58 protein-coding genes, 1 tRNA gene, 1 pseudogene and 1 other annotated feature (1 of these 61 only partly in view) are annotated in these 57,260 nt (G+C 51.7%); of the genes and pseudogenes, 27 read left to right on the top strand and 33 right to left on the bottom strand.

The annotated features are described in order from the left end of the window. Positions 1-520 carry the end of an NADP-dependent isocitrate dehydrogenase gene (gene icd / locus EHW58_RS07510; RefSeq protein WP_077638817.1) on the top strand. Its footprint begins 731 nt before the window's first position, so 520 of the gene's 1,251 nt are visible here — the last part of the coding sequence; its start codon lies beyond the left edge, outside the window; it ends in the stop codon at positions 518-520. Positions 521-586: 66 nt separating this feature from the next. Here the strand turns inward: icd and pseI are convergent, their stop codons facing one another. The 21 genes from pseI to EHW58_RS07615 form a co-directional block, all read right to left on the bottom strand. Further along, positions 587-1,639 (bottom strand): pseudaminic acid synthase, encoded by a 1,053-nt coding sequence (gene pseI, locus EHW58_RS07515; RefSeq protein ID WP_152795718.1) that lies wholly within the window; start codon positions 1,637-1,639, stop codon positions 587-589. Then, complete coding sequence (gene pseH / locus EHW58_RS07520) at positions 1,623-2,201, bottom strand: UDP-4-amino-4,6-dideoxy-N-acetyl-beta-L-altrosamine N-acetyltransferase (RefSeq protein ID WP_152795720.1); 579 nt, start codon at positions 2,199-2,201, stop codon at positions 1,623-1,625. Before pseH ends, pseI begins: the two co-directional genes overlap by 17 nt. Continuing rightward, a complete protein-coding gene (gene pseG / locus EHW58_RS07525) occupies positions 2,192-3,268 on the bottom strand; it encodes a UDP-2,4-diacetamido-2,4,6-trideoxy-beta-L-altropyranose hydrolase (protein WP_152795722.1) in 1,077 nt (358 codons plus the stop codon). The genes pseH and pseG overlap by 10 nt, the downstream gene beginning before the upstream one ends. After that, the gene (gene pseF / locus EHW58_RS07530; RefSeq protein WP_152795724.1) at positions 3,265-3,969 is read right to left on the bottom strand and encodes a pseudaminic acid cytidylyltransferase; all 705 of its coding nucleotides are present in this window, start codon (positions 3,967-3,969) and stop codon (positions 3,265-3,267) included. The genes pseG and pseF overlap by 4 nt, the downstream gene beginning before the upstream one ends. 3 nt (positions 3,970-3,972) lie before the next feature. Then, positions 3,973-5,118, bottom strand: a complete 1,146-nt coding sequence (pseC, locus tag EHW58_RS07535; protein WP_152795821.1) for a UDP-4-amino-4,6-dideoxy-N-acetyl-beta-L-altrosamine transaminase — start codon at positions 5,116-5,118, stop codon at positions 3,973-3,975. A gap of 12 nt (positions 5,119-5,130) precedes the next feature. Next, positions 5,131-6,126: a UDP-N-acetylglucosamine 4,6-dehydratase (inverting) gene (pseB, locus tag EHW58_RS07540; RefSeq protein ID WP_152795726.1), complete on the bottom strand. Its 996-nt coding sequence runs from the start codon at positions 6,124-6,126 to the stop codon at positions 5,131-5,133. An 88-nt stretch (positions 6,127-6,214) separates the two neighbouring features. Continuing rightward, positions 6,215-6,529 carry a HigA family addiction module antitoxin gene (locus EHW58_RS07545; RefSeq protein ID WP_046075332.1) on the bottom strand — a complete coding sequence of 105 codons (315 nt, stop codon included), beginning with the start codon at positions 6,527-6,529 and terminating at the stop codon, positions 6,215-6,217. 13 nt (positions 6,530-6,542) lie between these two features. Then, positions 6,543-6,824, bottom strand: a complete 282-nt coding sequence (locus EHW58_RS16025; protein WP_046075333.1) for a type II toxin-antitoxin system RelE/ParE family toxin — start codon at positions 6,822-6,824, stop codon at positions 6,543-6,545. Positions 6,825-6,971: 147 nt separating this feature from the next. Further along, complete coding sequence (gene hisIE, locus EHW58_RS07555; protein ID WP_046075334.1) at positions 6,972-7,595, bottom strand: bifunctional phosphoribosyl-AMP cyclohydrolase/phosphoribosyl-ATP diphosphatase HisIE; 624 nt, start codon at positions 7,593-7,595, stop codon at positions 6,972-6,974. Then, complete coding sequence (hisF, locus tag EHW58_RS07560) at positions 7,592-8,365, bottom strand: imidazole glycerol phosphate synthase subunit HisF (protein ID WP_152795728.1); 774 nt, start codon at positions 8,363-8,365, stop codon at positions 7,592-7,594. Before hisF ends, hisIE begins: the two co-directional genes overlap by 4 nt. After that, positions 8,347-9,084 carry a 1-(5-phosphoribosyl)-5-[(5-phosphoribosylamino)methylideneamino]imidazole-4-carboxamide isomerase gene (hisA, locus tag EHW58_RS07565; RefSeq protein WP_077667747.1) on the bottom strand — a complete coding sequence of 246 codons (738 nt, stop codon included), beginning with the start codon at positions 9,082-9,084 and terminating at the stop codon, positions 8,347-8,349. Before hisA ends, hisF begins: the two co-directional genes overlap by 19 nt. Positions 9,085-9,090: 6 nt before the next feature. After that, positions 9,091-9,690 carry an imidazole glycerol phosphate synthase subunit HisH gene (hisH, locus tag EHW58_RS07570; protein ID WP_152795730.1) on the bottom strand — a complete coding sequence of 200 codons (600 nt, stop codon included), beginning with the start codon at positions 9,688-9,690 and terminating at the stop codon, positions 9,091-9,093. Further along, on the bottom strand, positions 9,690-10,757 hold the full coding sequence (gene hisB, locus EHW58_RS07575) for a bifunctional histidinol-phosphatase/imidazoleglycerol-phosphate dehydratase HisB (protein ID WP_077662197.1): 1,068 nt from the start codon (positions 10,755-10,757) through the stop codon (positions 9,690-9,692). The genes hisH and hisB overlap by 1 nt, the downstream gene beginning before the upstream one ends. An 11-nt stretch (positions 10,758-10,768) precedes the next feature. Continuing rightward, entirely contained in the window at positions 10,769-11,821 is a 1,053-nt protein-coding gene (gene hisC / locus EHW58_RS07580; RefSeq protein WP_172970024.1) for a histidinol-phosphate transaminase, read from the bottom strand. Positions 11,822-11,823: 2 nt separating this feature from the next. Next, entirely contained in the window at positions 11,824-13,140 is a 1,317-nt protein-coding gene (gene hisD / locus EHW58_RS07585; protein WP_077578094.1) for a histidinol dehydrogenase, read from the bottom strand. Positions 13,141-13,146: 6 nt separating this feature from the next. Then, complete coding sequence (gene hisG / locus EHW58_RS07590) at positions 13,147-14,043, bottom strand: ATP phosphoribosyltransferase (RefSeq protein WP_077606935.1); 897 nt, start codon at positions 14,041-14,043, stop codon at positions 13,147-13,149. Between the two features lie 34 nt (positions 14,044-14,077). Next, positions 14,078-14,216, bottom strand: a sequence feature (His leader region). 143 nt (positions 14,217-14,359) lie between these two features. Beyond that, on the bottom strand, positions 14,360-14,566 hold the full coding sequence (locus EHW58_RS07595; RefSeq protein ID WP_046075342.1) for a hypothetical protein: 207 nt from the start codon (positions 14,564-14,566) through the stop codon (positions 14,360-14,362). A 94-nt stretch (positions 14,567-14,660) separates the two neighbouring features. Then, positions 14,661-15,137, bottom strand: coding sequence for a YchJ family protein (locus tag EHW58_RS07600; protein ID WP_152795734.1), 477 nt, complete (start codon positions 15,135-15,137; stop codon positions 14,661-14,663). A gap of 29 nt (positions 15,138-15,166) precedes the next feature. Next, positions 15,167-15,901: a UDP-2,3-diacylglucosamine diphosphatase gene (gene lpxH / locus EHW58_RS07605; RefSeq protein ID WP_152795737.1), complete on the bottom strand. Its 735-nt coding sequence runs from the start codon at positions 15,899-15,901 to the stop codon at positions 15,167-15,169. Positions 15,902-15,984: 83 nt separating this feature from the next. Beyond that, a complete protein-coding gene (locus EHW58_RS07610) occupies positions 15,985-16,482 on the bottom strand; it encodes a peptidylprolyl isomerase (RefSeq protein WP_077578097.1) in 498 nt (165 codons plus the stop codon). A gap of 143 nt (positions 16,483-16,625) precedes the next feature. Continuing rightward, on the bottom strand, positions 16,626-17,150 hold the full coding sequence (locus EHW58_RS07615) for a MarR family winged helix-turn-helix transcriptional regulator (RefSeq protein ID WP_077578098.1): 525 nt from the start codon (positions 17,148-17,150) through the stop codon (positions 16,626-16,628). A gap of 286 nt (positions 17,151-17,436) precedes the next feature. Between EHW58_RS07615 and cysS the strand changes: the two genes are divergently transcribed. Further along, positions 17,437-18,837 (top strand): cysteine--tRNA ligase, encoded by a 1,401-nt coding sequence (gene cysS, locus EHW58_RS07620; RefSeq protein ID WP_152795739.1) that lies wholly within the window; start codon positions 17,437-17,439, stop codon positions 18,835-18,837. Between the two features lie 118 nt (positions 18,838-18,955). Here the strand turns inward: cysS and EHW58_RS07625 are convergent, their stop codons facing one another. Both EHW58_RS07625 and EHW58_RS07630 read right to left on the bottom strand, forming a co-directional pair. Beyond that, positions 18,956-19,804 carry an ion transporter gene (locus tag EHW58_RS07625; protein ID WP_046075348.1) on the bottom strand — a complete coding sequence of 283 codons (849 nt, stop codon included), beginning with the start codon at positions 19,802-19,804 and terminating at the stop codon, positions 18,956-18,958. A gap of 109 nt (positions 19,805-19,913) precedes the next feature. Further along, the gene (locus EHW58_RS07630) at positions 19,914-20,552 is read right to left on the bottom strand and encodes a YchE family NAAT transporter (RefSeq protein ID WP_046075349.1); all 639 of its coding nucleotides are present in this window, start codon (positions 20,550-20,552) and stop codon (positions 19,914-19,916) included. Positions 20,553-21,114: 562 nt separating this feature from the next. On the opposite strand from EHW58_RS07630, the gene adhE reads away from it, so the two are divergent. The 3 genes from adhE to EHW58_RS07645 all read left to right on the top strand — a co-directional run bounded on the left by adhE (position 21,115) and on the right by EHW58_RS07645 (position 24,482). After that, complete coding sequence (gene adhE, locus EHW58_RS07635; protein WP_255424393.1) at positions 21,115-23,844, top strand: bifunctional acetaldehyde-CoA/alcohol dehydrogenase; 2,730 nt, start codon at positions 21,115-21,117, stop codon at positions 23,842-23,844. 112 nt (positions 23,845-23,956) lie between these two features. After that, entirely contained in the window at positions 23,957-24,199 is a 243-nt protein-coding gene (locus EHW58_RS07640) for a type II toxin-antitoxin system ParD family antitoxin (RefSeq protein ID WP_152795743.1), read from the top strand. Next, entirely contained in the window at positions 24,192-24,482 is a 291-nt protein-coding gene (locus EHW58_RS07645; RefSeq protein WP_152795745.1) for a type II toxin-antitoxin system RelE/ParE family toxin, read from the top strand. The genes EHW58_RS07640 and EHW58_RS07645 overlap by 8 nt, the downstream gene beginning before the upstream one ends. Before the next feature lie 139 nt (positions 24,483-24,621). Here EHW58_RS07645 and EHW58_RS07650 read toward each other — a convergent pair whose 3' ends face one another. The 9 genes and pseudogenes from EHW58_RS07650 to EHW58_RS07690 all read right to left on the bottom strand — a co-directional run bounded on the left by EHW58_RS07650 (position 24,622) and on the right by EHW58_RS07690 (position 33,101). Further along, a complete protein-coding gene (locus EHW58_RS07650; RefSeq protein ID WP_152795747.1) occupies positions 24,622-24,876 on the bottom strand; it encodes a hypothetical protein in 255 nt (84 codons plus the stop codon). Positions 24,877-25,070: 194 nt separating this feature from the next. Further along, complete coding sequence (locus tag EHW58_RS07655; protein WP_152795749.1) at positions 25,071-25,718, bottom strand: SDR family NAD(P)-dependent oxidoreductase; 648 nt, start codon at positions 25,716-25,718, stop codon at positions 25,071-25,073. Between the two features lie 258 nt (positions 25,719-25,976). Further along, entirely contained in the window at positions 25,977-26,489 is a 513-nt protein-coding gene (locus EHW58_RS07660) for a VC2046/SO_2500 family protein (protein WP_172970018.1), read from the bottom strand. A gap of 150 nt (positions 26,490-26,639) precedes the next feature. Further along, positions 26,640-27,647, bottom strand: coding sequence for an alpha-L-glutamate ligase-like protein (locus EHW58_RS07665; protein WP_152795825.1), 1,008 nt, complete (start codon positions 27,645-27,647; stop codon positions 26,640-26,642). Between the two features lie 46 nt (positions 27,648-27,693). After that, positions 27,694-29,196: pseudogene (locus tag EHW58_RS07670) on the bottom strand (inactive transglutaminase family protein); the annotation flags it as partial. A gap of 9 nt (positions 29,197-29,205) precedes the next feature. Then, positions 29,206-29,994 carry an ATP-dependent zinc protease gene (locus EHW58_RS07675; protein WP_152795753.1) on the bottom strand — a complete coding sequence of 263 codons (789 nt, stop codon included), beginning with the start codon at positions 29,992-29,994 and terminating at the stop codon, positions 29,206-29,208. Between the two features lie 367 nt (positions 29,995-30,361). Further along, positions 30,362-31,333 carry a tRNA 5-methoxyuridine(34)/uridine 5-oxyacetic acid(34) synthase CmoB gene (cmoB, locus tag EHW58_RS07680; RefSeq protein WP_077605452.1) on the bottom strand — a complete coding sequence of 324 codons (972 nt, stop codon included), beginning with the start codon at positions 31,331-31,333 and terminating at the stop codon, positions 30,362-30,364. A 27-nt stretch (positions 31,334-31,360) separates the two neighbouring features. Continuing rightward, positions 31,361-32,089, bottom strand: coding sequence for a carboxy-S-adenosyl-L-methionine synthase CmoA (gene cmoA, locus EHW58_RS07685; RefSeq protein ID WP_077578106.1), 729 nt, complete (start codon positions 32,087-32,089; stop codon positions 31,361-31,363). 133 nt (positions 32,090-32,222) lie between these two features. Continuing rightward, a complete protein-coding gene (locus EHW58_RS07690) occupies positions 32,223-33,101 on the bottom strand; it encodes a DUF72 domain-containing protein (RefSeq protein ID WP_152795755.1) in 879 nt (292 codons plus the stop codon). Positions 33,102-33,357: 256 nt separating this feature from the next. Between EHW58_RS07690 and aspS the strand changes: the two genes are divergently transcribed. The 17 genes from aspS to nadA all read left to right on the top strand — a co-directional run bounded on the left by aspS (position 33,358) and on the right by nadA (position 49,337). Then, positions 33,358-35,142, top strand: a complete 1,785-nt coding sequence (gene aspS / locus EHW58_RS07695; protein WP_152795757.1) for an aspartate--tRNA ligase — start codon at positions 33,358-33,360, stop codon at positions 35,140-35,142. A 184-nt stretch (positions 35,143-35,326) separates the two neighbouring features. After that, a complete protein-coding gene (locus tag EHW58_RS07700; protein ID WP_152795759.1) occupies positions 35,327-36,073 on the top strand; it encodes a YebC/PmpR family DNA-binding transcriptional regulator in 747 nt (248 codons plus the stop codon). Continuing rightward, positions 36,074-36,595: a crossover junction endodeoxyribonuclease RuvC gene (gene ruvC, locus EHW58_RS07705; RefSeq protein WP_046075360.1), complete on the top strand. Its 522-nt coding sequence runs from the start codon at positions 36,074-36,076 to the stop codon at positions 36,593-36,595. A 433-nt stretch (positions 36,596-37,028) separates the two neighbouring features. Then, positions 37,029-37,658 (top strand): Holliday junction branch migration protein RuvA, encoded by a 630-nt coding sequence (gene ruvA / locus EHW58_RS07710; RefSeq protein WP_046075361.1) that lies wholly within the window; start codon positions 37,029-37,031, stop codon positions 37,656-37,658. A gap of 3 nt (positions 37,659-37,661) precedes the next feature. After that, a complete protein-coding gene (ruvB, locus tag EHW58_RS07715; RefSeq protein ID WP_046075362.1) occupies positions 37,662-38,675 on the top strand; it encodes a Holliday junction branch migration DNA helicase RuvB in 1,014 nt (337 codons plus the stop codon). Between the two features lie 526 nt (positions 38,676-39,201). After that, positions 39,202-40,785, top strand: coding sequence for a cytochrome ubiquinol oxidase subunit I (gene cydA / locus EHW58_RS07720; RefSeq protein ID WP_172970023.1), 1,584 nt, complete (start codon positions 39,202-39,204; stop codon positions 40,783-40,785). Between the two features lie 11 nt (positions 40,786-40,796). Next, positions 40,797-41,933 carry a cytochrome d ubiquinol oxidase subunit II gene (gene cydB, locus EHW58_RS07725; protein WP_152795763.1) on the top strand — a complete coding sequence of 379 codons (1,137 nt, stop codon included), beginning with the start codon at positions 40,797-40,799 and terminating at the stop codon, positions 41,931-41,933. Positions 41,934-41,948: 15 nt separating this feature from the next. Further along, a complete protein-coding gene (gene cydX, locus EHW58_RS07730; protein WP_021024361.1) occupies positions 41,949-42,056 on the top strand; it encodes a cytochrome bd-I oxidase subunit CydX in 108 nt (35 codons plus the stop codon). Beyond that, a complete protein-coding gene (locus EHW58_RS07735; RefSeq protein ID WP_158010012.1) occupies positions 42,049-42,345 on the top strand; it encodes a cyd operon YbgE family protein in 297 nt (98 codons plus the stop codon). Before cydX ends, EHW58_RS07735 begins: the two co-directional genes overlap by 8 nt. Positions 42,346-42,575: 230 nt before the next feature. After that, positions 42,576-42,983, top strand: coding sequence for a tol-pal system-associated acyl-CoA thioesterase (gene ybgC / locus EHW58_RS07740; RefSeq protein ID WP_046075472.1), 408 nt, complete (start codon positions 42,576-42,578; stop codon positions 42,981-42,983). Then, complete coding sequence (gene tolQ / locus EHW58_RS07745) at positions 42,980-43,666, top strand: protein TolQ (RefSeq protein ID WP_077606951.1); 687 nt, start codon at positions 42,980-42,982, stop codon at positions 43,664-43,666. The genes ybgC and tolQ overlap by 4 nt, the downstream gene beginning before the upstream one ends. A 3-nt stretch (positions 43,667-43,669) precedes the next feature. Continuing rightward, on the top strand, positions 43,670-44,116 hold the full coding sequence (gene tolR, locus EHW58_RS07750) for a protein TolR (protein WP_046075367.1): 447 nt from the start codon (positions 43,670-43,672) through the stop codon (positions 44,114-44,116). Between the two features lie 9 nt (positions 44,117-44,125). After that, positions 44,126-45,181 (top strand): cell envelope integrity protein TolA, encoded by a 1,056-nt coding sequence (gene tolA / locus EHW58_RS07755; RefSeq protein WP_370517146.1) that lies wholly within the window; start codon positions 44,126-44,128, stop codon positions 45,179-45,181. A 107-nt stretch (positions 45,182-45,288) separates the two neighbouring features. Beyond that, on the top strand, positions 45,289-46,620 hold the full coding sequence (gene tolB, locus EHW58_RS07760; protein WP_077578154.1) for a Tol-Pal system beta propeller repeat protein TolB: 1,332 nt from the start codon (positions 45,289-45,291) through the stop codon (positions 46,618-46,620). A 50-nt stretch (positions 46,621-46,670) separates the two neighbouring features. Beyond that, complete coding sequence (pal, locus tag EHW58_RS07765) at positions 46,671-47,189, top strand: peptidoglycan-associated lipoprotein Pal (protein ID WP_069361240.1); 519 nt, start codon at positions 46,671-46,673, stop codon at positions 47,187-47,189. A gap of 34 nt (positions 47,190-47,223) precedes the next feature. After that, positions 47,224-47,955, top strand: coding sequence for a tol-pal system protein YbgF (gene ybgF / locus EHW58_RS07770; protein ID WP_077578113.1), 732 nt, complete (start codon positions 47,224-47,226; stop codon positions 47,953-47,955). A gap of 338 nt (positions 47,956-48,293) precedes the next feature. After that, on the top strand, positions 48,294-49,337 hold the full coding sequence (gene nadA / locus EHW58_RS07775) for a quinolinate synthase NadA (RefSeq protein ID WP_152795832.1): 1,044 nt from the start codon (positions 48,294-48,296) through the stop codon (positions 49,335-49,337). A 132-nt stretch (positions 49,338-49,469) separates the two neighbouring features. On the opposite strand, the gene EHW58_RS07780 is transcribed toward nadA, so the two are convergent. Next, positions 49,470-50,048 (bottom strand): UPF0149 family protein, encoded by a 579-nt coding sequence (locus tag EHW58_RS07780; protein ID WP_152795765.1) that lies wholly within the window; start codon positions 50,046-50,048, stop codon positions 49,470-49,472. 287 nt (positions 50,049-50,335) lie between these two features. Here EHW58_RS07780 and EHW58_RS07785 point away from each other — a divergent pair. The 5 genes from EHW58_RS07785 (at position 50,336) to EHW58_RS07805 (ending at position 56,709) form a co-directional block, all read left to right on the top strand. Next, positions 50,336-50,423: transfer RNA gene (locus tag EHW58_RS07785), tRNA-Ser, on the top strand. Positions 50,424-50,667: 244 nt separating this feature from the next. Next, a complete protein-coding gene (locus EHW58_RS07790) occupies positions 50,668-52,191 on the top strand; it encodes a hypothetical protein (protein ID WP_152795767.1) in 1,524 nt (507 codons plus the stop codon). A gap of 412 nt (positions 52,192-52,603) precedes the next feature. After that, the gene (locus EHW58_RS07795) at positions 52,604-53,770 is read left to right on the top strand and encodes a nucleotide sugar dehydrogenase (RefSeq protein WP_152795769.1); all 1,167 of its coding nucleotides are present in this window, start codon (positions 52,604-52,606) and stop codon (positions 53,768-53,770) included. Positions 53,771-54,129: 359 nt separating this feature from the next. Further along, entirely contained in the window at positions 54,130-55,062 is a 933-nt protein-coding gene (locus EHW58_RS07800) for an alpha/beta hydrolase (RefSeq protein WP_152795771.1), read from the top strand. Between the two features lie 279 nt (positions 55,063-55,341). Next, a complete protein-coding gene (locus EHW58_RS07805; RefSeq protein ID WP_152795773.1) occupies positions 55,342-56,709 on the top strand; it encodes an MBL fold metallo-hydrolase RNA specificity domain-containing protein in 1,368 nt (455 codons plus the stop codon). The last annotated feature ends 551 nt before the right edge of the window (positions 56,710-57,260 follow it).

Below are 57,260 nucleotides of genomic sequence, written 5' to 3' on the forward strand. Positions count from 1 at the left end.
GGCCTATGAAGTGGCCAAAGAAGAATTTGGCGCCGAGTTGCTGGACGGCGGTCCGTGGATGACGATGAAAAATCCAAAGACTGGCAAACAAATCACCATCAAAGACTCCATCGCGGATGCCTTCTTGCAGCAAATTCTGCTGCGTCCCGCGGAATATGATGTGATTGCCACCATGAACTTGAACGGTGACTACGTATCTGATGCGCTTGCCGCGCAGGTTGGCGGTATTGGTATTGCCCCGGGTGCCAACATTGGTGACGGTGTGGCGCTGTTTGAAGCGACCCACGGCACGGCGCCGAAATACGCTGGTCAAGATAAGGTGAACCCAGGCTCACTCATTCTGTCTGCAGAAATGATGCTACGTCATATGGGCTGGTTTGAAGCGGCTGACTTGGTGATCAAGTCAATGGAAAAAACCATCGCCAATAAGACAGTGACCTATGACTTTGAACGTTTGATGGAAGGCGCGAGCCTGCGTAAATGTTCTGAGTTTGCTGACGAGATGGTCAAGCAGATGTAATCACTGATTCTCAGTGAGAAACGAAACCCGGCTCAGTTGCCGGGTTTTTTTATGAATATGCTCCAGCTAGTCTTCGATATCTTCCCACGACAATGCGGTGCCTTTGGTTAACGCGCGTGTTGCGCGCTTTCCGAGCACGGCATCATAGTGTTTCGGTGCCAACCCAAAGCCAGGGCGAATACTGCGCACATTAGCGGGCGTCAGTGGCTCACCGGGCGCGATATCCTCACAGACGTACAGAGAGCGCCTAAATTGCCGGTTGCTAGACTCGGCCTCTCGTGTGGTTAGAGCGCTTTGTCCTAACGCTCGCCACGCCGCGTGGGTTTGCTCACAAAGCGCACTGAGTGCCGGTGGCGTAAGCGAGAAAGCAGCATCCGGACCTCCCGAATCTTCAGAGAGCATCACATGTTTTTCAATCACGCACGCGCCGAGTGCGACGGCTGCGATCGCGGCGGTGTTGGTCAGCGAATGATCGGATAAGCCCGCCAAGGTTTGATAGCGGGTGGCTAAGGTTGGAATGGTTCGCAGATGGCTCTGTTCAATCGGCGCAGGGTAGGCGCTGATACAATGAAGCAACACCAGCTCACGACAGCCGTTATCACGGGCGGTCGCCACCGCCTCGGCGATCTCTGTCTCGTCAGCCATGCCGGTTGAGATGATCATCGGTTTACCGGTTTGCGCGGCATACCGAATCAAGGGCAAATCAATCGCCTCGAACGAGGCAATTTTATAGGCGGGTGCGTTAAGATCCTCGAGCAAGTCAATCGCTGAGCAATCAAAGGGAGAAGAGAATAGAGTAATGTCCTCTTTTCTCGCGTGATCAAATAACGGCTTGTGCCACTCAAACGGGGTTTGTGCCCAGCGATATAGCTGGTGGAGATTATAACCATCCCACAGTCCGCCTTTGATCTGAAACTCATCGTGGTCGCAATCAAGGGTAATGGTATCGGCGGTATAGCTTTGCATTTTGACCGCATCGGCACCGCAGGCTTTGGCCATGGAAATGGTTTGTTTGGCAAGCTCAAGGCTACCATTATGGTTCGCCGACATTTCGGCAATGATATAGGGAGGATGCTGGGGGCCGATCAAACGGCCTGCAATCTTAATGTCTTTGTTCATAAACCGCGTCGATATTCAGTTTGGTTTGAAGGGCGCTGGCGCCTTGCTGCCACTCATCAGCGGACAAAGACAGGCACACAATCTCGACTGTTTTTCCCTCAGGTAGGGAAAAGGTGCGTTGCCGACTTTGCGGCGTCTCACGAAAGCCAAAGCGTTGATGCAGCCGAACCACTCCCTGATTATGACTGAGCACTTCACAGTTCAATTGGGTCACGCCCAAGGTTTCAAATGCTAAGCTTAATGCGCCAAACTCCATGAGCGCACCGCTGCCACGTGGTGCATCGGGGGCGGCGTAAAAAGCCCAGGTCGCACTTGTCCTATTCCCGCTATCGAGGTCAAGGTTGACCACGCCAAGTGGCTTCTCCGATTGGTCGTCTACGCGTTTGTAGACGATATAGAAATAACGGTGTGTGTTGGCGAGCATATGGCTGAACCATGCTTGGTGCTCATCATGGCTAATTTCATGTTGGGTGTACATAAACTGGCGGACAGCGGGACGATTGCGCCAATGCCATAAAGTGTCACTGTCCGCGTGAGTCACCGCGCTAAAAATCAGTTGCATAAGTCATGCTCCAAGGCTGCGACGACACGCTCTGCGCCTTTTCCATCAGTGATCGCTGGCAAGATAGGAAGCTGATGCCAGTTTGCCGCAAGATGCTGCAGTGCAGACGCGTAATCTTGCCAGCGGGTGTGCTCACCGCGTCCTAAGTATTGATAGCCCGGCTGTCCGGCGAGATACTCGGCCATGGCGTGTTGGTTTTCCGCCACACACACCAAGGTACTAGGCACTCCCAAGCAGCTGCGCTCAATGGCAGTAACGCCGGCGGCTCCAAATGCGTAGCGTGCCCGTGCCATGTGGGCATCAAAGTCCGACAGTGCTTCCACCACACGAACTCCATCGGAGACAGACGCTTTACACAATGCGTCGCGGTCTGGGTTACGCCGTCCGGTGACAATTAATAGCGAAAAAGGCAGCCTCTCGAGCTTCTGCTCTTGTTCTAGGTGTTTCACCGCGTCCACGAGCTTGACGCTTTCACCGGTCGGATCCGTGCCGGAGAAAAAGGCGATCACCTTGTTTTCTCGCGGCGGCGGAGACTGATGTAAGGCGGCAAATGCTGGACGCAATAGTGCATAGTCAGGCCCCAACAAGCATCGGGTCTGTGGATTTAAAAGCTGTGACGCGTAGCGCGTAGTCAGGTCAGGCCAAGGGTTTTGATCGAGCAAAAACGCGCAATCGTGGGGCCTATTGGCTAAATCATCAACCACCATCACCGGACAGCCCAATTGGGTGTGAATCGATTGTTCCCAGTGGGCATCGAGGGCGTAATGGTCCACTACCATCAAATCCACCGGCTGGTTAGCCACGTATGCGGTTGTCTCTTCGGCATCTTGCTGCTGGCTCACACCAAGCCAATCGGTGTTGCTGAGCGAGTTTTTTGGGGCAGGCAACACCGCCACCGTTAAGCCTTGTTCATGGCTGACCGCTATCAAATTGCCGGGCAGGTCGCGACATACCAAGGTTACCTGATGACCCGACGCTTGTAGCATGCTAGCCAACACGTGCATGCGGCTGACGTGCCCGGTGCCTATCGCTTGGGAGGCATCGACTCGAATGGCAATATGGCTCATAGCAAGGCCTGTTGCTCCAACAGTTGATACATTAGCTCAGCGCGTAGCCAGTCATCCGGCTCATCAATGTCTTGCACGCGGTAATGAGGGATCAACACAGCTTTCGAGTGGGGCGCAAAAACCGGCTCGCGCGCTAAAAACGCACTTGGCGTGCCCCAGTAAAACATTCCCGCATCGTGGTACGCCGGTTGTAGGTCTTGTGAGCGCGTAGTGAAGTGCTCCGGCCATAACATGCTGACACTGCCATCGGCATCGACATGAATACTGCGCTGAATCGGAAAGGCGTAGCGGGTGGCGGCAAAACTGTATTTGACGGTGTCGCCGTCCAGTAACGCTAAGCCTTGGCGCAAGTCATCCGAGGTGACAAAGGGGGTGGTAGCATACAGGCAGCATACCGCGTGCAAAGGCGTTTGCTCTGGCGACGGGTTGAGCCACTGGATAGCATGCTCAAGCACATCCAAGGTCGTAGCGTGATCGCCGGCAATCTCGGCGGGGCGCACAAAAGGCACCTCAGCCCCTGCATCGCGCGCCACACTAGCAATGTCCTCGCAATCGGTGGAAACCAAGACGCGATCGAATAGTCCACTTTGACGTGCTGTCGCAATGGCATAAGTAATAATGGGCGCCCCGTTAAACCGTTTGAGGTTCTTGCCCGGAATGCGTTTGCTGCCACCGCGGGCGGGAATAATACATACATTCATCGGTCACGCATCCTCAATGGCTTTTTGTAGCGCAGCAATCACTGTATCTTGCTGTTGCTCGGTTAAATCGGGGTAAAGCGGCAAAGTGAGTGCCCGCGCGTAATACTGCTCGGCAAGCGGGAAGTCTCCGGGCTGGAAGCCCTGTGCCTGATAGTAAGGTTGCGTATGCACAGGAATATAGTGCACGTTCACGCCAATGCCTTGCACACGCATTGCCTCAAAAACGGTGCGGCGTGTGTCGGCGTGCTCAAGCTCAATCAAATACAAATGCCATGCCGACTCAGGATCTAAAATGGGTTGCTTAACGGGCAAATCCGCCAGCGCTTGGTGGTAGCGTTCAGCGAGTGCAAACCGTCTGGCAATAAAGGAACGAAGCTGGGTTAATTGTGAACGGCCAAGCGCGGCATGAATATCCGAGAGGCGATAGTTCATCCCCAATGCATGCTGTTCATACCCCCAAGGTGGCAGGGCAGCGTGGCTGTCTTCTGCATCACGGGTGATCCCGTGGCTACGCAACTGACGCAGCGCTTTCGCCAATGTAGCACGTTGGGTGGTGGCAACCCCGGCTTCTCCCGCGGTAACCACTTTGACCGGATGAAAACTAAACACGCTAATATCGCTGTACTGGCACCCACCCACTGCCGCGCCTTGATAGTGTGCGCCCATCGCATGTGACGCATCCTCAATAATGGCCACCTGATAACGCTTAGCGAGCGCGGCAATCTCAGCCATTGGTGCACTGGCACCGGCCATATGTACCACCACCAGCACCTTGGGTAAGGTGTAAGTAGCAGCCGCTTGCGCCAGTTTTTTCGCGAGCTGCTGAGGGCATAGGTTACGCGTGTGCGGGTCGATATCGACAAAATCCACTTCGGCACCACAGTATCGACCACAATTGGCTGACGCGACAAAGGTAATGGGCGAGGTCCATAAACGATCGCCTGGGCCTAACCCTAACGCCAGACAAGCGAGATGCAGGGCAGATGTGGCGCTATTAACAGCGACCGCATGCGCAGCCCCGGTGAGTTCGGCGACGGCGGCTTCAAAAGCCGGAACTTGCGGGCCTTGCGTCAGATAATCACTTTTTAGCACCTCAAGCACAGCGGCATAGTCTTGCTCACTAAGATGCTGCTTTCCGTATGGGATCAACGCCATACTCCTTTACTGCTCGGTGTCGAGTTGCAAAATGGCCTCGACGGTTAACACATCTGGGTTAGTGCCTGATTGATACTCAAAGCCCTCTGGCACGGGCTGTCCTTTTTCGCCCAACGCATTTTCTCGATAGTCATCATCGGCATCGTAGAACTTGATGGTGGGACAAATCACGTAATGGTCGGCAAATTCGAGCGTCAGATGCGCATCGTCAGCCGGACACATCACTTCATGCATTTTTTCGCCGGGGCGAATGCCTATCACCTTGACGTGTGTGTTTGGGGCATAGGCGCTGGCGAGATCCGTCAGACGAACTGATGGGATCTTAGGAACAAATATTTCCCCGCCATACATGCGCGAAAAGTTTTTCAGCACAAAATCCACCCCTTGTTGCAAGGTAATCCAAAAGCGGGTCATTTCAGGATGGGTAATGGGCAAATGATCCGCGCCTTCCGCTGCCTTTTTCTTAAACAAAGGCACCACAGAGCCGCGCGAGCCGACCACATTGCCATAGCGCACCACCGAAAAACGTGTCTTTTGGCCCCCGGTCATATTGTTAGCGGCGACAAACAATTTATCTGAACACAGTTTGGTGGCGCCATAGAGGTTATTGGGGCTGGCGGCTTTATCGGTCGAGAGCGCAATCACCTTTTCGACTCCGTTGGCAATCGCGGCACGAATCACATTCTCTGCGCCGTGAATGTTGGTCTTGATACACTCCATCGGGTTGTATTCGGCGGCAGGTACCTGCTTGAGCGCAGCAGCATGAATCACATAATCAATGCCTTGCATCGCTTGCATTAAACGATCGCCATCACGCACATCGCCAATAAAATAGCGCATGCAAGGGGCGTTAAAGGTTTGCTGCATTTCATATTGCTTGAGCTCATCGCGAGAGAGCACCACGAGGCGGCGTGGTTGATAGCGTTCAAGCAGGGTGCGGACGTACTTTTTACCAAAAGAACCAGTACCGCCGGTGATCAGAATGGATTTGCCGTTAAACATAGGACGCCTTGTCACTAACTGTCGGGAATACAGGCAGTTTAACTGATCTGAGCAGGATTTGGCGATCTGCTACGGCTATGACGCGCGATTAAGCGACATCAAGCGGTTTTATTTTTGCTACCTCGTGTTTAATTGATTGCGACGCCTCCCAAAGATCAACGGCCCTTTGCGCATTGAGCCAAAACTCAGGCGAGTTACCAAACAGACGTGCGAGACGAAGCGCCAGCTCCGGGCTCACGGCTTTACGCTCATCCAATACGGCAGTCATCGATTGATGAGAGACGCCCAAAGCATCAGCCAATTGTTCTACGCTCAAGTCGTAATCGGGCAGAAAATCTTCGCGCAACATGGCTCCAGGATGCGTCGGTTGGCGTTGCATGCCAGCTGTGTTGAAAATCGTCATCACTGTTACCTCATTAGTGGTAGTCGCAAACCTCGACGTCATACGCGTCACCGTCTTCAAAACGAAAGCAAATGCGCCACTGTTTGTTTATCGCTATTGCATGTTGCCCTTGTCTGTTTCCTGACAAAGCGTGAAGGCGATTACCGGGCGGTACCGTGAGATCATCGAGTTGTGTGGCGAGATCGATATACTCCAACTTTCTTGCCGCACGTACCGCCAGCTCGGCAGGGAACCTCTTTGACGCTCCCTTTGAGTATAGTGCCTGCGTTCGTTTATCTGCGAATGATTTGATCATGCATCAAACGTATTTTCGCATGGGATGGGCGTCAATCAAAGGCGTGTATTATCTCTTAAATTGCGAGTGAGATAACTTGCGTCACACAAAGCGCCGCATGTGGGCGGCGCTTTGAAGGGGCCTTGTTTACGCTAACGTGCGTGGTCGTTAGCCTTGATGGCGAGAGGCGAGGACTTCGGTCACTTGATGGAGGCTAAGCTCTTGGTCTTGCAGCAATACCAACAGGTGATAGAGCAGGTCGGCGCTTTCGTTTAATAGCTCGGCTTTATCGCCTGCCGTGGCAGCGAGGGCGACTTCGACCCCTTCTTCCCCCACTTTTTGCGCGATACGCTTGGTGCCTTTGGCAAATAAGCTTGCGGTGTAAGAGTCATCAGGCGCGGCATCTTTGCGGCTGGCAAGCACTTGCTCTAGGCTCGACAAAAAGCCGGGCCCCGTGTGTGGTGGTTTATTATCACTGTCAAAGCAGGTGGTCGTGCCGAGGTGACAGGTGGGCCCGTGTGGTGTCGCCGTGACCAACAAGGTGTCTTGATCGCAATCGAGTGCAATGTGCTCAAGGCTTAATACATGGCCGGAGCTTTCGCCTTTTACCCAAAGACGCGATTTACTGCGCGACCAAAAGGTGACGCGACCGGTTTCGAGCGTCGCGTTCAGTGCATCGGCATTCATGTAGCCCAGCATCAATACTTGGCCGCTATCGCTGTGTTGGATAATCGCAGGCACCAAGCCGGCGTTTTTCTCCCAATCGATACGTTCTACCCACGTCGCCGTCATACTCTTACCTCGATCCCTTGTTGCTTTAATGTTTGTTTTAATTCGCTTATCGCGATGATTTGCTTGTGAAACACCGAGGCGGCCAGCGCGCCATCGACATTCGCTTGTAAAAAGGCGTCGGCGAAATGCGACATTTCCCCCGCACCGCCGGAGGCAATCAGGGGCACCTGACAGCGCTCTCTCACCATTTTGAGTTGGGTTAAGTCATAGCCTTGGCGCACGCCATCGCGGTTCATCATATTGAGTACGATTTCGCCTGCGCCTCGCTGTTGGACTTCCTCAACCCAGGCAGCGGTTTGCCAAGGCGTGGCCTGAGTGCGGCTTTCATCGCCAGTAAATTGATAGACGTGATATTGCCCGGTCGCTTCATCGAAGAAAGAATCAATCCCGACCACCACGCACTGCACGCCAAACTTATTGGCCAGCCGCGTGATCAAACTTGGGTCGGCCAAGGCCGGTGAGTTAACCGATATTTTATCCGCGCCGAATTCCAAGATTTGTTGGGCATCGGCTTCGGATTTAATTCCACCGGCGACGCAAAAGGGGATATCAATTACTTCCGCGACGCGACTAACCCAGCTTTTATCGACCACCCGGCTGTCACTGGAGGCGGTGATGTCATAAAACACCAACTCGTCAGCACCTTCTTCGGCGTAGCGTTTTGCGAGCGGGACGATATCGCCGATGATTTCGTGATTGCGAAATTGCACGCCTTTCACCACTTGTCCGTCGCGGACGTCCAAACAAGGAATTATCCGTTTTGCCAGCATGCGATCGCCTCCTCTGCGCTAAAGTTGCCTTCCAGTAGGGCGCGGCCGACGATCACGCCTGCGACGCCAGTGTTGCGTAAGGCGCGAATGTCTTCGAGACTGCCAATGCCGCCTGATGATTGAAACGCAATGCTCGGATAGCGCTGACACAAGTCGCGGTAAAGCGCCACATTACTGCCTTGTAAGGTGCCATCGCGGGAAATGTCGGTGCATAGCACATGCTTGAGCCCGACGGACAAATAATCGTCGAGGAGCGCTTCAATGGTGACGCCGGAGTCTTGTTGCCAGCCGGACACCGCCACGCGTCGCGTCCCGTCGCTGTCGATATGAATGTCGAGTGCCAATACAATGCGGTCAGGGCCGTAGGTTTGCATCCAGCCTTTGACTAAATCGGGGGATTTGACCGCGGTGGAGCCGATCACTACGCGCTGCGCGCCGGTATTCAGCAGCTCAATCACGTCCATTTCGGTGCGCACGCCACCGCCAATTTGGATGTTGGCAGGCGTTGATTGCAAGATCTCGGTGATTAAATCGACCTGACGCGCGGTCGGATCTTTGGCACCGGTTAAATCCACGAGGTGCAACCAGTCCGCGCCTGCTTGATGGTAACGTGCAAACTGCTCACGCGGGTCAAAACCGTAGTCGGTTTTTTGCTGATAATCCCCTTGATAAAGGCGCACCACTTGGCCGTCTATCAAGTCGAGTGCTGGTATAATCATCCTTGCTTACATCTCCAAAAAATTCTGAATCAAACGCGCGCCTACTTTGCCAGAGCGCTCAGGGTGAAACTGAACCCCGTAGTAGTTGCCTTGATTGATTGCTGCACTGAACGCATGGCCATAATGACATTGTGCCAAGGTGTAATCGCCGACCGGCATCGCGTAACTGTGGACAAAGTAAAAGTGGCTACCCGCGACAATGCCATCGAACAGAGGATGGTCATTAAAGGTGGCAACCCGGTTCCAACCCATATGAGGCAGAGGCTGCCCCGCGGTATCCATCAGTTTGGTGGGAGCGGGGATGTGGCCGAGGCACTCGACCGGGCTGTCGCCTTCATCCGAGTAAGTGCCTAGCATTTGCATGCCAAGGCAAATCCCCAGCAGCGGTTGCTCCACTTGCTTAACTAAATCCACCAAGCCGCGTTCGGTCAAGTTTTTCATCGCTTCGCTGGCCGTGCCGACACCGGGCAAAAAGAGCTTATCCGCCCCTAGCACCACGTCTGGATCGCGGCTTAATGTGGCTTGATACCCCAAACGCTCAACAGCAAAGCGCACCGAGGAGACATTGGCGCAGCCGGTATCGATAATGACAGTCTGTTTGCGCATTACAGCACTCCTTTACTGCTTGGCAGGGCGTCGCCCTCGACCTTGATGGCTTGACGCAGGGTGCGGCCAAAGGCTTTAAATAAGCTTTCCACCAAGTGGTGGGTGTTTTCGCCCGACACCGTCAGATGCAGGGTACAGGCCAAGGTGTCGGTCAATGAGCGGAAAAAGTGTCCCACCATCTCGGTAGACATATCGCCCACTTGTGGCTGTGGGAAGCTGGCTTCAAATTTCAAATAGGGGCGTCCGGACAAATCCAATGCACATTGCGCCAAGCATTCATCCATCGGCAGGCTAAAGCCAAAGCGGCCAATACCGCGTTTATCTCCCAGCGCCCGTTTGAGTGCGTCGCCCAACGCGAGGGCGGTATCTTCAATGGTGTGGTGGTCGTCGATGTGCAAATCGCCTTTGACGCGAACGTTGAGCTGAAAGCCGCCGTGGGTGGCGATTTGATCCAACATGTGATCAAAAAAGCCCAGTCCGGTTTCAATGCGACTGCCGCCACTCTTATCCAGGTTAACATCCACCTGAATATCGGTTTCTTTGGTGGTGCGAGTGACGCTGGCCAGTCGCGGCTGCTGGGTGAGACGCTCGACAATCTGTGACCAGCCCATCACGTCACGTTGATATTTGATGCCTTGTAGCGCCATATTGTTCGCTAAGGTGATATCGGTGTCGCGATCGCCAATCACAGCCGATTGGGCGAAATCAATCCGGCCTTGCTGCAGATAGTCTTTCACCAAGCCTAATTTGGGCTTGCGGCAGCTACAGTCATCGCTGTCAAAGTGCGGGCAAATCAGTACGTTTTCAAAATGGATCCCTTGCGAGCGAAACAGCGCCATCATCATGTTGTGTGGCGCATCAAAGTCCGCTTGCGGGAAGCTCTCGGTCCCTAAGCCGTCTTGGTTGCTCACCATCACCAAGGTGTAACCCGCCGCTTGCAGGCTCAGCAATGCAGGGATCACGCCCGGCTCAAGGGCCAATTTATCGAGGCGATCCACTTGATAGTCTTCAGGCGGCTCCACAATTAAGGTGCCATCACGGTCAATAAATAAAATCTTGTCTTTCACAGTGGTTGTCCTTATTCACTGAGTTGCTGGCGGATAAAGGCCAACACTTTTTCACATTCGTCACGGTTACCAATACTGATACGCAAGCTGTTGGCCACGGCGGTCTGGCGCACAATCATGCCTGCACGTCCTAAACGTGCGAACACCGCGTCGGCATCATCCAGCGTGATGAGTAGATAATTACCAAAGCCCGGATGTACCTCAACGCCCGGCAGCATACTAAGGCCGGCTTGCAGGTAGGCACGGTTGGCGGTCAAGTCCAAAACCTGATATTTCATCCGCGCCAAACCGGCCTCGGAGAGCGCTTGCTCGGCAATCTCTGCCACCGGTACCGGCACGGGATACGGCGGGATCACCTTAAGCATCAAGTTAATAATAGCGGGGCTGGCGAGGGTAAAGCCGCAACGCAGTCCCGCCAGAGCGAACGCTTTGGATAGGGTGCGCAAAATAGCCAGATTCTCAAAGCGTGCGAGCAAGTCGGTGCAGGTCGCTTCTGGACTAAATTCAATATAGGCCTCATCCAGCACCACAATCGCGCGATCTTGAGTGCGGGTGAGTAGCGCCTCAATGTCGTCGCGGTTAATCAGATTGCCGGTCGGATTATTGGGGCTACACACGAAGATAAGCTTGATGTTGGCATCTGCCTCCAATGCGCTATCAATACCTGCCATGTCCAGCTGCCAGTCGGCGGTGAGCGGCACTTGGGTGGTGGCGATCCCTTGATTTTCCGCACTGACCGCATACATGCCATAGGTAGGTGGACAAATCAGCACGCTATCTTGGTTTGGCTCGCAAAAGGCACGCAGCAACAAATCAATCCCTTCATCGGCGCCACGAGTGGTGATGACTTGGTTCGTTTCGACGCCTGCATAATCCGCATAGGCATTGATCAATGCATTGGGCTGACAGCTGGAGTAGCGATTGAGTCCCTGACCGCTTACGGTGTAAGCGTTGTCAAAGGGTGACTCGTTAGCATTGAGCCAAACATCCCCGCTACCGCCAATGCGGCGGGCTGACTGATAGGGAGTAAGCGCTTGTACTTGCTCACGGGCGAGTTTTTCGATGCTCATACTAATGGATCCTCCGAAGCTTGAGCTTGTTGCAGCTTAGTGAGACGAATCTCGACTGCTTGGCGGTGTGCATCCAAGCCTTCTGCTTCGGCAATACGCATCACTGTCGGGCCCAGTGTTTGCAAACCGGTGTCGCTAAGCTCTTGCACCGTCATTCGCTTGGTAAAGTCGGCTAGCCCAAGGCTGCTGTAGGTGCGCGTATAACCATAGGTGGGGAGCACGTGATTCGTGCCCGAGGCGTAATCGCCCACAGACTCGGGCGAGTATGCGCCCAAGAAAATCGAGCCAGCATTATCCAACAGGGGTAACAAATCCCTTGGTTGTTGGGTTTGCACAATCAAGTGCTCCGGCCCATAGCGGTTAGAAATCGACACGCATTGGGTGAGAGTATCGGCAATAATAATCACACTGCTGCCCAGCGCTTGCTTGGCAATTTCCGCACGGCTGAGCGTGGTTAACTGCTGCTGCACCGCATCCGCCACTTTCTCTGCCATCTCTGGCGCCGGGGTCACCAGCACCACTTGCGAATCGGGGCCGTGCTCCGCTTGGCTGAGTAAATCGGCGGCAACAAAGTCTGGATCCGCGCCGGCATCGGCAATCACTAACACTTCCGAGGGGCCGGCAGGCATGTCCATGGCCGCGCCATTGGCGGCAAGGCTCACTTGACGTTTGGCTTCGGTGACATAGGCATTACCCGGGCCAAAGATCTTATCCACCTTGGTCACGCTTTGAGTGCCAAAGGCCATCGCCGCCACCGCCTGTGCGCCGCCCAGGGTATAAATTTCATCAATCTCACACAGTTTGGCACAGTATAAGATTTCATCGGCCACCGGCGGTGGGGTACACAGCACTACTTTTCGGCAGCCAGCAATTTGTGCGGGCACGCCTAACATCAATACGGTCGAGGGCAAGGGAGCGCTACCGCCAGGAATATACAGCCCCACGCGGTTAATCGGGCGGGTAATGGATTCGCACACCACCCCCGGCATGGTTTCGACTTTCAATGGCTGCGCTTTTTGCGCACGGTGAAAGGTGCTGATGTTATCGTAGGCTTGGCGCAGGGATAGCTTGATATCTTCATCCAAGCGCGCTTCGGCGTCGGCCAAGGTCGCTTTGTCGAGTTTGATGCTATCGAGTTCGACACCATCGAACTTTTGGGTCAATGCTTTTAAGCTTTCATCTCCCCGCTCACGGACATCGGCGATGATCTCGCTGACACTGGCTTGGGTTTGCGCGCCGGTTGTGATAGCCGGACGGCGCATTAAGCCTTCTTTTTGTGATTCTCCGAGTGATTTCCAGACCACAGTACGCATCGTGATTTACTCCATCATCTTTTCAATCGGCAGGACCAAAATTGAGCTTGCACCCAACTGCTTCAGTTTTTCCATGGTTTCCCAGAACAGATTTTCGGTACTGACTAAATGCACCGCGACACGGCTCTTTTCGTGGGCTAATGGTAAGATGGTGGGATCTTCCGCGCCGGGGAGTAGCTCGACCACTTGCTCTAAGGTTTCGCTGGGCGCGTGGAGCATGATGTATTTGGACTCTTTGGCTTGGATGACACCTTGCATGCGGGTGAGCAAGCGTTCAATCAATGCGGTTTTCTCTTCACTGAAGCTGCCTTCACGCTGGATCAATACCGCTTTTGAGCGGAATATGACTTCGGCTTCTTTCAAGCCATTGGCTTCTAAGGTGGCACCGGTTGAGACTAAGTCACAAATCGCATCGGCTAGTCCCGCACGCGGCGCGACTTCGACGGAGCCATTGAGCATACAGGTGCTAAAGTTTACCCCCTGTTTGTCCATATAGGCTTTGAGAATATTGGGGTAGGTGGTGGCAATCCGTTGGCTGGCCAGATCTTGTGGACCGTTATAGCTTTGGTCTTTATCGAGGGCGATAGAGAGACGGCAGCCGCCGAAATCGAGTCGGCGCAGCAGTTGATATTGGCTCGGCTCGCCCAGCTTGATGCGCTCAAGGCGTACTTCTTCTAATTCGTTTTCGCCAATCACCCCTAAATCAACCACGCCGTCCATGATAAGGCCCGGGATATCATCGTCACGGACCAGCAGCAGATCGATGGGCATGTTTTCGGCGTGGACCACTAAACGCTCACCGGTGTAATTGATTTTTACCCCGCAGCGTTTAAGCAGCTCTTGGCACTCCTTGGCGAGGCGGCCCTTTTTTTGGATGGCGATACGTAAGCGTTGTGTTTGCATGTGTGCTTCCTTGTCTAAAAATGAAAAGCTAAAAAAGAAAAAACCCTCGGAAGACGGTGCTCCCGAGGGTCTGAATCTGTTAGCTGGCTAATGACCGACGGAAGCGCTTTTTACTCGTCTTCCAGTCGAAACCATTCCTCCCGAAAGACTAGTCAGGATGATGGTGGTGATGCATTGTCATTAGCGATGAAGTCATTTTTTGATGTCCATTTACGTTGGTCAATCTCGTTTCTTTTTTGACAATATCAAAGTCAGCTTAGATTGCAACTACAAACATGGAGATTTTTTCACCGCCTAGCATGACAAGCGGCGACGCCTAGACATAAACATCCAGCGAGCCATCATCTTTTTTGCGTGGCGCGCTCTCTTTTTCGGCCTGCGGCGACGCATGGTGATCCGATGGGTCATCTAAGCGACGCTGCTTGCGCTCTTCAATATGGGCTTGTTTTCGAATTGCCCATACTTTAGTTGGCGGTGCATGTGGTGTGCGATACACGGGACTGAGATTGCCGAGCCAATTCATGATTCATCCTCCTCTGGTCTTACTATCAGTATCGACCAAGGAAAAGAATTCTTGATTGATTTTTGACCAGCTTTTGGTCAGAGGGTGAAAGAAACTAGCCGCAACACTTTTTAAACTTACGTCCGCTGCCACACGGGCAGGGATCGTTGCGCCCCGCTTTGACATGGCCGGGAAACACACCATCGATATATCGCCACTGACGCTGTCCATCGATCGTCTCTTTGACAAAACGAGAGCGCTCATGCAGAGATTGGGGCTGGCCGTGCGCGATAAAGTGGGCTTTAAAGGTGACAAAGCCAAGTTCACCTTGTTGCAACACCTCGCTATCTACGACCTCGAGCGACTGCCACTGGTGCTGGGTCATGTTGGTGATGTCATCACGAAACGATTCGGCGCCGCATTCACTGTGGTAGGTCTCAACAATAAAATCCACCAAGCCTTTGGGGTGTGCGCTGTAACGTGCACGCATCAATTGCTCCGGATGGATAGCATTGGCGGGGTTCTGATGAATGGGCGCGCAGCAATCTTGATAGGGTTTATGGCTGCAACAAGGGCATAAATCAGTTTGCATAACTATCTCTTAACCAGTCGCTGAACGGTTTAAAAATGGGTAAAGTCGCGGGTTTGCAAGTCACAATCTTGTTCATTGCACACCAACACAGAGCCGTGTTGATACCAATCGCCTAGCACAATACGTCGGTACTCGGTGCCGTGTTGGTGCCACTGGTGGATATGAGGGCGATGGGTGTGGCCGTGAATCATATGGCGTACATTGGCGTTATCCAACTGGCGCTGCACCTCTTGCGGCGTGACATCCATGATGGAGGTTGACTTTTGTTGGTTGGCATTGGCACTGCCCGCGCGCATTTTGGCCGCAATCTTGCGGCGCCACGTCAGTGGTAGGCTCAGAAATAGTCGCTGCAACCAGCGCTGGTGGACTTTGCGTCGAAATGCCTGATAATCAACATCCTCGAGGCACAAGGTATCTCCGTGCAGGATCAGGGTGGGGGTGCCATATAAATCGATGCACTCAAGCTCGCTTAACAGCGTTACGCCGGTTTCTCTAGCAAAGCGTTGGCCAATTAAAAAATCACGATTGCCATGAATAAAGTACACTGGCACGCCTTGCTCAGTCACCGCGGAAAACGCCGCTTTAATCTGTCGATGAAACGGGCTGTTGTCGTCATCACCAATCCAAACCTCGAATAAATCCCCCAGAACATACAGGGCGTCGGCATTTATCGCCTCTTGCTTCATAAATCGTTCGAAGCAGTCAGTGATATCTTGCCGCGTCGGGCTTAAGTGTAAATCAGCAATGAAGAGGGTATGAGACATGCGTTGGTTTTATCATTAATAGAAAGCGGGTCGCGACGAAAAAGAAAGGGTAGCCTTGGCTACCCTTGCTCGATAGTGTCACTTCAGTCTTCAATAGTCACGCTATTGATCAACACTTCTTCGACCGGGACGTCCTGGTGAACATAACCCCAGTTACCGGTGGCAACACCTTTGATCTTGTTGACCACATCCATGCCGTCAACCACTTCTGCGAATACACAGTAGCCCCAGCCATCTGGCGTTTTAGCTTTGTGATCGAGGAACAGGTTGTCATTGACGTTGATAAAGAATTGCGAGCTTGCTGAGTGCGGCTCCATGGTGCGAGCCATCGACAAGCGCCCCGTCAAGTTGCTGAGGCCGTTATCAGCTTCGTTTTTAATTGGCGCACGGGTTGCTTTTTCTTCCATGCCAGAGGCCATGCCACCGCCTTGGACCATAAAGCCGTCAATCACGCGGTGGAACAGGGTTCCGTCGTAAAAGCCGTCACGGCAGTATTGTAAAAAGTTCTCGACCGTAGCCGGTGCTTCGTCTGCAAACATGCGAAGTTTGATGTCACCGAACGTGGTATGAAGAGTCACCATGATGTAATCCTGTCATTGGCTTGGCTAAAAAGGATCACAGATTTTAGCCGAAAGTACTCGCTGATCAAGCAAAGATCCCCTGGATGTGGAATTAATCATCATTCCTGAGTCGTCCTTATCTCAGGCGAGCCGGGAAAAAGCGATTAAGACACGGGCTCAACATGTGCGAGTAATTTTTTAAGCAACACGGCGAGTTCGGCTTGCTCATCGGCGGTGAGACCCGCCAAGAGTTGGTGTAAATTGTTGGTATGATCCGTCACCGCTTTATCGATTAATCCCATACCCGCGTCTGTCAGTGAGACATAGACGCCACGGCGATCGTTGGGATCAGGGCTGCGAGACACTAAGCCTTTTTGCTCGAGGCGATCGATACGGTTGGTCATTGCGCCCGAGGTGAGCATCAAGGCATCGAGCAGCTGGTTGGGTGTTAATGTATAGGGCGAGCCTGCACGACGTAGGGAGGCCAACACATCAAACTCCCCAGGGTTGAGGTTATATTGGCCAAATACTTGTTGCAGTTTGGGATTGATATTGCCCAAAACCCGCGCGAGACGGCCCGTGATCGCCATCGGGCTGGGGTCGATATCTGGGCGCTCGTCGTGCCATTGGCGTAAGATGAGGTCAACTTTGTCCTCTTGTAGAGCGGAAGGGGTTGCGTTATCAGTCATGATTCTGCCACATCGGTTAGTCTCAATAAGATCGGTGAGTGCCAATCAGTCAATGGGCCAGTTTGCCCAATAAATACTTATCGATAAAGATTCTTTATTGAAAAATAAATGAATAGACTTAAAAAGCTCAAGCGATAATCTCGGTTTTAGTAGTAACTTGTGAGCCCAGTCTTAATGTTTCACAGGCCTTGGCCGGCGTGAGAGGCTTGCGTCATGCCAGTAGAAAAGGTGTAATAGCTGCTTCACCTTACTCATTGTCACTATTGTAACGAGTCATCAAATTATTATGTCGACGCAAACCCCCCCGTTAAAGATCTACAACTCACTGACGCGAGATAAAGCTGTCTTTCAACCCATCACGCCGGGAAAAATTGGCATGTATGTGTGTGGGGTGACGATTTACGATCTCTGTCATATTGGTCACGGGCGTACTTTTGTTTCGTTTGACATGATTGCGCGCTACTTGCGCTACTTGGGCTTTGATTTGACCTTTGTCCGTAATATCACGGATATCGATGACAAAATCATTAAGCGTGCGGCGGAAAATGGCGAGAGCTGTGACGCATTGACCGAGCGATTGATCGGTGAAATGTACCAAGACTTTGATGCTTTAAACATGGCACGCCCAGATATCGAGCCACGTGCGACTGACTACATCGACGAAATCATCACACTGGTAGAAAAGCTGATTGAGCGCGGCTTCGCCTATGTCGCAGATAATGGCGACGTGATGTTTGAAGTGGCCAAATTTGATGATTACGGCAAGCTGTCAAAGCAGGACCTCGATCAGCTGCAAGCGGGTGCCCGTGTGGATGTTGAAACAGCCAAGCGCAGTCCTCTCGACTTTGTGGTGTGGAAAATGTCCAAACCTGGCGAGCCGACATGGGAATCCCCGTGGGGGCCAGGTCGCCCTGGCTGGCACATTGAGTGCTCGGCAATGAACTCTGCGATCTTGGGCGAACATTTTGATATTCATGGTGGCGGCTCTGATTTGCAGTTCCCGCACCATGAGAACGAAATTGCCCAGTCTTGCTGCGCCCATGACACCCCATATGTCAATACCTGGATGCACAGCGGCATGGTGATGGTTGATCGTGAAAAGATGTCCAAGTCCTTGGGGAACTTTTTCACCATCCGTGATGTATTGGCACATTATGATGCCGAAACCGTGCGTTATTTCTTGCTGTCCGGTCACTATCGCAGCCAGTTGAACTACAGCGATGAAAACCTCAATCAAGCCCGTTCAGCACTTGAGCGTCTGTACACCTCGCTTCGCGGTTTAGACACACAGGCCGTACCTGCCGGTGGCGATGAATACGTGGCACGCTTTGAAGCGGCGATGAACGATGACTTCAATACCCCAGAGGCCTATTCGGTGCTATTCGATATGGCTCGAGAGATTAATCGACTGCGCGGCGATGATCAGGCGGCGGCATCCGCGCTGGGCGCGCAAATGCGCAAGTTAGCGTCGATTCTTGGTTTGCTCGAGCAAGATGCCGATAGCTTCTTGCAAGGCGATGCAGGGGCTGATGATGAAGTGGCTGAAATCGAGGCGCTCATTCAAAAACGGAACGATGCCCGTAAAGCCAAAGACTTTGCCAGCGCCGATGCCGCGCGTGATGCGCTCACCGCGATGGGTGTTGTGCTGGAAGACGGCCCGCAAGGCACCACTTGGCGCCGTAAGTAAGCGACTGTTATTTGCCATTGAGCCACTAAAAACGGAGCCGACTAGCTCCGTTTTTTGTTATCGGTATCTCGTGCTTTTACTCGCAGCGACTGCCGTACCAATCAACGTGAAGCCAGTGTTACAGCCCAGGTGTAACCACGCGCTTATCGGCTTCTGGCAGCTCACTGCCACAATGCTTACAAAATGAGGCGTCGGACTCATGGCCGCTTTTTGAGCAGTTAGGGCATTTTACCAAGTTGCGATGTAGTGACATCTGCTGACCGATTTCGGCGGTGATAATCCCGGTAGGCACGGCAATAATCGAATAGCCCATCAACATGGTGAAAGACGCGAGTGCCTTGCCAATATCGGTTTGCGGCACAATATCGCCATAGCCGACGGTGGTGAGGGTGACGATCGCCCAATAGATGGCATAGGGAATACTGGTAAAGCCATTCTCTGGCCCTTCAATCACGTACATGAGTGCGCCGAAGACGGTGACTAGGATCGCCACGGAGAAGAAGAAAATCATCACCTTGCGCGATGACAGCATCATCGAGCGTAACAAGATGTTGGAGTCTTCCAAAAAGCGCATCAGCCTCAAAACACGGAAAATACGCAATACCCGCAATAGGCGTACCACCATCAGGTAAGTCGTCCCTGGGACAAAAATCGCGATATAGGTGGGCAAAATTGCGAGTAAATCCACCACGCCGTAAAAGCTTCGCGCATAAGCAGACGGGCGCGGAGAGCAATAAAGGCGCAGTAAATACTCGATGGTAAAGATGCCGGTAAAGCCCCATTCAATCCAATAGAGCCATTGCGACCATTGAGCGTGAAAGCTAGCAATGGATTCCAGCATCAACACCACCATCGAGGCCAAGATCATCACAATTAGCACCAAATCAAATGCTTTCCCGTGCTTCGTCTCGGTGCCAAAGATGGTGGTGTAGAGATAATGTTGAAGACGGCTTTGTGACTTATTCATTCGCTTACCTTGCTATAAACCTTCCATGATTGAGCCGCAAAAAACCGGCACGGCAACTGCCTGCGTGCCGGTTTGCTAGTACTACGCGCTGCGCGGGATGACCGCGCGTTTAGTTAAGGCCAGGAAACAAAGCGCGCATGCCAGAGGCGATAAACTCGATGCCTAATGAACCCAGAATAAGACCCATGATCCGCGTAATAACGTTGATACCCGTTTGGCCTAAAAATTTCACTACTGCAGGGCCGACTTTAAATAATCCCCAGATTCCTGCAGAGAACAGCACTAGGGTGGTGATTAATGTAATCGTACTCCAGGTATCTGGGTATTGAGAGCCATACACAATGGTTGAGCTGATCGCACCTGGCCCGGCGAGCAGCGGCATTGCCAGCGGCACGACGCCCACTTGTTCACGACTAATGGTTTCGGATTGCTCCTGCTTGTTTTGCTTACCCTCACCCAACTTACCGTTCATCATGGTAAAAGCGATACTGAGCAGCAACATGCCACCGGCCACCCGGAATGAGTCGAGGGAAATACTAAACAAATCCAGCAACATCTGACCGGCAAGCAGAGAAACAATCAATATGATCGCCACCGCGATGGCTGCGGTGTATGCCGTGCGGTTTCGTTCTTGTTTATCAAGATGTACGGTGAGGGTGACAAAAACGGGCATGATACCGATAGGGTTAACGGCGGCAAAAAGCCCGACAAAAAACTGCACAAAAATCATGGTGTCGAAAGCGGCCATGGTGACTCTCGTAATGCTGTGAGGAAGTCCAGTTTCTCTCGGGTTTAATCAATGGCGCCAGTATAGCGATATCAGTTTAAAAACCAACCACTCAGCCATGTATTTTCTGCATGCAATGGTTGCACGTTTTGAACCAACTTAAGATGGCTCACTCAAACGATTTGTCGTCATGCAACTTTCGCACGGCAAACTATACTGAGGGTCGGTGTCGTGGATATAAACAACCGTCTTCAGGCGTTTTGTTGAAATTTACATACAGTATCGACATATAGACTTGTCTTGCCATGTAAAAAACATGTTACTGTGATGAAAATTTTAGACACATACATTCTGTGCTACAAAAATATTAAACCCAGTAACTGTGGGGGTTAAGCGTAAAGTTTATTGCGGTTGATTTGATAACAACTGATCGAGATCAAGTTACTCATGCTGTGAAAACTTATACTCAGTTTTGAAAGTTATTTACTAAATGCCACGCACCGAATGGCAACACTAACCAAAGATAAACATGGCTTAGTAAGCAAAGACGCGGCGTTAAGCAATTACTAAATGATTTTCAAATATGAACCAGGAGACGACTATGCCTGTCACTAATATTGCTGAACTCAACGCGATGGTTGAGCGTGTCAAAAAGGCACAACAAGAATTTGCGACCTATTCACAGGAGCAAGTAGATAAGATCTTCCGTGCCGCATCTCTGGCTGCAAACAACGCGCGTATCCCACTGGCGAAACAAGCGGTTGAAGAGTCAGGCATGGGTATCCTCGAAGACAAGGTTATCAAAAACCACTTCGCCTCTGAGTTCATCTACAATAAATACAAAGACGACAAAACCTGCGGGATTCTCGAAGAGAATGACGAATTCGGCACCATGACTATCGCCGAGCCCGTTGGCCTTATCTGCGGTATCGTGCCAACCACTAACCCAACCTCTACTGCGATCTTCAAATCACTGATCTCACTGAAAACGCGTAACGGCATCATCTTCTCGCCACACCCACGTGCGAAAAACTCGACCAATGATGCCGCGAAACTGGTTCTCGATGCAGCAGTGGCTGCGGGCGCACCGAAAGACATCATCGGCTGGATTGACCAACCTTCAGTCGAGCTTTCTAACGCACTGATGAAGCACGACGACATTAACCTGATTCTGGCGACCGGTGGCCCAGGCATGGTGAAAGCGGCATACTCATCAGGTAAACCTGCGATTGGTGTGGGTGCGGGTAACGTGCCTGTAGTTATCGACGAAACCGCGGACATTAAACGTGCTGTCGCGTCTGTACTGATGTCAAAAACCTTCGATAACGGCGTGGTGTGTGCGTCAGAGCAAGCGGTTATCGTGATGGACGAAGTGTACGATGAAGTGAAAGAACGCTTTGCGTCGCACAAAGGCCATGTATTGAGCAAAGCAGACGCCGATAAAGTGCGTAAGGTACTACTTATCAACGGTAACCTTAACGCTGATATCGTGGGCCAACCTGCCACTAAGATTGCAGACATGGCCGGTGTAAGCGTGCCATCAGACACTAAAATCTTGATTGGTGAAGGGCTGGAAATCAGCATCGAAGAAGAGTTTGCTCACGAGAAACTCTCGCCAACCTTGGGTATGTTCCGTGCCAAGAGCTTTGAGCACGCGGTCGATATGGCGTGCAAAATGGTAGAAATGGGCGGTATCGGCCACACCTCTGGCCTATATACTAACCAAGACGTGAACCAAGACCGCATCAAATACTTTGGTGACCGCCTGAAAACGGCTCGTATCCTAGTCAATATTCCAACCACGCACGGTGGTATCGGTGACTTGTACAACTTTAACGTTGCACCATCACTGACATTGGGCTGTGGCTCATGGGGTGGTAACTCAATTTCTGAGAACGTTGGGCCTAAACACCTGATGAACAAGAAAACCGTAGCGAAGCGAGCTGAGAATATGCTGTGGCACAAACTACCAAAATCTATCTACTTCCGTCGCGGCAGCTTGCCAATCGCACTGAGTGACCTAGAAGACAAGAAACGCGCGATGATCGTGACTGACCGCTTCCTGTTTAACAACGGTTATTCAGAGCAAATCGAGTCAATGCTTAAAGCGCAAGGCATGGACGTGAGTACTTTCTTCGAAGTAGAAGCGGATCCAACCTTAAGCGTGGTGCGCAAAGGTGCGGAAGCAATGAAGAGCTTCCAGCCAGACGTGATTATTGCCCTAGGTGGTGGTTCACCGATGGACGCGGCGAAAATCATGTGGGTTATGTATGAGCACCCACAGACAGCCTTTGAAGAGCTAGCGATGCGCTTTATGGATATCCGTAAACGTATCTACAAATTCCCGAAAATGGGTAAAAAAGCCGAGCTGGTTTGTGTGACAACCACATCAGGCACCGGTTCAGAAGTGACTCCGTTTGCGGTAGTAACGGACGATGAAACTGGGGCGAAATACCCACTGGCCGACTACGAGCTGACACCACAAATGGCGATTGTTGATGCCAACCTGGTGATGAACATGCCGAAGTCACTGACAGCCTTTGGTGGTTACGATGCGATTACCCACGCACTGGAAGCCTATGTGTCTATCCTTTCTAACGAATATTCAGAAGGGCAAGCACTGCAAGCGCTGAAATTGCTGAAAGACTATCTGCCAGCGAGCTATGCGCACGGCGCAAACGACCCAATTGCACGTGAGAAAGTGCACAATGGTGCCACCATTGCCGGTGTCGCATTTGCTAACGCCTTCTTGGGTGTGTGTCACTCAATGGCGCACAAAATCGGTGCTGAGTTCCACTTGCCACACGGTTTGGCGAACGCGCTGCTGATTTCCAACGTGGTACGTTTCAACGCCAATGACAACCCAACCAAGCAAACGGCATTCTCGCAGTACGACCGTCCACAAGCACGTCGTCGTTATGCAGAAATCGCTGACCACCTTGGCCTGGCACAAGACGGCGACCGTACCGCACAGAAAATCGAGCGCCTGCTAGCATGGCTTGAAGAAATGAAGCTGAAACTGGATATCCCAGTCTCAATTCAGGCAGCCGGTGTACCAGAAGCGGACTTTATGGCCAAACTGGATGAGCTTGCGGAAGAAGCGTTTGATGACCAATGTACAGGCGCTAACCCACGCTACCCACTCATCAAAGAGCTGAAAGAAGTGTTGGTTGCGTCTTACTACGGTAAGCCTTACATGGAAGGTGAAACCTTCGAAGGCACCACGGTTATCAAGAAAAAAGATGACCAGCCAGCCGCCGCGCCGACTAAAGCCGCGAAAGCAGCGAAAAAAGACGAAAAAGCAGACGCCTAATTTAACCTAGGTCACCGCTTAACGACAAAGACCCGCTCCGGCGGGTCTTTTTGATTTTATCCACGTGATTGCTTAACCTTATGATGAGACGTGTTGATGTAAGGATGAAGGCATGCCAAGAACAACCCGTGTGACGATTGGATCAGAATTCGATGACTTTGTTAGCCAGCTGATTGCATCTGGTCGCTATGGCACGACTGATGAAGTTGTCGATTCCGCATTACGATTATTAGAAAGGCAAGAGCAGCAGACCTCTGCCCTTAAAGTTGCTATTGAGGAAGGTGAAAAGAGTGGCGAGTGTGGCTTATCGCTTCACGATATCGCTGCAAGCGTAAAGCAAAAACATAATGTATAAACTTTCCAATCGTGCTGCGAAAGACTTTGAGAAAATCTTTGAATATACCTTGTTAAACTTTGGTGTCGAACAAGCAGACGATTACACGAATGCTCTTCATCAAACATTGCTTACGATAGCGGATCAGCCTTTAATGGGACATGAATGTCTAAAAATTGCATATGGACTTCGGTGTCACGATCATGCCAAACATGCCATTTATTATCGTCCTCAATCAGACGGCATATATATTATTCGTATTCTTCATCATCAAATGGACCCTCTGTTGCATTTCAGTCGATAGATGCGAGAACATGCCTCGTATATCGATAAATTAATCCCTTGTTACTCGTTCCCACGCTCCTGCGTGGGAACGCATACAAAACTCGAACCCTGAACAGAAGTCGTGACAAAACCATCTATCCGCACTTCCTACGCCTGATTTATACATCGATGGTACCATTGGCGACGATGACACAAGCCCCGGCACGATGATGGATAGGTACACATTGCCAACGGGCGCCAGTTGCACTGCGCCAGTCACGATCGGGGTTAATCGTTGGCCCCGGAGTCGGAGGCGCGCAGGGCACATCAATGCACGAGGTATACATCGTAATGGCGCTTTTCCGGCCTACGCGATATTCGGGATCTTGAATACGGAGCGCTTCGCTGACGGAATACGGAAAGGACTGCTGCATACTGGCATCGGGAGTTTTGCTCTTTCTGTACTCTGTATTCCGTCGTCGGTATTCGGGAATGGGAATACGGAGCGCTTCGCTTACGGAATACAGAGAGACCTGCGCCTTACTCGCATCGGGGCGTTTGCTCTTTCGGTACTCTGTATTCAGTCATCTGTGTTCCTAGGCCCTAGGATTCTAGGACCTAGATCTTTCTATCCACTTGCCTCTAACAACCGGCCGGTAAAAGAATCGTTGGAGACGATGTACTCGGCATTGCGGATAAACTCATCATCGACACCGCGACTCGGCTGGCTTCGGTGACGCGGGACAATACCGCCGACACGAATTTTCAGCGCGGAAAGCTCTTTGGCCCACCGCTGGGTCAAACCGCCAATCATGGCGTTGGCAACCGTATCGGGCGTGAGATGAGTGCCCGCGACATTAATGATCACACCTGGCCGGCCGCGTTGCTGCATGCATTCTGCTGCACGTTGGACGACCAAAAAGTATTGTGATGTGGTATCACTGAGTGTTTTGGGTGTGTCCCATTGATTATCACTGTCGAAAAGCTTAGGCAGGATATCCCCTTGCCAATGATTAATGAGCACATCAATGCCACCAAAAAGCCGAGTAACTTGGCTGAACGCATCGTGAATAGATTCAGGCTCATGGTCAGCTAAACAAATAGGCTGAACGCGCCCCGGATAGTTGCGGCATTGATCGGCACTTAAGCGCAGCGCTGGCCACTCGGTATCGAGCAGCACCACGTTGGCGCCAAGCGAGCAAAAATGCTCAGCCATGGCGCGTCCAGACGGTGAACCACCTGCGGTAATGACGACCACTGCGCTATCGATCTTCATGAGAGTTTCCTCATAATTATCAGTCTATTAAAACAACATGATGCATTTATTTACCCAAGCAAGTCACGAGAAAGTGACAGCTTACTCACACCTTATTCAGGCATGGGAATGTAATACTGGACCATAAATACGAGGACTGCGAAAAAAAGACTAAAAACGTCAGGTGGAATGGCAAAAAGAATATCGGGAATCTATAGAGGATCACAGTTTGATAAAGGATCAATAAATGTCATCAAGATCGACTTGCGATCTGACGCATTATGCGCTCACACGCATTTTATCAAAGCAATGTGAGGTGGTGAGCTTTTCATACAAAGTGGCGGGGTTATACGCAGGGCGCTTGGGCTCGGTATCGGTCAAATGACGGCGCTCGTGGCCAGATAAATTATGATAGACCGCTTCGTCAAAACCGTGTGTACCTTGAGGGGGATAATGCATGGCCGCGGGGGCAAGCTGAAAGCGCAGGTTGGCGCTGGCAATGCCGCCTCGATGAAAGGCATCGGCTTGCGCACTGGCGCGTTGATAGTCTTCTTCATTACTGGCGGCAAGAGGTTGTGGGTCGGGCAGTTGGAACTGCTGACGGAGCACATGATCATTGCTGACGGGCGCATCAATCGGCGTCAGCGGGGTCGACTCGTTGGCATCACCAGACAATAGCGCCATCATCAGGGCAAAGTCGGAACGACGCCCTTGTACCACCGCATGGTTTAGGTTGTCCCCAAACTGAACGTCGCTAATCAGCTGCGCTTTGTCGATGGTATGGATAGTCACTGTGGTTACCCTAGTTATGACGTGGTCGATACGGTAATAACTAGGCTATCGGCAGCAGACGAGAAACTTTAACGCTTTTCTTTGGTTTGGCTTAAATATCTTTGGCTGGTGACCATGTCTCCTATAAGGTCGAGTGAGCGCTGTACCAACTCATCCTGCCTCCGCAAGCCTGGGTTGCAAGGGCTGCGTGCTCTGACCCGCAAAATGCTGCATCGAAAACGCCACCCGGTCTTCCGGTAAAGGCGGGTAGCGACAAGGTGGCAGCGATTCGATTAGGGCAAGACGCGGAAGCAGGCCACATCCATTGGCAATTTGAATGGCGAGGCCTGGGCGAGCATTGAGCTCCAGTACCATTGGACCTTTATCTTTATCCAGCACCATATCGGTGCCCATATAACCCAAATCTGTCATTTCCCATGCGCTGGCGGCGAGGGTAAGAAGCTGCTGCCACTGAGGCACTTTAAGGGTATAGAGATCTTGATGGGTATCTGGATGATGCGTAATAGGGCGATTAAACTGGACTGCTTTTAGTGCTTTACCTGTCGCAATATCTAACCCGACGCCGACGGCACCTTGGTGTAAGTTAGCTTTGCCATCAGACGCCGAGGTCGATAGACGCATCATTGCCATCACTGGGTAGCCTTGAAAAACAATCACGCGGATATCGGGCACACCCTCATAGCTAAATCCTTGAAAGCTATCATCAAACGCAATTAAGTTTTCGACCACGGCGACATCGGCTTTGCCTCCCAGCGAGAAAAGGCCTGCCAAGGTATTGGTGATATGGCGCTCCACATCATTATGGCTGACCGCTTTCCCCGAGGCTTTGGTATAGACACCTTGGTGGTTTTTTGTCACCACTAAGATGCCTTTTCCGCCAGAGCCCTGTGCAGGCTTAATCACAAAGCCGGGCCAATTGGCGACCATGGCGTGGATGCGTTTGACATCCGCTTGGCTGTCAATCACCCCAATCAGTTCAGGCACCGTGGCCCCCGCTTGTTGGGCGATGAGTTTGGTTTGTAGCTTGTCATCAACCAATGGATACAAACGCCGATCATTGTAACGTCCAATATAGCGAATGTTGCGCTGGTTCATGCCCATGATCCCCGCTTGGTTAAGCCGAAACGGAGAGGCTAGCTTATCGAGGAGTTTGCGCATCATCGCCTCCTGTGGTGGTAGCTAACCCAAGTGGCTTATTACTCGGTTCCGCTAAAGGGCGGAAGCGCTTGAGTTCAGACAAGCGATAGCCCGTGTAATTACCCAGTAGCAAGATAAGTGCAAGGATAACCAGCTGCAGGCCAATAAAGTTAAAGGTGAGATGGCGAATCAAATCATTGGTCATCGCTAAATATACCAGTACGGCAGTGAGCAGTGAGCCGCCACCTTGAATCACCACTTCCTTCGCTCCTTCTTCTTCCCACAAAATCGACATTCGCTCGATGGTCCACGACAAAATGATCATCGGGAAGAAGGTAATGGTGAGTCCCTCCATTAAGCCAATGTGGAAAGCAATCACGCTAAAGACGGAAATAATCAGGATCACGGTAATAATCACGGCCGATATTCGTGCTACCAAGAGTAAATTGAGCCGCGATAAGTAGCTTCTGATCACCAGCCCCGTGCCCACAATCAACACAAAGCCCACGATACCGGTGATGAGCTGGGTTTGGACAAAGGCGACGGCAATGAGCACTGGCATAAAAGTACCAGAGGTTTTGAGTCCCACAATCACCCGCAAGAACACCACAATGAGCGCACCGATTGGGATCAGCATGATGGTTTTGAACATTGCCTGCTCTTCAATGGGCAAACTATGGATGGAGAAGTTGAGCAAATCGTCGGCCGACACCTTGGCCGAGGTGGCCTGCTGCGGACTGATGTCTTGCGAAATGATGGAGAAATGCACCTGGCTGTGCTCACCGCCCATAACTTCTAGCAGCGGCCCGCCATGCTGGTTCCATAACAGCGTGTTATCGTGATGGCCATTTTGGCCGCTGACTAAATCAAACAAGTGCCAGCGACTGTCTTGCCACACTTGCAACATGGGGGAAATACTTTGGCGGCGCCGGCCATCCTCAAGCTCTAAACCGCCCACTACGCGCGCATGAATGCCTTCAAGGGCCAAGGTTTTGCGTAGGGCGTCGGGTTTATCCAGTGTGTTGAGCAGCAGCGCCGCGTTTTGACTATCAGGACTATTAAGCTGCTTGATCAGCTCGCGGGTCAAAGTAATGTTATCGGCAGAGCGAGCACGAGCACGGTCAAGCAAAGCGAGTGCGGCGTTTTTAGCCGCATTATCCATGACAGGCGTCGCCACCGCGTCATCCTCTGGTGGGGTCATAGTGTAGCGCGCACTGTCATCGACCAGCATCTGGTTTTTAAAATAAAGGGTTTGCTCACCACTGGCGTGACGTGCCGACCATTGTGCTTGGCGGCCATGCTCTGTATCGAGCAAGGAAAACCCGTACCCGGCCGATGAAGTGCTTTCATCAATCAGGGTCAGACCGGGTTGGCTATCAGGTGCGGCCAAGCTGACTTTGACCGGCCCGTTGGTGGCATCAAAATTGATTCTGGCCTCGATTTGCCACACTTGGCGCGTTTCATCTGCCAGCCATGGCACGCCATAAACAAGATGGCGGTAGGCACTGAGTGCGATGCCAGCGACGACCAAAAAGCCAATCAAAAAATAAAAAGGAACCCGTGAAACCATATCGATTACCTACTTGTTGGGGGTGTCGTCATCGCCTGGCTCCGTTGGCGTGTCCGGCTGATATTGCGGATGAATATGAACTTGGCTGACATCAACCACCGCCAAGTCTTTAAAAAATTCGCGGCCAAGCAGCACTGGGTATTCCATGTTGGTGCGATCGGCGAGGGTGAATTCGGTTTTCTCATGGATGTTACCGACACGAATCCAGGCTTCGACCACCGGGCGGCGCTCGGTGCTATCGCTCGACGACTGACGGATACGCACCCAACGTTTCACTGGCATTTCCATAAATACCGGCTGGTCATTGTTTTCACTATGATTGACGTTGAACTTGACCCAGGTATCGCCGTCACGCTCAAATTCTTGGATATCCACAGCATTCAATGAAGATGTTTCGGCACCGGTATCCACACGGGATTGGAAGGTGTTTTCGACCGCGTCAAACCAGACAAATTCGCGTCCACCGAGAATAACCTTGCCGTCGTTAACCGGCACCCGCACCACCTTTTCTTTCACTTTGACGTCAGCGGTGTCGGTCGCCACATTGGCGTAAAGCTTGGCTTGGGTACGCTGAATCACGGTCAGTTGGCTTTCGAGCGCACTCACTTTGTCGGCCAACTGATTTAACGCTGTGCCATGTTGAGCGAATGTCTCGGTGATGGTTTGTTGTTGCTGCTGGTGTTGGGCAGCCAGGTTATCAAATTTACTGAGCGTTTCCTGGTGTTGGTGCTGCGAAGTTAATGTGCAGCCGGACACCGTAAGTAAAAGCGCACTGATCAGTGAGCAACGAAATAGCATCTAAATCTCCACAGCGTAAGAAGGGTTGCGGCTAGCCATGTCACAGGCAGTAAAGCGCTGATCGCGACGGCGAGAGCAAATTCTAAAGGATGCGACAAAGATGGGTAGGGGGATTCTGTCAAATGTTAGTCAGAATTGACTAAACGCTGATTTAATCGACGGTAATAAAGCAAAGTCGTTAGCAAACAAGCACTCAGGCGGTGAAATAAAACACAGCCGTCAATACATGCGTCGCGATTGCGAGCGTGGTGTCAGCGTCAGGTGTGAGGTCGGTAAGCGGCGTTCACCGCCATGTTCACCCTTATCACCGCCTAGTGAGGCGGCGAGTAAGGGCGGTGGTATGGGGGAGCGGTGTCCGGGCTGTTGTTTAATCCGGGTTGCGAGCCACTAAGATCGCGCGTTTGGGGGCTGGATACCCTTCGATGGTTTGCGCCGGATCATCTGGGTTGAGGTACTCAGGCAGCGAGTTATGAGTCATCCACTCGGTACTGCGCTGCTCATCCGTGGTGGTGACGCACTCGTCGACAATACGCACATCGACAAATCCGACTTTCTCCAGCCACACTTTTAACGCGCGGGCAGACGGGAAAAAGTAGACGTTACGCATTTGTGCATAACGACCGGCAGGCACCAATACCGCGTTTTCATCGCCATCGATAACCAAGGTTTCCAGCACCAGCTCGCCATCTTTACGCAATTGATCTTTGAGTTGCATCAGATGATCGAGAGGGGAGCGGCGGTGATACAACACACCCATACTGAACACGGTGTCGAACGCGCGTAGCGCAGGCAGTTTTTCAATCCCTAAAGGCAGCAGGTGCGCACGCTGATCGTTACCCATCAAGCGACGAATGGCGTCGAATTGCATCAAAAAGAGCTCGGAGGGGTCGATGCCCACTGTCAATGCGGCCTCTTCGCCCAACATGCGCCACATGTGGTAGCCATTGCCGCAACCGACATCAAGCACATACCGCCCTTTTAGCGGCGAGATATGCGGGAGTACGCGATCCCATTTCCAATCTGAGCGCCACTCGGTATCAATATCAATGCCGTGTACCTGGTACGGGCCTTTACGCCAAGGGTGCAAGGTGCGCAATAAGTTTTCTAATTTTTTGCGCTCGCCATTAGGTAAGCTACTGTCATCACCAATACGCACTGCGTCTTTCAGCTCAACCGTCTCGGGCGCGGTGGTTGGGATCTTGTTGAGCACTTTTATCCACTTGGGCATATCGCCATGCGGCTGGTTTTGCCACTCGGCTAATTGTGCTGGCAACACCTCGAGCCAATGGCTTAGACGGTTTTTGGCGATCAGCTGATAAAAATCGGAAAAATCAAACATCAGATTACTCGTACTGTCAGGCTCGTCTTACTTAATCGCGAGCATCGAACCAAAGTTAAAACACTGGAACCACATGGCGACGCTGCTAAAGCCAATGGCATGGAGCCGCGCTTGGTGGGTGGCAATACTGTCCGGGCGCATCACATTCTCCAGTGCACTGCGCTTTTGGCTGATCTCAAGCTCGCTATAGCCATTGGCACGCTTGAAATCGTGGTGTAAATCGATCAGCAATTCATTGGCGGTTTCGTCTTCAAAGCGGTACTTTTCGGACAGAATCAGGATCCCACCTGGCTTCAAGCCTTGATAAATGCGAGTGAGTAGGGCTTGGCGATCGTCAGGGCTTAAAAATTGTAGGGTAAAATTGAGCACCACCATCGAGGCATTGGTTATCTCGACATCGCGAATATCGGCTTCGCGAACCTCAACATCGGCGGCGCCGCGATACGCATTAACATGCAAGCGACAACGCTCAACCATGGCTTGTGAGTTATCCACCGCGATGATTTTGCAGCTGTCATGAGGAATGTGGCGACGCATCGATAAAGTGGCAGCACCCAGCGAACAGCCAAGATCGTAAATATGACTATCAGGCGCAGCAAAACGCTTGGCCAGCATGCCGATGGCCGAAATAATATTGCTGTAACCCGGTACCGAGCGCTGGATCATATCCGGGAACACCTCAGCGACATTTTCATCGAAGGTGAAATCGCCCATTTTTTCGATAGGCGCTGCGAAAATTTTATCCTGATTAGCCATGTAAGCCCCTACAAATCAGCCAAGCTGGCAGGCTTTCGTGCGTTTTGCACCCAAAGCTTGCCACAAAAGCGGCGTATTGTAGTGAATTTTTCTGCGTCTGTCTGCACGGTGAGAACGCGTGCTAGCGGCGAGATTAAAACAACGCGCCCTGTTGACTTTGTGCGGCGCGCGTGACGGAAGCCAATGGCGATGATAAATCAAGACGTTGATATAACTGGGCGGCCAACGCAGGGGCCTGATCGTTATCTGAGGTATGAATCATTAAATAGGGCGTTTTGCCCGCGGCTATCCATTGAGATAAGCGTGAGATCCAAGGGTCAAAAAACGCGGTGTTTTCGGGCAAATCAGGATGGCCAATAAAACGCACCATGGGCGCTGCGCTGGTGGCGATGGCATGCACGGGCACCCGGGGCTTTTTCTTTTGCGCATCAATAATGGCAGGGGTGTCGGGGTTAGCCGCAAATACCGGGCGACTGTCCATGATTACACGGTTGGCGTTATGATCGATCAACAGTCGGTTGAGCGCTTTTTCTGCGTCGCCTTTGGCAAAAAAGGCCGGGTGACGCACCTCTATCCCAAGGGAAAACTCGCGGGGTAGCGATTCAAGAAATGTCGCTAAGCTTGCTAACCCCTCTGGGCCAAAACGCGCTGGCAGCTGAATCGTCCACTGGCCAATATGGTCATGGAGCGGGGCCATCAGCTTAATAAAGTCGGCGGTTAAGTCTTGCGCATGACGCAGCTGGCATTGATGGGTAATGGTTTTCGGCAGCTTAAAGGTAAATTGAAAATCGTCTGGAATGGCGGCCGCCCAATTATTCACCGTTTGCGGCGAGGGGGAGGCGTAAAAGGTCGTGTTGCCCTCGACGGTATTAAACACCTCGGCATAACGGGCTAAGCGCTCGCCCGACTTGGTGCCTGGCGGATAAAAGTGATGCTGCCAACTGGGATGAGACCATTGCGTCAGCCCCAACCGCAGGGGTGGAGAGGGGAGTTGGTGTAATAAGGAGGTCATGCCCGTGCTGATGCGTTGCGAACCAATAAAGTAATAGCCTAAAAGGATTTGGATAAAAAAACTACCGGTTTTAAGTACGATCGCTTTACCAAGAGCGGGGCTTTTCCTTTATAATGGCAGGTCTTTGACAGTAACGGCACTCATGGGGGCGTACCGTCAGGTACGACAGACGCTGTTACCCGAATTCCCCTCAGTATTTGGCAGGCTTGTGCCCCAGGGGGCAAGCGGAATCATCAGAACAGATCAGGAATAATCTATGCGCACCCAATATTGTGGTCACCTGAATAAAGCCCACGTCGGGCAAGAAGTAAGTCTTTGTGGTTGGGTTAACCGCCGCCGTGATTTGGGCGGCTTGATTTTTATCGACATGCGCGACCGTGAAGGTCTGGTGCAAGTTGTGATTGACCCTGATATGGGTGATGTTTACGAGCAAGCAAACAAATTGCGTAACGAATTTTGCCTGACCATCCGTGGTGAAGTGCGTGCGCGTCCAGAGAGCCAGATCAACAGTGATATGGCCACAGGCGAAGTCGAAGTGGTGGCGAAAGGGTTGGAGATCATCAACCGAAGTGCGCCGATGCCGATTGACTTTAACCAGTTTATTTCCGAAGAGCAGCGCCTGAAGTATCGCTACCTTGACTTGCGCCGCCCTGAAATGAGCGATCGAATTAAACTGCGTGCTAAAGCCACCAGCTTTGTCCGTCGTTTTCTCGATGACAATGACTTTTTAGACATCGAAACCCCGGTACTCACCAAGGCGACCCCAGAAGGCGCGCGTGACTACTTGGTGCCAAGCCGTGTCCACAAAGGTAATTTTTATGCGTTGCCGCAATCACCACAGCTGTTCAAACAGTTGCTGATGATGTCCGGGTTTGATCGCTATTACCAAATCGTGAAGTGCTTCCGTGATGAAGACTTGCGCGCCGATCGCCAGCCAGAATTTACCCAGATTGATATCGAAACCTCATTCATGAGCGCCGACCAAGTGCGCGAGGTGACCGAGCAATTGATCCGCGAAATGTGGCAATCGCTGCTCAATGTGGACTTGGGCGCGTTCCCCACCATGAAGTATGAAGAAGCGATGCGCCGTTTTGGCTCCGACAAGCCAGATTTGCGTAACCCGCTCGAAATCGTCGATGTAGCAGACATCGTCAAAGATGTTGAATTTAAAGTGTTCTCTGGCCCGGCAAACGATGAAAAAGGCCGCGTGGCTGTGATTCGTGTACCAGGCGGTGCCAGCTTGTCGCGCAAGCAGATTGATGAATACACCAACTTTGTTGGCATTTACGGCGCCAAAGGCTTGGCGTGGATGAAAGTCAACGACCGCGACGCCGGTTTTGATGGCATTCAATCGCCGGTGGCCAAGTTCCTCAATGCCGAAGTGGTAGAAAGCATTCTGTCACGCACTGAGGCGCAAACCGGTGACATTATCCTTTTCGGTGCCGACAAGAAATCAGTGGTCACTGAAGCGCTGGGCGCGTTGCGTGTGAAGCTAGGCCTAGATCTGGAGCTGACCGACACCCAAGCGTGGGCACCATTGTGGGTGATTGACTTCCCAATGTTTGAGGAAGACGACGAGGGTAACTTGCATGCGATGCATCACCCGTTCACTGCGCCGACCGACGTGACACCTGAAGAGCTGGTGGCAAACCCAGCGGTGGCGAACTCCAACGCCTACGACATGGTGATTAATGGCTATGAAGTGGGTGGTGGCTCGGTCCGTATCCATAACCCAGAAATGCAAGCCGCGGTGTTTGAGACGCTGGGCATTGATGAGCAAGAGCAGCGCAAGAAATTTGGCTTCTTGCTGGATGCGTTGCAATACGGCACCCCACCACACGCGGGTCTGGCGTTTGGTATGGATCGCCTGGTGATGTTGCTATCCGGCACCGAAAACATTCGCGACGTGATTGCCTTCCCGAAAACCACTGCAGCGGCCTGCTTGATGACTGATGCGCCAAGCCTGGCCAATGACGCGGCGCTTGAAGAGCTGGCTCTCAGCATTACCGCGGCGGCAGAGCAAAACGAACACAGCGAATAAATTCGCCTGATGACGGGCAAATAGCCTTGCCCGTCTTATCCTTGGGGCCGATAACTGCCGTCACTAGGCGGTCGTATCAAGGCGCAAGGTCAATGTCTCAACGCGCCTCAGACTGAAAAGCCAAGGCGCGTTTTTTCTTATTACTCCTTTCACGTGAGGGGAGCGCAAAAAACGGAGAGTCGATATGGCAGGTCACAGTAAGTGGTCGAACATTAAACACCGTAAAGCCGCTCAAGACGCGAAGCGCGGTAAGATTTTCACCAAGCTTATCCGAGAAATTGTGGTGTCAACCAAAGAGGGTGGCCCCGAGGCGGAAACCAATCCACGCCTGCGTGCCGCGGTGGATAAAGCGCTGTCAAATAACATGACACGCGATACCATCAACCGTGCGATTTCACGCGGTGCGGGCGGCGAAGGTGACGAGAACATGGAAACCGTCATCTATGAAGGTTATGGCCCTGCGGGCACGGCGGTGATGGTGGAGTGCATGACCGATAACCGCAACCGTACTGTGTCAGGTGTGCGCCATGCGTTTTCAAAATCCGGTGGTAACCTGGGTACCGATGGCTCAGTCAGCTTCTTATTCGATAAAAAAGGGGTGATCACCTACCCATCCGGCCTTGAAGAAGATGCGGTGATGGAAGCGGCACTCGAAGGCGGCGCGGACGATGTGGTCACCTATCACGACGGTTCAATGGATGTGTACACCACCCCCAATGACTTTGGCTATGTAAAAGATGCCTTAGATAAAGCTGGGTTTGAAGCTGAGCGAGCAGAGGTGACTCAGGTGCCATCCACCAAAGCGGAGTTAGATGCAGACACGGCACCGAAGCTGCTGCGCTTGATCGATATGTTAGAAGACCTTGACGATGTGCAAGAAGTCTACCATAACGGTGATATCTCGGACGAAGTGGCAGCGAGTTTAAGCTAAATGGCAGTGATACTGGGGATTGACCCAGGTTCGCGGATCACCGGTTATGGGGTGATCCGCCAACATGGTCGGCATCTTGAATATCTCGGTAGTGGCTGTATTCGCACCGAGACAGACGACTTACCCGGTCGACTGAAACATATCTATGCAGGGGTGAGCGAAGTCATCACCCAGTTTCAACCGGATAATTTTGCCATTGAGCAAGTGTTTATGGCCCGTAACGCGGATTCAGCGCTTAAACTGGGGCAAGCGCGCGGCAGCGCCATTGTTGCGGCGGTAAACGCCGATTTACCGGTGTCTGAATATGCCGCGAGGCTTATCAAGCAAGCAGTGGTAGGGAAAGGCAGTGCGGATAAAAAGCAAGTCCAGCATATGGTCACCCACATGTTAAAGCTCAGTGCCACCCCGCAAGCCGATGCAGCCGATGCCCTCGCGGTTGCCATTTGCCATGCCCACACCAATCACACCCTCATCGCCATGGCCGGCAAAGCCAACGCCGCCCGCCGCGGCCGGTATCGATAAAAGCGCTTTTTGCTCTTGAATACAGAGCGCTTCGCTTACGGAGTACGGAAAGAGACGAGGCGCTTCGCTTCTAGAGACTAGAGACTAGAAACTGGATAAAGTAGATCATGCTCGCACTGAGGCTATTGCTTTTTCTGTACTCTGTATTCCGTCATCGGTATTCGGGATCTTGAACACAGAGCGCTTCGCTTACAGAATACGGGAAGAGCAGGAAGTAGTGCCTAGGTCCTAGGATCCTAGGCCCTAGGAACTTTTTCTACAGGGACAGACACGTTACGCTTTTCCGTAATCCGTAATCCGTAATCCGTAATCCGTAATCCGTAATCCGTATTCCGTAATCCGTAATCCGTAATCCGCCCGTCGTCAATTCGACTGGATATAGATCCAGTTATTCTTTATCCTTGGGGGCAAAGTAACAAACTGAGATGCGATTGTGATAGGCCGATTACAGGGAACCCTGATAGAAAAGCAACCTCCTGAGATTTTGATCGATGTGAACGGCGTCGGCTATGAAGTGAGCATGCCGATGAACTGTTTGTATCAATTGCCGGAGGTGGGTGAAACCGCTACCGTGTACACGCATTTTGTAGTGCGTGAAGATGCGCAACTTCTCTATGGTTTTAGCGGTAAACGTGAGCGAGCGCTGTTTCGGGAAGTGATCAAGGCCAATGGCGTGGGACCTAAACTGGGGTTAGCGATTTTATCGGGGATGACGGCTAACCACTTTGTCGACAGTGTCGAGCATAATGATGTCTCGACCTTGGTGAAAATCCCTGGCGTGGGCAAGAAAACCGCGGAACGTTTGGTGATTGAAATGCGCGACCGGCTTAAAAACTGGGAAGCGTTCGATCTCTTTACTCCGCACACGGATGCCGCGACGGCTGAGGGCGCAGCCCTGCGTGCAGCGCCAACCACGATTTCGTCTGCCGCGGATGAGGCGGTAAGCGCCTTGGTCGCACTGGGTTATAAAGCGGCGCAGGCGGAGAAAGTGGTTAAACAAATTGCAACTGATGACATGAGCAGCGAAGACGTGATCCGTCACGCGCTGCGTTCAATGGTGTAACCCATGATAGAAGCTGATCGTTTAATCTCGGCGCAAACCACCCCTGATCGGGAAGAAGAGGTGATCGACCGCGCGATTCGTCCTAAGTTATTGGAAGACTACCAGGGGCAAAATCACGTCCGTGATCAAATGGAAATCTTTATCCATGCTGCGCGTAAACGCCAAGAGGCGCTCGATCATCTGTTGATTTTTGGCCCGCCGGGTCTGGGTAAAACCACCTTGGCCAATATTGTTGCCAATGAAATGGACGTCAATATTCGCACTACGTCGGGCCCCGTGTTAGAAAAAGCCGGCGATCTGGCCGCCTTGCTCACCAACCTTGAGCCTCACGATGTATTATTTATTGATGAAATCCATCGCTTAAGCCCAGTGGTAGAAGAAGTCTTGTACCCGGCGATGGAAGATTATCAACTAGATATTATGATTGGTGAAGGGCCTGCCGCGCGCTCAATCAAAATCGATTTACCGCCGTTTACCCTGATTGGTGCCACCACCCGCGCCGGCTCGCTGACATCGCCCTTGCGTGACCGCTTTGGCATTACCCAGCGTTTAGAGTATTACAGCGTGGGGGATCTAACCGGTATCGTGAAACGCAGCGCCCATTGCTTGGCGTTATCAACCGATGAGGAAGGGGCGATGGAAGTGGCGCGCCGTTCTCGCGGTACGCCACGTATTGCTAACCGCTTACTCCGTCGTGTGCGTGATTATGCTGAAGTAAAAGGCACGGGTGACATCAGTGCTGACATTGCTCAGCGCGCGCTCGATATGCTTGATGTTGACAGCCAAGGGTTTGACTACATGGATCGCAAGCTACTCAATGCCATTATTGAGAAGTTTGATGGCGGGCCGGTGGGGCTTGATAACTTAGCGGCGGCGATTGGCGAAGAGAAAGACACCATCGAAGATGTGATTGAGCCTTATTTGATTCAACAAGGCTACCTGCAACGCACACCACGTGGCCGGATTGCCAGCCAGCGTGCCTATTTGCACTTTGGCTTTGATTTGCCGAAAACCTAGTCGGCTAAGACTGAGCGGAAAATCCTCGCAAACCTTAATCAAGATCAAGACGTTTTTTGCTAAAACAGCCCCATTGGCCGACAACCAATGGGGTTTTTTGATCTAGATTAAGGTTATGTAGCACGTGAACCCTTATCGTAACCCCATCTGCTAGCGGTTGCTGGTGACGAGACAATGAGAAGTGGCTTCCGTTAATGCCTCCGTCTCACCCAGTTTCTTCGCGGTTAATCACAGTTTTGTATCTTGGTTGGTTCGCCTTATTGTTTTTGCAGCCGAGTCGACAAACCGAGCAAAACGCGATTAACACCCCATTGTTGTACCTATAATATTAGTTATGCCTTAATTAGATAAAATTTAACTATAGAATAACCTTGGTGTTTCAACTGTGTAACATGCAAGCAGTCAATTAAGAAGTGTGTAGCTTTCCCCGCGCCAGCCAGTTGTTTTGACTGCCGTGTTGGGTGAGAGAGTAAAACGAGCGATACGCCAGTATCGGCACCGAAAACGGTGTAAAGGAGTGACCATGATTACCGATATCGTCGATTTATCGCGGCTGCAGTTTGCGCTGACCGCGATGTATCACTTCCTGTTTGTTCCTTTAACTCTGGGCATGGCATTTTTGCTGGCCATCATGGAATCGTTATACGTGATGACCGACAAGCAAATCTACAAAGACATGACCAAGTTTTGGGGCAAGCTTTTTGGAATTAACTTTGCGCTTGGGGTGGCCACTGGCCTCACCATGGAGTTTCAATTCGGAACCAACTGGGCCTACTATTCCCACTATGTCGGGGATATTTTTGGGGCCCCGCTTGCCATTGAAGGGCTGATGGCCTTCTTCCTTGAATCCACTTTTGTGGGCCTGTTCTTCTTTGGTTGGGATCGTCTCAGTAAGCGTCAACACTTGGTCACTACCTGGCTGGTGGCGTTAGGCTCTAACTTTTCCGCGCTATGGATTTTGGTGGCCAACGGCTGGATGCAAAACCCCGTGGGCTCAGAGTTTAACTTTGAAACCATGCGTATGGAGATGGTGAGCTTTGCTGATGTGGTCTTTAATCCCGTGGCACAGGTGAAGTTTGTTCACACCGTTGCTGCTGGCTATACCACAGGGGCGATGTTCATTCTGGGGATCAGCGCTTACTACCTGCTCAAAGGCCGTGATATTGCCTTTGCGCGTCGCTCGTTTGCGATTGCTGCCTCGTTTGGCATGGCGGCCATTTTATCGGTAATCATCTTAGGTGATGAGTCCGGGTACGAGCTGGGTGATGTACAAAAGGTCAAACTGGCAGCGATCGAGGCTGAGTGGCACACCGAAGAAGCGCCGGCGGCCTTCACCGTGGTGGGGCTGCCGAATCAAGAGACCATGCAGACCGATTATGCGATCAAAATCCCTTATGCGATGGGGATCATTGCCACGCGCTCACTGGATAAAGAAGTGACAGGCTTAAGCGATTTGATTGCTGAGCATGAAACCCGCATCCGCAATGGTATGCAGGCGTACGCATTGCTGGAAAAACTGCGTGCCGGCGAGAAATCACCGGAAACCAAAGCCGCGTTCAACGAAGTGAAAAACGACCTCGGTTATGGCCTGCTTCTTAAGCCGTATACCGACAAGGTGGTGGATGCGACTGAAGGGCAAATTCAGCAAGCCGCGCAAGACTCTATCCCGCAAGTGGCGCCTTTGTTCTGGAGCTTTAGGATCATGGTAGCGTGCGGCTTTGCGATGCTGTTTATTTTTGGCATGGCGTTCTGGCAAACCTGTCGCCAGCGTATCGATGAAAAGCCCTGGCTACTGAAGCTTGCGCTGATTGGTATTCCTCTGCCATGGATCGCCTGCGAAGCGGGTTGGTTTGTTGCCGAATACGGTCGCCAGCCTTGGGCGGTGGGGGAAATCCTCCCCGTGCACGTGGCCGCATCGAATCTGGCCGCTGGCGATATTATTTTCTCGATGGTGGCGATTTGCTCGCTCTACACCGTTTTCCTCGTCGCTGAGCTTTATCTGATGTTCAAGTTTGCCCGCCTTGGGCCCAGCAGCCTCAAAACCGGCCGCTACCATTTTGAACAAAAAGGCAATCCAGAAGCGGATTTCAGCCGCCAGATTGAAGCATAAGGAGAGAGAGCATGTTTGATTATGAAATGTTACGCCTGATCTGGTGGGTACTGATCGGTGTGTTGCTGATCGGCTTTACCGTCACTGATGGCTTTGACATGGGGGTGGGCGCCTTGCTCACCCTGATCGGCAAAACCGACAGCGAACGTCGGGTAATGATTAACGCTGTCGCGCCCCATTGGGAAGGAAACCAAGTCTGGTTAGTGACCGCAGGCGGGGCATTATTCGCCGCTTGGCCGTTGGTGTATGCGGTTTCCTTTTCTGGTTTTTATATCGCGATGGTGGTCACACTGGCGGCGCTTTTCTTCCGTCCCATGGGCTTTGACTATCGCTCAAAAATCGATGACCCACGCTGGCGCACCGCATGGGATTGGGGCTTGGTGCTGGGGGGCTTTGTACCACCGGTCATTTTCGGGGTCGCCTTTGGTAACCTCTTACAAGGGGTGCCGTTCCAGCTTAGCGATCTCTTGATCCCAACCTACACCGGTGGCTTTTTTGCACTGCTTAATCCCTTCGCACTGGTGTGTGGATTGGTGAGCCTGTTTATGGTGGTGTTGCAAGGCGCAACCTGGTTGCAACTAAAAACTACCGATGCGCTGCATGTACGCGCACGTAATGTCGCGCAACTGTGTGCATTATTGACCACTGTACTCTTTGTGGCAGCAGGCTTCTGGGTACAAAATATAGATGGCTTTGTGGTGGTCAGTGAGGCGGCGAACCAAGCAGCCTCTAACCCACTGGCGAAAGAGGTCGCGGTACAAAGCGGCGCTTGGATGCGTAACTATCAAGCGATGCCAATCCTCTGGTTAGCACCACTGGTCGGCGCTGTCATGCCATTGTTGGCACTGCTGGCGTCACGTCTTGAGCGCGGAGGTTGGGCTTTCTTGTTCTCGAGTTTAGCCGTGGCGGGCGTGATTTTGACCGCGGGTATCGCAATGTTCCCCTTTGTGATGCCATCGAGCACTTTCCCGGGTCACAGCTTGACCATGTGGGATGCCACCTCAAGCGAGCTAACCTTGTCGATCATGACCATCGTCGCGGCGGTGTTTGTGCCGATTATCTTGGCTTACACCCTGTGGTGCTACATTAAGATGTTTGGTCGTTTAGACGCGCAATATATTGAAGACAACACCCATACACTGTACTGATTAAGGAGCTTGCATATGTGGTATTTCACGTGGATTCTTGGTGTGCTGCTGGCATGCGCCTTTGGCATTATCAATGCCTTATGGTTGGAGCACACCGAAGCGATGGATCACGACAATGAGTGAGCGCCAACCTGCTCCCTTAGGCCAGCACTTTTCTGGCCTTTGGCGGCTGCTCTCATTGGCCAGTGCCCTGTGCTGGGGCGGCCAAGTAATGTGGGCGCCAGAAGCCTTTGCTCAGCGCATGGGCGGGGTGACGTTTCCGATGGGCGTGGGGCTGCTCTACGCGACCTGTGTCGGGGTGATCCATGCCGTCGGTTTCACGGCGCAAGGCAAATGGAGCCGGTGGCTCACCTGGCCGCCATTCGGGTGGGGCGTATCCCTTCTGTTGCTCGCCTTGATGTGGCTGCGCTAGTTGAGTTAGGCGCTCGGTGAGCAAGCGCAAAGTGACAAACGAATGACAAAGGCACCCGAGTGGTGCTTTTTTCATCACTCTAGCGTGAGTAATTGCGCGTTTTTTGCAGCACATCACTTCTCGACGGCTTGATGGGCGACCAATGCGCCAGCCGCGCTGTCTCAGCATTTCTATACATCCACAACTTAGGTATAGTAATTGCCTATCGTAAACCGATCATGGGTAAAGACATGACAGAATCAACGCCGTTTCGCTGGCCGATTCGTGTGTACTATGAAGACACAGACGCCGGGGGAGTGGTTTACCACGCCAATTATCTCAATTACTTTGAGCGGGCACGCACTGAACTGTTGCGTGAGATCGGTGTCAATCAACAAGCGCTCTTTGCCGATCGCACCGCCTTTGTTGTGCGCCACATGGATATTGACTTTCACCGCGGTGCACGGCTTGATGATGCACTGGAGGTTGTCACTACAGTGTCAGCCATGGGGCGCGCCAGCATGACCTTTTGTCAAAGCTTGGTGAATTCTGATCAAAAAGCATTGTGTGCGGCGACGGTTAAGATAGCCTGTGTCGACCCAACAACCATGAAACCCAAATCGATTCCAACACAGATTAAATCGGAGATGATGACGTGACCGCTGAACTTTCCATTCTCGACCTGTTTTTGCAAGCAAGCTTGCTTGTCAAGGTAGTGATGCTGATATTACTGGGTATGTCAGTGGTATCTTGGGCGATGATCATCAAGCGCTCCAAGGTCATGCAGCACGCGTTTAGCAAAGCTGAACGGTTTGAAGACAGATTTTGGTCTGGGATCGATCTTTCTCAACTATTCCAAGAAGTGCAAGCGCGCAAAGACAATTTGACGGGCAGCGAGAAAATTTTTTACGCCGGCTTTAAAGAATTCGCGCGTTTGCATCGTAGCAACGACAAAGTGCCCGACGCCGTGATGGAAGGGACTTCGCGGGCGATGCGCGTGTCGTTATCAAAGCAAGTGGAAGAGCTGGAAACCCATCTGCCATTTTTGGCGACGGTGGGGTCGATCAGCCCTTACATTGGCCTGTTTGGTACCGTATGGGGGATCATGCATGCCTTTATCGCCCTAGGCGCGGTGAAGCAGGCGACGTTGGCCATGGTCGCCCCCGGGATTGCTGAAGCCTTGGTGGCGACAGCCATGGGTCTGTTCGCTGCGATCCCAGCGGTCATGGCGTACAACCGTTTGACCGCCAAAGTCAGTAAGCTCGAGCATAACTACATGAACTTTATGGAAGAGTTCTCTAGCATTCTTCATCGTCAAGCGTTTGCGGCAACCCAGGAGTGATCCATGGCGTATCAACCTAAACGGCGCAAGATGACGGCGGAAATCAATGTCGTCCCCTACATTGATGTGATGCTGGTACTGCTGATTATCTTTATGGTGACCGCCCCATTTGTGACCCAGGGAGTGGATGTCGATCTGCCACAAACGGCACAAGCGAAAACCGCCGCAGAGCTGGCAGAAGAGGAAGACAGCGGCGCTTTTATCATTGTGGAAGTGGATAAAGACGGGCAATTAGGGCTCAGTGTCAATAATGGCGATATGACCCGCGGTTTGAGCTTGGAAGAAATTCTAGTACGCGTCAAAGCTGAGCTGCAGCTCAATCCTAAGTCCCCTGTGCTGGTGGGCGGCGATGGCCGGGTGCCCTATTCAGAAATCATCCTGACGCTTGATGCATTAAACCAAGCTGGCGTGTCGTCGGTGGGCTTAATGACAGAGCCTTACGAGTCGTAGGTGAGGGTGATGAACGAGCCAAGCGATAAACCAACCCATAAAAAATCAGGCAAAGACTCGCTGATGCCCGCGCTGGCAATATCTGCCGTGTTGCACCTGGTCTTAGTGATTGTACTGTTATGGGGGGCAGAATTTAGTTCTGACTCAACGCCAACCCCTAAAGCGGGTCGCGCGATTGATGCCACAGTGATAGATCCGGCCGTGGTTAATGCACAGGCGAAGAAAATTCGCGAGCAACGCGATCAGGCTAAACGCGAAGAAGCGGAGCGACTCAAACGGTTAGAGCAGCAAGCCAAGCAGCTCGAACAGCAGCGTGAGCAAGAAGAGCAGCGCCTTCGTGAAGTGAAGCGACAAAAGCTAGAAGCTGAGCGCCAAGCACGGGAAGAGCAAAAGCGAATTGCCGAGCAAAAGGCCAAAGCGCAAGAGCAGGCGCGTATTGCCAAGCAACAGGCCGAACAAGCCGAACGCGAACGTCAGCGTAAATTAGAAGAGAAGCGCAAAGCGGAACTCGCGGCGGAGAAAGCGGAAAAAGCACGGCAAGAAAAGCTCGCCGCGCAACGTAAAGCCGAGGAAGAAGCGAAAAAAGCCGAAGCCGAGCGACAGCGCAAGCTTGCCGAGCGTAAAAAAGCAGAAGAAGAGGCACGTAAAGCCGAACAAGCGCGCCAAGAGGCAGAGCGAAAAGCCCAGGAGGCGAAGCGACGACAACAAGAGCAAGAGGCGGCGCTGAACGATTTGTTCTCGGGCCTCGAGTCGGAAGCCAGCCAACGGCAAACCGCGCGCGGGCAATTTATTCAAGATGAAGTGGCGCGGTACGGCGCCATTTTTACACAAATGATCCAGCAACGGCTCATCGTCGATGATGGCTTAAGTGGGCAAGAGTGCGTGGTGAATATGCGCTTGTCACCGACCGGCCTGTTGCTTAATGTGGAAGAAAAGGCAGGCAATACGCGGCTGTGTCGCGCGACAAAAACCGCGGTGGCGTCTGTGTCTCAGTTTCCAATGCCGGAAGATGGCGACATTATTGCCAAACTACGTGATATTGAGTTGACCGTTAGACCTAACTAAACGACAGGATACCAAACATGATGGAAGTGAGCCCCTGCGGTGGCACAAGCAGTGTGACAAGCAAGAGTCAGGATCGTTTGCGAACATGGCGTATCGCCGCGGTTGTGATGCTTTTAGCCTGTCTGTCGATACTGACTCAACCGGCACATGCCGCGCTGAAATTGGTAATCACCGAAGGGGTGAATACCGCGCGCCCGATTGGCGTGATCCCGTTTCAATGGAAGGGACAAGGCGAATTGCCGGAAGATATTTCCGGCGTGGTCGGCTCCGATTTACGCCGCAGTGGTAAGTTCAACCCGCTGGCGGTCAGTGACATGCCGCAAACCCCATATAGTGATGCGGATGTAGATTACAACGCTTGGACCTCGCTGGGAGTGGATGCGGTGGTCACAGGCACCATTACTCCGACTTCGGACGGTCGCTATCAAATTGATTATCAGCTGATTGATATCGTTCGAGGGCAACTCACCGGCGGTGACAGCAAAGGCTTAGGCGCCGATGGCGAGTTGGTACAAACCGATGATCACTTACTCGTGAATAACCGCGCCACGGTCAAAGAGAGCGACCTGCGCCGCTATGCGCATCGCATTTCCAATATTGTCTATGAGCAGCTCACTGGCGAAAAGGGCGCGTTCTTAACTCGTATCGCTTATGTGGTGATTGATAAAGAAAACGACTACCCCTACCAGCTGCGTTTGTCAGACTATGACGGCTATAACGAGCGCTTGATCCTGCGTTCCAAACAGCCATTGATGTCGCCGTCTTGGTCACCGGATGGCCGACAGCTCGCCTATGTCAGCTTCGAAAATGGTCAGGCAGAAATCTTCATCATGAACATTTACACCGGCCAGCGCGAGAAAATTGCGTCATACCCTCGTCACAATGGATCGCCACAGTTTTCCCCTGATGGCAGCAAGTTAGCCTTGGTACTCTCCAAAACCGGTAGCTTGCAGGTGTATACCTTCGATTTGAACAGCAAAAAATTGACGCAAATTACCCACGGTCGTGCCAATAGCACCGAGCCATTTTGGGATCCTGATGGTAACTCGCTCATCTATACCTCTGACCGGGGTGGCAAACCACAGATTTATCGCGTAAATTTAGACGACGGAACTAGCCGACGGATCACGTGGCAAGGCAATCAGAACATGGGTGGGCAACTGACACCGGATGGCCGTCACTTGATTATGGTAAATCAATCATCGTCTGGCTACAACATTGCAAAGCAAGACTTAAACAGCGGGGCGGTGCAAATCCTAACCAAAACCTTGTTGGATGAGTCGCCAAGCATTGCGCCTAATGGCAGCATGGTGATTTACAGCTCGGTATATGGACGTAAGAATGTGTTGTCACTCGTCTCTGTAGACGGCCGCTTTAAAGCGCGGTTACCGGCAACTAACGGGCGCGTGCGTGCACCAGCCTGGTCACCTTACCTGTAGTTTTTTAATTTTAAACAACGTGCGCTAACTTTCTAGAAAAGGAAAATAGAATGCAAATCAATAAAGTACTGAAAGGTCTGGCGGTGGCACTGCCGATGTTTACTCTGGCTGCGTGTAGCTCACACGATAGCTCAACAGGCAGTGGTTCTGGCCAATCAACCAACCAAAACGGCACCACGGTTGTTTCTCCTGTTGACGGCCAAGGCTCAATGACAGAGCAACAAATTCGTAACCAAGAACTGCGTCAGTCGCAAACCGTTTACTTCAACTTTGACGACTCATCAGTACTGCCACAATACGAAGATATGCTGGATGCCCACGCCACTTACCTGCGTGCTAACCCAGCGATGGAAGTGGTCGTAGAAGGTCACGCTGACGAGCGCGGTACCCCTGAGTACAACATCGCACTGGGCGAGCGTCGTGCCGAAGCGGTTTCTAAGTACCTACAAGCGCTGGGCGTACCGGCGAGCCAGATCTCTATCGTGAGCTACGGTGAAGAAAAGCCGTTGGTGCTTGGCCAAAGCGAAGAAGCTTACGCCAAAAACCGTCGTGCGGTATTGGTATACTAATCCAGCCTTTTGGTAATGGATAAAGGATATGACAATGAACAGTAACTCTGTGCGAACCCTCGCGCTGGCGTTACTGGTGAGTGTGGCAGCCCCCGTGGCTGCCACACCTGCTCCGGTGACAGAAGTAGGGGCGGGCGGCACCGCCGTCGATCGCTTAGAGCGCATGCTCCAAGCACGTAACCAAATGCAGCTGGATATGCAGCGCCAGCTTGACCAAATGGCGCAAGAGCTGAGCAATTTACGCGGCAACGTTGAGCGTAACAGCTATGACATTCAACAAATGGTTGAACGTCAACGTGACCTATATCGAGAAATTGACACCCTAAGAACAGCCAAACAATCGGCCCCCGCAGAGCCAGAGAAAGCGCCAGAAGATAAGCCAGCGGTTAACTTCACCGCCGATCAAACCGAGAATGCAGCCTATGAAGCCGCAGTCAACCTGATCTTAAAAGAGAAAGATTACCAAGGCGCAACCAAGGCATTCAAAGCGTTCCTTTCAACATACCCAGAATCGGTATACACCGCTAATGCCCACTATTGGCTCGGCCAGCTTTATTTCTCCAAACGTAAGTTTGAACAAGCGAGCCAAGAATTTACGGCAGTGAGTGAGTTTGAAGACTCCAATAAACGCCCTGATGCCTTGCTGAAACTGGGTCTGATTGCACAAAAACAAGGTAACGGCGACCAAGCCAATCAATACTTTCAACAAGTGATTGATACCTACCCAGACTCAACCAGCGCCAAACAAGCCAAAAATGCGATGTAGGCAATAAGGTCCTAGGATCCTAGGGCCTAGGATCCTAGGAAAATGAATACAGAGCGCTTCGCTTACAGAGTACGGGAAAAGGCAACTCGTGCGCGCATTGTCCTTTTGCTCTTTCTATAGTCTGTACTCCGTTATCGGTAATCGGGGCTTTTGAATACAGAGCGCTTCGCTTACGGAATACGGGAAAAGCAAAATCTGGCACGATATGCTTTTTCCGTAATCCGTAATCCGTAATCCGTAATCCGTAATCCGTAATCTGTCGTCTAGGACTCTAGCTCTACTCGCGTTATACTACCCAGACTGGAAGTTCCGGACTGGAAGTAAGCATGAGTAATCCCATGAGCCAAGTGATTGAAACGTCGCAAAGGGTCTACCCCTTTCCGCCGAAACCTGTGGCATTGACTGACACTGAGAAAAAACAACACGTTGCGCGCATCAAACAATTGTTAGAAGAAAAAGACGCGGTACTTGTTGCTCACTATTACACGGATCCAGAGATCCAAGCCCTTGCCGAAGAAACCGGCGGATGTGTCGCTGATTCGTTGGAAATGGCTCGCTTTGGCAACCAACACTCAGCAAGTACCTTGATTGTCGCTGGTGTACGCTTTATGGGGGAAACTGCCAAAATTCTCACCCCAGAAAAAACCGTGCTAATGCCGACACTAAACGCGGAGTGCTCGTTAGACTTAGGCTGCCCAGCGGACGAATTTACCGCGTTTTGTGATGCCCATCCGGATCATACTGTGGTGGTATACGCCAACACCTCAGCCGCCGTCAAAGCGCGTGCCGACTGGGTGGTAACGTCGAGCATTGCGTTAGAAATTGTCGAACACCTAGACAGCCAAGATAAGCCGATTATCTGGGGCCCCGATCGCCACCTTGGTGCCTATATTGAGAAAGAAACCGGCGCGGATATGCTGCTATGGCAAGGTGAATGCGTGGTGCATGATGAATTTTCAGCTCAAGCGCTGGAAAAAATGAAGCATCTTTATCCTGATGCCGCGATTCTCGTTCACCCAGAATCGCCTGCCAGTGTAGTAAAAATGGCTGATGCCGTCGGCTCAACCAGCCAGCTGATTAAAGCGGCACAAACGCTGCCGAACGAAAAGCTGATTGTGGCCACGGATAAAGGCATTTTTTATAAGATGCAGCAAATGGTGCCGGAAAAAGAACTTGTCGAAGCCCCAACCGCCGGCGCGGGCGCGACCTGTCGAAGCTGTGCCCATTGCCCATGGATGGCGATGAACGGCCTCAAAGCGATAGAGAGCGCACTTGAAGTCGGTGGTGAAGAGCATGAGATCCACGTTGACGACAAGATGCGCGAAAAAGCGCTAATCCCGCTCAACCGCATGCTCAACTTTGCCGCTGAAATGAAGGGGTAACACCGTTCCTAGTTCCTAGGGCCTAGGATCCTAGGACCTAGGAACTAGGCACTGCTTTCTGCTCTTCCCGTACTCCGTAAGCGAAGCGCTCTGTATTCATTTTCCTAGGGCCTAGGATCTAGGGCCCTGCTTTTATGCCCCTTCCTGATCCTCCGCCAACGCCGCGCCGTGGAGGGTTAAACCACACAACATGGTAGGCATGGCGTTAAAGATTTCCTCAAACTGTGCCAGCTCTTCCGCGCCTTGCGCTTCCATGGTGGAAAGCGCGGTTTCTGGGTCGTAAAGCAAGCTAATAGACAGCACTACGCCACCGAGTAGGGCATTACCATCAGTGTTTTCCGGCATCAGCGTTTCCCAGTCATCACGGGTCAGGCTCCAGCCTTGCAACAATCCTTCGGCGAAATCGCGCGTCGCTTGGTTGACAATTTCAGCGTCATCCAGCAAACAGCCTTCCGGCCATTGCCAAGTTTTCTCCAACAACTGTTGGCGCTGTTCATTCCAAATATCCACAATCAGATTGGCGTACTGCTCAAACTGCTCATGGCTCTCAAACGGCGCTTGTTCCTCGCCACCCCACATCACAGGAAGCCACTCGCTAGGGCTAATAACATGAGGAGCGGCCGCCATCGCGGTGACCACACCACGGGTTTGCATGTCATTAAGTAGCTGGCTGCTATCGGCATGTTGGGAGAGAAAATCTGATAATTTCATAACACTCTTAATTTGCATTTTGGTCTATGGCAAGAGTTTAACAGCTTTCAGGTGTGGTTGCTTCCATCGCACATCAGTCGTTGCTCAACACGTTGACGACTGAATCGGGGTGGTTAACTCAGTTTTTCCAGACATAGTGATGCTTTTGGTGATGGAATAGCCATTTAAACCCAAAGCCATCACCAACCGCTTGACCGCAAAGCGGCAACTCTCTATAGTACGCCCCGTTAACGCGACAGCGGGTAAGTCAATCACCCATAATAAGTAGCTCGCGTAACACACAATATGGTGAGGTGTCCGAGTGGCTGAAGGAGCACGCCTGGAAAGCGTGTATACGGCAACGTATCGAGGGTTCGAATCCCTCTCTCACCGCCATTATTAAAAAACCGCCCTCGTGGCGGTTTTTTGCTATCTATCGCTCACCAAACGATGATCTCAAACCCCTTTCACCCTCACAGCCATTGCCCAAGTTGCTTTTATCCCTTATCCAAAAACGCTAACCTAGCCGCAGTGGACAACCAAATAGATCCGGCTCACTTTTTGCATCGCCCACGCCATCACGCATTCAAAGGCAAACACTTGCCGTTAGATTGGCACCAAGACCCAAAGAGTATCAACCATGTTTAACAAACAGCTTTTAGCGATTCTTATCCCTTTAACCTTATCCGGCTGCGGCGGCGGCAGTGACGACGGCGGCAGCAGCCAGCCCAAGCCAAAGCCTAAGTATACCTTTGACTTCGCACAATTTTATACCGAGGCAAGCGCTGGTAATTGCTCAGTTTTTGGGAAAAGAATGGCAGGAGGGGAAGAGTTAAGCGTACTGGCTAACACGGATGTTAGCTTGAGCTTAGATCGTGACAAACTGCTTATTCAATATGCTGATGGAGTAGTAAAAGAAGAAGTACCATTGGATGGTAGTCGGCAACAAATAAACCAAACAGATGTGCCAAAAGGTGGTTACGTTACTTTTTATATTGAATTGTTGGATAAATATTTTGCAACATCCATCCAAAGAAAATACTTAAAATCGAATGGTATAAATTGGTTAGGGTATGAGAAAGTGGATGCGCCAAATAACCCTCGTTGTGTAACGGGGAAAAATGCGCCTGATGCCAACCCATATACTGGTATCGATATTAAAACGGCTGACCCTTCTGATATAAAAGGTGTAGTCACATCAGACAAAAGAAAGCTGACTGAAAACGGTTCAAAGGATATTGATATACAATCACGTTTTTCTCATGCTTTAGCGGTCGCCTATCAATACGGTAATGGTGAAAATGATAGTAACTTGACGCCAGACGAGGATGGGTACGTTTCTGATGCTGATTTAGATACTCCTCGTGAAATCACTGAATATAAATTCTTTGATTTAGCGAATAATACTGAAGTGGAACTTGATCCTCTTTCCGAAATGGGTAACTGGACAGCTCCTGCAAATACCTACGACTTAACCTCTGCCGCCCTTTATGTTGACTACCAGCAAACGCCTTATATTTGGCAAAACTTGCCCCACAGTGCCAGTGAGATCATTGACTACCGCTATGATGCCGATAACGACAACCTGTCGTACTATTTAACCGCCGAAGGAACAGTTAAAGCGTCAAGTAGTCCAAGCGATGAGTGGCAACTGAGTGCGGCGAGACAGGTTTCAGCATTAGATTTGGCTGAAGATTTGAATAACGACACCTTAGATTCGGATAACGCTATTAGCGTTCCTGAAAAGCGCACGTCCGTAGAAATTAACAACGATGTGTTAACAGCCTATGGCAACGGCGCTGGCGTCCAATCGGGGATCCAACGAATTGCCTACCAAGCCACAGGCGGCTCGACTACAGTCACACACGTTATCTACGCAGAAGCAGATGCAGAGCAAACTATTCCGATGTTTGATGACAACAATGTTAATGTCGTTATAAATAATGCGGGTACATTATCTAACTATGACATCAGCGTGATGTACACAGAAAACGAACAAGCTTTGGCAGCGCTAATGGCAGAACACACCAATCCAAGTATTACTGATAATAGTGACCTAAGTGTGGATCCATTGCCCGTGCTCTTGACCACTTACGAGAGAGAGCAACTGGCTCGAAAAAAGAAAATCATCGATCACTATCAAATATCGACGAGTAATCCTTAGGATCTAGAGCCTTTCTTGCTCTTTTCCGTTATCTGTAAGCGAAGCGCTCCGTATTCAATTTCCCGAATGCGGAGTACAGAAAGAGCAAGAACCCTTATGTGCTCACGGTCTGCTTTTTCCGTAATCCGTAACCGCAGCACTCTGTATTCAAGATCCCGAATACTGATTACGGAATACGGAATACAGAAAGAGCAAGAACCCTTATGCGCGCACGGTCTGCTTTTTCCGTCATCTGTAAGCGAAGCGCTCTGTATTCAAGATCCCGAATACTGATTACGGAATACAGAGTACGGAAAGAGCAAAGGCCCCGATGCGAGCACGAGGCTGCTTTTTCCGTATTCCGTATTCCGTAATCTTTTCCCTAGCCCCCCCACGTGATACCATTTTTCCAGACATTACTTAAGGAAAACCAATGAAAATTGCAGTTGCTGGAACAGGTTACGTCGGCCTGTCAAACGCCATGCTACTGGCGCAACATAATGAAGTGGTCGCACTCGACATCGTGGAAGAAAAGGTCAACCTGCTTAACAACCAACAATCACCGATTGTTGATGCCGAAATCGAGCAATTTCTCGCCGAAAAGCCACTCAACTTTACCGCGACGCTCGACAAAGAAAAGGCCTACCAGAGCGCGGACTTTGTGGTAATTGCCACCCCCACTGATTACGATCCCGAAACCAACTACTTTAATACCCGTTCAGTCGAGGCGGTGATTAAAGATGTGATGGCGATTAACCCAGAGGCGGTGATGGTGATTAAATCGACGGTACCCGTGGGTTACACGGAAAAAATCAAGCAGCAAATGGGTTGTGAGAATATCCTCTTCTCCCCTGAGTTTTTACGCGAAGGCAAAGCGCTTTACGACAACTTATATCCATCACGAATCATTGTCGGCGAACAATCCGAGCGCGCGCGCCAATTTGCCACCTTGTTGCAACAAGGCGCAGTTAAATCAGGTATTTCCGTTTTGTTCACCCATTCCACCGAAGCGGAAGCGGTAAAGCTGTTCTCCAACACCTACCTGGCAATGCGCGTGGCCTACTTTAACGAGCTGGATAGCTACGCTGAATCCCACGGTTTGGACGCGCGTCAGATCATCGAAGGGGTAGGGCTAGACCCACGGATTGGCGATCACTACAACAACCCTTCGTTTGGCTATGGCGGCTATTGCCTACCGAAAGACACCCGCCAATTGTTGGCCAACTACCAAGACGTGCCTAACAACATTATTCAAGCCATTGTTGATGCCAACACCACCCGCAAAGACTTTATCGCTAATGCAATCATCAAGCGCGAGCCTAAAGTCGTCGGCGTCTATCGTTTGGTGATGAAATCCGGCTCAGACAACTTCCGCGCTTCAGCCATCCAAGGGATCATGAAGCGGATTAAAGCCAAAGGCATTGAAGTGGTAGTGTACGAGCCCGTGCTTGAAGAAGATACCTTCTTTAACTCTGAAGTCATCAAAGACTTGGACACCTTCAAACAACGCGCCGATGTGATTGTCGCCAACCGTATGGTTGACGAGATCCGCGATGTAGAAAGCAAAGTCTACACCCGCGACTTATTCGGCGCAGATTGAGGGAAAAACCACAGTACGGGCTCGGTCTGCTCTTTTCCGTACTCCGTAAGCGCAGCGCTCTGTATTCCAATTCCCGAATACCGATGACGGAATACAGAGTACGGAAAGAGCAAGAGCCCCAATGCCCGCGCAGTGTGCTCTTTCCCGTACTCCGTAAGCGCAGCGCTCCGTATTCCCATTCCCGAATACCGATGACGGAATACAGAGTACGGAAAGAGCAAAGGCCCCGATGCGAGCACGAGGCTGCTTTTTCTAATCTCTTTCCGCCTTCTCCCTCGCAAAATCCCCCAAACACCATACAACGCAACGACCGACCTCGCTTATCCTCACCCGCACATTCATAACCGGTGGATGATGCCATGTTATTTATTACCAGCCGTATACCCGAACAAGGCTCGCACAGTGAGGCTGGCCGCTGGCTCAGCTTTGATAACCAAAACACCGATATCTCAAAGTGGGTGTATTTTTGCCAACGCGCCGGGCAGGGTGAATACAAAGAGATCACCGCTGCGCCATTTATGGCCAAGCTGAAAGCCTTACCCACGCATACCCAAATACTCTTTTTGCTTCATGGTTATAACAACCAAATGGAAAGCCATATTTTCCCGATGGCGCAGATCTTACAACACCAATTTGATCGCCTGTCACCCAACGCCATACTGGTGGTGCCGATTATCTGGCCGTGTGATGACGATAGCCGGCTCGGCGCGATTGATGATTACTGGGACGACCAACTCGCTGCCACCGCGTCCGGCTTAGCGTTTAGTCGTTTACTGGCGATGTTTGATGACTGGCGCCGCGCCCCCGAGCAACAAACCACCCCGTGCAAACGGCGCATGAACGTACTCGCGCACTCCATGGGGAATCGCGTGCTCATCAGCACCTTTCACCATTGGCACCAACATGCTGGACTCGACACCATGCCAAAATGGTTTCGGCATATCTTTATGATGGCCGCCGATGTTGATAACCAAGCCCTAGAGCCGCGCCAACCGGGCAGGGCAGTGCTGGATGCCGCCAAACAAGTACATATTTACTATGCCGCCGACGATTTAGCCATGGCCGCGTCAAAAGTGGTGAACGTCCGTCACCGCACGGTCACCCGCCGCCTAGGCATGACCGGCCCTGAAAACCTCGACGCGCTTCCCGCTAACAAAGTGACGGTAACCGACTGCGACGCGTTTAATGATCACTTCGATCCCAACTGGGGACACACATACTTTCTCACCGACGACAACAACCACCCAAGCCCATTGATAGGACAGATGATGGATAAGATGATAAGAGATTGAATACGGAATACAGAATACGGAAAGAGCATAGAGCCTCAATGCGAGCACCGGCTTCTCTTTTCCGTACTCTGTAAGCGAAGCGCTCCGTATTCAAGATCCCGAATACAGATGACTGAATACAGAGTACAGAAAGAGCAAGAACCCGGATGCGAGTACGAGGCTGCTTTTTCTAGTCTCTAGTTTCTCGAAGCGAAGCGTCTAGTCTCTTTCGGTATTCCGTATTCTGTAATCTTTCCCTAGGACCTAGGACCCTAGGCCCTTCCCAACAAGGACGTAACCATGCCCAACACTTCACCCAACACCTCACTAAACACCTCACTAAACACCGACACCCTCACTGTCACCCACCATGGTGGCTATCAAACCGTGACGGGCTCGTGTCACCAAGTAGATATAAAAACAAGCGGCTTACGTTTGTTGATTGACTGCGGCCAATACCAAGGTGATGACGCGCGAGAGGCGAGGGTGAACCTCAACGGCAAACGCATTGACGCGCTGATCCTCACGCATGCCCATATCGACCACTGCGGTTTGCTGCCTTGGCTATTGGCGGCTGGCTTTAATGGCCCCATTTATTGCACCGAAGCCACCGCCGCTTTGGTGCCGCTATTGATTGATGACACCTTAAAATTGCAACTTAATATGGATTATGGTCATCGTCAGCGGGTAATCGAACGTATCCGCCAGTTAACAGTGACATTGCCTTACAACAGCTGGCACCGGCTAAAGCCCAAGCAAAAAGGGCAGCCAGCGACCTACTTGCGCTTGCAACCGGCGGGGCATATTTTGGGCTCGGCCTATGTTGAATTAAAACTGCCCGACGAGCAGCGCGTAGTGTTCTCGGGGGATTTAGGGCCTAGTAATACGCCATTGTTGCCCGATCCAACTCCGCCAAGCCGTGCCGATATCTTATTTTTAGAGTCCACCTACGGCGATAAAACCCATGAGTCCGTCGCCACGCGCGCCCAGCGGCTCGAGGCGATTATTCAACGGTCACTCGAAGACGGTGGCGCGATATTGATCCCCGCGTTCAGTGTCGGTCGCACCCAAGAGCTATTGTTTGATATTGAGCAGCTGATTCACCAAAAGCAGCTTGATGATACGCTCCCTATCATTCTCGACTCTCCCATGGCGCAAAAGGTGACGCGTCACTATCGCCAGTTTAAAAAGCTGTGGAGCAAAGAGGCAAAAACCAAACTGAACCAACACCGCCACCCGCTAGCCTTTGAGCAGTGCATCACGATTGATGAACACAGCCAGCACATAGCACTGGTGAACCGCCTAAAACAAACCGGCGAGCCGGCCATTGTGGTCGCCGCCTCCGGCATGTGCCAAGGTGGGCGCATCATGAACTACCTTACCGCATTACTTGAAGACAAACGCACCGACGTGATCTTTGCCGGCTACCAAGCCCAACAAACCCTTGGCCGCGATATTCAGCAAGGCAACCAACAAGTGTGGATAGATAACACCCCAGTCACGGTCAACGCGCAAATCCACACAATCTCCGGCTACTCCGCCCACGCCGACCAAAATGACCTGGTCAACTTCGTGCAAGGCATCCAACCGCCCCCCAAGCAGATCCACTTAATCCATGGCGAGCCGGATAGTCAACGGGAATTAGCTGCTCTTCTCCGTAATCCGTAAGCGAAGCGCTCCGTACTCTAATTCCCGAATACCGATGACGGAATACAGAGTACGGAAAGAGCAAAGGCCCGGATGCGGCCACGAGGCTGCTTGGGCGCCTGTCACGATCAATGCCAATATTTGACCGCCAATGTCGGATGGCGCGCAGGGCAGTTCCTAGGACCTAGGATCCTAGGCCCTAGGAACTTTAGCTACCAGAACTGGCACGATACGCTTTTTCCGTATTCCGTAAGCGAAGCGATCCGTATTCCCATTCCTGATAACAGAATACAGAAAAGAGCAGATGTACCACCATGACGATCTTTCCCTTAATCTTTCCGCCTAAAAACCCACCACACCACCTGCGTAACCTCGACTTTTCGCCACTAAGCCTTTTGTCCACAAAAGTTAGCAGGTAAACTCAAAACCCATTAAAATGTACCGACTGTGCGCCTTGCACAGCCACACAAACTCAAGTTATGCGCACAGGGGAAGCGACACCTCATGGCGGTAGCGTGGGCGATTGCTGAGTAGAATTTACTCATTGTAAATGACAACTGTTTTGGATAACA

Source organism: Salinivibrio sp. VYel1, from assembly GCF_009377945.1.
Classification (GTDB): Bacteria; Pseudomonadota; Gammaproteobacteria; order Enterobacterales; family Vibrionaceae; genus Salinivibrio; species Salinivibrio siamensis.

Bases quoted from the DNA above. Each gene is read 5' to 3' on its own strand.
- pseI (WP_152795718.1), bottom strand. From the start codon at position 1,639: ATGAACAAAGACATTAAGATTGCAGGCCGTTTGATCGGCCCCCAGCAT.
- pseH (WP_152795720.1), bottom strand. From the start codon at position 2,201: ATGCAACTGATTTTTAGCGCGGTGACTCACGCGGACAGTGACACTTTA.
- pseG (WP_152795722.1), bottom strand. From the start codon at position 3,268: ATGAGCCATATTGCCATTCGAGTCGATGCCTCCCAAGCGATAGGCACC.
- pseF (WP_152795724.1), bottom strand. From the start codon at position 3,969: ATGAATGTATGTATTATTCCCGCCCGCGGTGGCAGCAAACGCATTCCG.
- pseB (WP_152795726.1), bottom strand. From the start codon at position 6,126: ATGTTTAACGGCAAATCCATTCTGATCACCGGCGGTACTGGTTCTTTT.
- EHW58_RS07545 (WP_046075332.1), bottom strand. From the start codon at position 6,529: ATGACGATTTTCAACACAGCTGGCATGCAACGCCAACCGACGCATCCT.
- EHW58_RS16025 (WP_046075333.1), bottom strand. From the start codon at position 6,824: ATGATCAAATCATTCGCAGATAAACGAACGCAGGCACTATACTCAAAG.
- hisIE (WP_046075334.1), bottom strand. From the start codon at position 7,595: ATGACGGCGACGTGGGTAGAACGTATCGATTGGGAGAAAAACGCCGGC.
- hisF (WP_152795728.1), bottom strand. From the start codon at position 8,365: ATGCTGGCAAAACGGATAATTCCTTGTTTGGACGTCCGCGACGGACAA.
- hisA (WP_077667747.1), bottom strand. From the start codon at position 9,084: ATGATTATACCAGCACTCGACTTGATAGACGGCCAAGTGGTGCGCCTT.
- hisH (WP_152795730.1), bottom strand. From the start codon at position 9,690: ATGCGCAAACAGACTGTCATTATCGATACCGGCTGCGCCAATGTCTCC.
- hisD (WP_077578094.1), bottom strand. From the start codon at position 13,140: ATGCGTACTGTGGTCTGGAAATCACTCGGAGAATCACAAAAAGAAGGC.
- hisG (WP_077606935.1), bottom strand. From the start codon at position 14,043: ATGCAAACACAACGCTTACGTATCGCCATCCAAAAAAAGGGCCGCCTC.
- EHW58_RS07595 (WP_046075342.1), bottom strand. From the start codon at position 14,566: ATGAATTGGCTCGGCAATCTCAGTCCCGTGTATCGCACACCACATGCA.
- EHW58_RS07600 (WP_152795734.1), bottom strand. From the start codon at position 15,137: ATGCAAACTGATTTATGCCCTTGTTGCAGCCATAAACCCTATCAAGAT.
- lpxH (WP_152795737.1), bottom strand. From the start codon at position 15,901: ATGTCTCATACCCTCTTCATTGCTGATTTACACTTAAGCCCGACGCGG.
- EHW58_RS07610 (WP_077578097.1), bottom strand. From the start codon at position 16,482: ATGGTGACTCTTCATACCACGTTCGGTGACATCAAACTTCGCATGTTT.
- EHW58_RS07615 (WP_077578098.1), bottom strand. From the start codon at position 17,150: ATGACTGATAACGCAACCCCTTCCGCTCTACAAGAGGACAAAGTTGAC.
- cysS (WP_152795739.1), top strand. From the start codon at position 17,437: ATGTCGACGCAAACCCCCCCGTTAAAGATCTACAACTCACTGACGCGA.
- EHW58_RS07625 (WP_046075348.1), bottom strand. From the start codon at position 19,804: ATGAATAAGTCACAAAGCCGTCTTCAACATTATCTCTACACCACCATC.
- EHW58_RS07630 (WP_046075349.1), bottom strand. From the start codon at position 20,552: ATGGCCGCTTTCGACACCATGATTTTTGTGCAGTTTTTTGTCGGGCTT.
- adhE (WP_255424393.1), top strand. From the start codon at position 21,115: ATGAACCAGGAGACGACTATGCCTGTCACTAATATTGCTGAACTCAAC.
- EHW58_RS07640 (WP_152795743.1), top strand. From the start codon at position 23,957: ATGCCAAGAACAACCCGTGTGACGATTGGATCAGAATTCGATGACTTT.
- EHW58_RS07645 (WP_152795745.1), top strand. From the start codon at position 24,192: ATGTATAAACTTTCCAATCGTGCTGCGAAAGACTTTGAGAAAATCTTT.
- EHW58_RS07650 (WP_152795747.1), bottom strand. From the start codon at position 24,876: ATGCAGCAGTCCTTTCCGTATTCCGTCAGCGAAGCGCTCCGTATTCAA.
- EHW58_RS07655 (WP_152795749.1), bottom strand. From the start codon at position 25,718: ATGAAGATCGATAGCGCAGTGGTCGTCATTACCGCAGGTGGTTCACCG.
- EHW58_RS07665 (WP_152795825.1), bottom strand. From the start codon at position 27,647: ATGCGCAAACTCCTCGATAAGCTAGCCTCTCCGTTTCGGCTTAACCAA.
- EHW58_RS07675 (WP_152795753.1), bottom strand. From the start codon at position 29,994: ATGCTATTTCGTTGCTCACTGATCAGTGCGCTTTTACTTACGGTGTCC.
- cmoB (WP_077605452.1), bottom strand. From the start codon at position 31,333: ATGTTTGATTTTTCCGATTTTTATCAGCTGATCGCCAAAAACCGTCTA.
- cmoA (WP_077578106.1), bottom strand. From the start codon at position 32,089: ATGGCTAATCAGGATAAAATTTTCGCAGCGCCTATCGAAAAAATGGGC.
- EHW58_RS07690 (WP_152795755.1), bottom strand. From the start codon at position 33,101: ATGACCTCCTTATTACACCAACTCCCCTCTCCACCCCTGCGGTTGGGG.
- aspS (WP_152795757.1), top strand. From the start codon at position 33,358: ATGCGCACCCAATATTGTGGTCACCTGAATAAAGCCCACGTCGGGCAA.
- EHW58_RS07700 (WP_152795759.1), top strand. From the start codon at position 35,327: ATGGCAGGTCACAGTAAGTGGTCGAACATTAAACACCGTAAAGCCGCT.
- ruvC (WP_046075360.1), top strand. From the start codon at position 36,074: ATGGCAGTGATACTGGGGATTGACCCAGGTTCGCGGATCACCGGTTAT.
- ruvB (WP_046075362.1), top strand. From the start codon at position 37,662: ATGATAGAAGCTGATCGTTTAATCTCGGCGCAAACCACCCCTGATCGG.
- cydB (WP_152795763.1), top strand. From the start codon at position 40,797: ATGTTTGATTATGAAATGTTACGCCTGATCTGGTGGGTACTGATCGGT.
- cydX (WP_021024361.1), top strand. From the start codon at position 41,949: ATGTGGTATTTCACGTGGATTCTTGGTGTGCTGCTGGCATGCGCCTTT.
- EHW58_RS07735 (WP_158010012.1), top strand. From the start codon at position 42,049: ATGAGTGAGCGCCAACCTGCTCCCTTAGGCCAGCACTTTTCTGGCCTT.
- ybgC (WP_046075472.1), top strand. From the start codon at position 42,576: ATGACAGAATCAACGCCGTTTCGCTGGCCGATTCGTGTGTACTATGAA.
- tolR (WP_046075367.1), top strand. From the start codon at position 43,670: ATGGCGTATCAACCTAAACGGCGCAAGATGACGGCGGAAATCAATGTC.
- tolA (WP_370517146.1), top strand. From the start codon at position 44,126: ATGAACGAGCCAAGCGATAAACCAACCCATAAAAAATCAGGCAAAGAC.
- tolB (WP_077578154.1), top strand. From the start codon at position 45,289: ATGCTTTTAGCCTGTCTGTCGATACTGACTCAACCGGCACATGCCGCG.
- pal (WP_069361240.1), top strand. From the start codon at position 46,671: ATGCAAATCAATAAAGTACTGAAAGGTCTGGCGGTGGCACTGCCGATG.
- ybgF (WP_077578113.1), top strand. From the start codon at position 47,224: ATGAACAGTAACTCTGTGCGAACCCTCGCGCTGGCGTTACTGGTGAGT.
- nadA (WP_152795832.1), top strand. From the start codon at position 48,294: ATGAGCCAAGTGATTGAAACGTCGCAAAGGGTCTACCCCTTTCCGCCG.
- EHW58_RS07780 (WP_152795765.1), bottom strand. From the start codon at position 50,048: ATGAAATTATCAGATTTTCTCTCCCAACATGCCGATAGCAGCCAGCTA.
- EHW58_RS07790 (WP_152795767.1), top strand. From the start codon at position 50,668: ATGTTTAACAAACAGCTTTTAGCGATTCTTATCCCTTTAACCTTATCC.
- EHW58_RS07795 (WP_152795769.1), top strand. From the start codon at position 52,604: ATGAAAATTGCAGTTGCTGGAACAGGTTACGTCGGCCTGTCAAACGCC.
- EHW58_RS07800 (WP_152795771.1), top strand. From the start codon at position 54,130: ATGTTATTTATTACCAGCCGTATACCCGAACAAGGCTCGCACAGTGAG.
- EHW58_RS07805 (WP_152795773.1), top strand. From the start codon at position 55,342: ATGCCCAACACTTCACCCAACACCTCACTAAACACCTCACTAAACACC.